This window comes from Cohnella sp. GCM10012308 (assembly GCF_042649185.1).
GTDB lineage: Bacteria > Bacillota > Bacilli > Paenibacillales > Paenibacillaceae > Cohnella.
This window is the reverse complement of sequence record NZ_JBHRYU010000014.1, coordinates 1-57671: the sequence shown is the minus strand read 5'-3', so window position 1 is coordinate 57671 and position 57671 is coordinate 1. Positions and strand designations below refer to the sequence as shown.

General features: G+C 57.0%; 44 protein-coding genes (1 of these 44 running past the window's edge). 5 read left to right on the top strand and 39 right to left on the bottom strand.

All coding sequences use genetic code 11. From position 1 onward, the window contains the following. Positions 1 to 87, bottom strand: the 5' portion of a protein-coding gene (locus ACFOTD_RS16545) for a hypothetical protein (RefSeq protein WP_378120632.1). Its footprint begins 675 nt before the window's first position; only the first 87 of its 762 coding nucleotides appear in the window; it begins with the start codon at positions 85 to 87; its stop codon lies beyond the left edge, outside the window. A 203-nt stretch (positions 88 to 290) separates the two neighbouring features. Here ACFOTD_RS16545 and ACFOTD_RS16540 point away from each other — a divergent pair, with 203 nt between their 5' ends. Continuing rightward, a complete protein-coding gene (locus ACFOTD_RS16540; protein ID WP_378120630.1) occupies positions 291 to 935 on the top strand; it encodes a hypothetical protein in 645 nt (214 codons plus the stop codon). 76 nt (positions 936 to 1011) lie between these two features. On the opposite strand, the gene ACFOTD_RS16535 is transcribed toward ACFOTD_RS16540, so the two are convergent. Continuing rightward, entirely contained in the window at positions 1012 to 1356 is a 345-nt protein-coding gene (locus ACFOTD_RS16535) for a FlxA-like family protein (RefSeq protein ID WP_378120628.1), read from the bottom strand. A 749-nt stretch (positions 1357 to 2105) separates the two neighbouring features. Between ACFOTD_RS16535 and ACFOTD_RS16530 the strand changes: the two genes are divergently transcribed. After that, complete coding sequence (locus tag ACFOTD_RS16530) at positions 2106 to 2393, top strand: hypothetical protein (protein WP_378120626.1); 288 nt, start codon at positions 2106 to 2108, stop codon at positions 2391 to 2393. Positions 2394 to 2428: 35 nt separating this feature from the next. On the opposite strand, the gene ACFOTD_RS16525 is transcribed toward ACFOTD_RS16530, so the two are convergent. The 11 genes from ACFOTD_RS16525 to ACFOTD_RS16475 all read right to left on the bottom strand — a co-directional run bounded on the left by ACFOTD_RS16525 (position 2429) and on the right by ACFOTD_RS16475 (position 19814). Continuing rightward, complete coding sequence (locus tag ACFOTD_RS16525; protein ID WP_378120624.1) at positions 2429 to 3223, bottom strand: TatD family hydrolase; 795 nt, start codon at positions 3221 to 3223, stop codon at positions 2429 to 2431. Positions 3224 to 3481: 258 nt separating this feature from the next. Next, the gene (locus ACFOTD_RS16520; RefSeq protein WP_378120622.1) at positions 3482 to 8242 is read right to left on the bottom strand and encodes an S-layer homology domain-containing protein; all 4761 of its coding nucleotides are present in this window, start codon (positions 8240 to 8242) and stop codon (positions 3482 to 3484) included. 32 nt (positions 8243 to 8274) lie between these two features. After that, positions 8275 to 10383 carry an apiosidase-like domain-containing protein gene (locus ACFOTD_RS16515; protein WP_378120620.1) on the bottom strand — a complete coding sequence of 703 codons (2109 nt, stop codon included), beginning with the start codon at positions 10381 to 10383 and terminating at the stop codon, positions 8275 to 8277. A gap of 19 nt (positions 10384 to 10402) precedes the next feature. Then, positions 10403 to 11488: a glycoside hydrolase family 99-like domain-containing protein gene (locus ACFOTD_RS16510; RefSeq protein WP_378120618.1), complete on the bottom strand. Its 1086-nt coding sequence runs from the start codon at positions 11486 to 11488 to the stop codon at positions 10403 to 10405. Between the two features lie 28 nt (positions 11489 to 11516). Next, complete coding sequence (locus ACFOTD_RS16505; RefSeq protein WP_378120616.1) at positions 11517 to 12341, bottom strand: carbohydrate ABC transporter permease; 825 nt, start codon at positions 12339 to 12341, stop codon at positions 11517 to 11519. Then, positions 12341 to 13219: a carbohydrate ABC transporter permease gene (locus ACFOTD_RS16500; RefSeq protein WP_378120614.1), complete on the bottom strand. Its 879-nt coding sequence runs from the start codon at positions 13217 to 13219 to the stop codon at positions 12341 to 12343. Before ACFOTD_RS16500 ends, ACFOTD_RS16505 begins: the two co-directional genes overlap by 1 nt. A gap of 98 nt (positions 13220 to 13317) precedes the next feature. Beyond that, positions 13318 to 14724: an ABC transporter substrate-binding protein gene (locus ACFOTD_RS16495; RefSeq protein ID WP_378120612.1), complete on the bottom strand. Its 1407-nt coding sequence runs from the start codon at positions 14722 to 14724 to the stop codon at positions 13318 to 13320. Between the two features lie 101 nt (positions 14725 to 14825). After that, complete coding sequence (locus tag ACFOTD_RS16490; RefSeq protein ID WP_378120610.1) at positions 14826 to 16379, bottom strand: response regulator transcription factor; 1554 nt, start codon at positions 16377 to 16379, stop codon at positions 14826 to 14828. Then, positions 16376 to 18109, bottom strand: a complete 1734-nt coding sequence (locus ACFOTD_RS16485) for a cache domain-containing sensor histidine kinase (protein ID WP_378120608.1) — start codon at positions 18107 to 18109, stop codon at positions 16376 to 16378. The genes ACFOTD_RS16490 and ACFOTD_RS16485 overlap by 4 nt, the downstream gene beginning before the upstream one ends. Positions 18110 to 18297: 188 nt before the next feature. Beyond that, positions 18298 to 19230, bottom strand: a complete 933-nt coding sequence (locus ACFOTD_RS16480) for a helix-turn-helix transcriptional regulator (RefSeq protein ID WP_378120606.1) — start codon at positions 19228 to 19230, stop codon at positions 18298 to 18300. Positions 19231 to 19307: 77 nt separating this feature from the next. Further along, positions 19308 to 19814, bottom strand: a complete 507-nt coding sequence (locus ACFOTD_RS16475; RefSeq protein ID WP_378120604.1) for a MarR family transcriptional regulator — start codon at positions 19812 to 19814, stop codon at positions 19308 to 19310. A gap of 155 nt (positions 19815 to 19969) precedes the next feature. Here ACFOTD_RS16475 and ACFOTD_RS16470 point away from each other — a divergent pair, with 155 nt between their 5' ends. Continuing rightward, a complete protein-coding gene (locus tag ACFOTD_RS16470) occupies positions 19970 to 21049 on the top strand; it encodes a nitroreductase family protein (RefSeq protein ID WP_378120602.1) in 1080 nt (359 codons plus the stop codon). A 73-nt stretch (positions 21050 to 21122) separates the two neighbouring features. Here the strand turns inward: ACFOTD_RS16470 and ACFOTD_RS16465 are convergent, their stop codons facing one another. Continuing rightward, complete coding sequence (locus ACFOTD_RS16465; RefSeq protein ID WP_378120600.1) at positions 21123 to 22151, bottom strand: DUF4185 domain-containing protein; 1029 nt, start codon at positions 22149 to 22151, stop codon at positions 21123 to 21125. A gap of 173 nt (positions 22152 to 22324) precedes the next feature. Between ACFOTD_RS16465 and ACFOTD_RS16460 the strand changes: the two genes are divergently transcribed. After that, positions 22325 to 23173 (top strand): AraC family transcriptional regulator, encoded by an 849-nt coding sequence (locus tag ACFOTD_RS16460; protein ID WP_378120599.1) that lies wholly within the window; start codon positions 22325 to 22327, stop codon positions 23171 to 23173. 4 nt (positions 23174 to 23177) lie between these two features. Here ACFOTD_RS16460 and ACFOTD_RS16455 read toward each other — a convergent pair whose 3' ends face one another. The 10 genes from ACFOTD_RS16455 to ACFOTD_RS16410 all read right to left on the bottom strand — a co-directional run bounded on the left by ACFOTD_RS16455 (position 23178) and on the right by ACFOTD_RS16410 (position 37721). Beyond that, on the bottom strand, positions 23178 to 23576 hold the full coding sequence (locus ACFOTD_RS16455; protein ID WP_378120597.1) for an RNA 2'-phosphotransferase: 399 nt from the start codon (positions 23574 to 23576) through the stop codon (positions 23178 to 23180). A 148-nt stretch (positions 23577 to 23724) separates the two neighbouring features. Beyond that, positions 23725 to 27807: an InlB B-repeat-containing protein gene (locus ACFOTD_RS16450; protein ID WP_378120595.1), complete on the bottom strand. Its 4083-nt coding sequence runs from the start codon at positions 27805 to 27807 to the stop codon at positions 23725 to 23727. A gap of 972 nt (positions 27808 to 28779) precedes the next feature. Further along, complete coding sequence (gene spoIIP / locus ACFOTD_RS16445) at positions 28780 to 30018, bottom strand: stage II sporulation protein P (RefSeq protein ID WP_378120594.1); 1239 nt, start codon at positions 30016 to 30018, stop codon at positions 28780 to 28782. Positions 30019 to 30201: 183 nt separating this feature from the next. Further along, the gene (locus tag ACFOTD_RS16440; RefSeq protein WP_378120592.1) at positions 30202 to 33804 is read right to left on the bottom strand and encodes an S-layer homology domain-containing protein; all 3603 of its coding nucleotides are present in this window, start codon (positions 33802 to 33804) and stop codon (positions 30202 to 30204) included. 100 nt (positions 33805 to 33904) lie between these two features. Next, complete coding sequence (locus ACFOTD_RS16435) at positions 33905 to 34201, bottom strand: histidine kinase (RefSeq protein ID WP_378120590.1); 297 nt, start codon at positions 34199 to 34201, stop codon at positions 33905 to 33907. Beyond that, a complete protein-coding gene (locus ACFOTD_RS16430; RefSeq protein WP_378120588.1) occupies positions 34186 to 34824 on the bottom strand; it encodes a LytS/YhcK type 5TM receptor domain-containing protein in 639 nt (212 codons plus the stop codon). The genes ACFOTD_RS16435 and ACFOTD_RS16430 overlap by 16 nt, the downstream gene beginning before the upstream one ends. 178 nt (positions 34825 to 35002) lie before the next feature. Next, the gene (locus ACFOTD_RS16425) at positions 35003 to 35614 is read right to left on the bottom strand and encodes a hypothetical protein (RefSeq protein ID WP_378120586.1); all 612 of its coding nucleotides are present in this window, start codon (positions 35612 to 35614) and stop codon (positions 35003 to 35005) included. Between the two features lie 15 nt (positions 35615 to 35629). Next, positions 35630 to 35944 (bottom strand): hypothetical protein, encoded by a 315-nt coding sequence (locus ACFOTD_RS16420; protein WP_378120584.1) that lies wholly within the window; start codon positions 35942 to 35944, stop codon positions 35630 to 35632. 713 nt (positions 35945 to 36657) lie between these two features. Further along, complete coding sequence (locus ACFOTD_RS16415) at positions 36658 to 37227, bottom strand: YdeI/OmpD-associated family protein (RefSeq protein ID WP_378120583.1); 570 nt, start codon at positions 37225 to 37227, stop codon at positions 36658 to 36660. A 26-nt stretch (positions 37228 to 37253) separates the two neighbouring features. Next, the gene (locus tag ACFOTD_RS16410) at positions 37254 to 37721 is read right to left on the bottom strand and encodes a VOC family protein (RefSeq protein ID WP_378120581.1); all 468 of its coding nucleotides are present in this window, start codon (positions 37719 to 37721) and stop codon (positions 37254 to 37256) included. An 89-nt stretch (positions 37722 to 37810) separates the two neighbouring features. Between ACFOTD_RS16410 and ACFOTD_RS16405 the strand changes: the two genes are divergently transcribed. Further along, a complete protein-coding gene (locus ACFOTD_RS16405) occupies positions 37811 to 38722 on the top strand; it encodes a helix-turn-helix transcriptional regulator (RefSeq protein ID WP_378120579.1) in 912 nt (303 codons plus the stop codon). 43 nt (positions 38723 to 38765) lie between these two features. Here the strand turns inward: ACFOTD_RS16405 and ACFOTD_RS16400 are convergent, their stop codons facing one another. The 15 genes from ACFOTD_RS16400 to ACFOTD_RS16330 form a co-directional block, all read right to left on the bottom strand. Beyond that, the gene (locus ACFOTD_RS16400; protein WP_378120577.1) at positions 38766 to 40049 is read right to left on the bottom strand and encodes a carbohydrate-binding domain-containing protein; all 1284 of its coding nucleotides are present in this window, start codon (positions 40047 to 40049) and stop codon (positions 38766 to 38768) included. 185 nt (positions 40050 to 40234) lie between these two features. Continuing rightward, positions 40235 to 41626: an FAD-dependent oxidoreductase gene (locus ACFOTD_RS16395; protein WP_378120575.1), complete on the bottom strand. Its 1392-nt coding sequence runs from the start codon at positions 41624 to 41626 to the stop codon at positions 40235 to 40237. Further along, positions 41623 to 43170 (bottom strand): extracellular solute-binding protein, encoded by a 1548-nt coding sequence (locus ACFOTD_RS16390; RefSeq protein ID WP_378120573.1) that lies wholly within the window; start codon positions 43168 to 43170, stop codon positions 41623 to 41625. The genes ACFOTD_RS16395 and ACFOTD_RS16390 overlap by 4 nt, the downstream gene beginning before the upstream one ends. Positions 43171 to 43202: 32 nt before the next feature. Continuing rightward, positions 43203 to 44063 carry a carbohydrate ABC transporter permease gene (locus ACFOTD_RS16385; protein ID WP_378120571.1) on the bottom strand — a complete coding sequence of 287 codons (861 nt, stop codon included), beginning with the start codon at positions 44061 to 44063 and terminating at the stop codon, positions 43203 to 43205. Next, positions 44057 to 45019: an ABC transporter permease gene (locus ACFOTD_RS16380; RefSeq protein ID WP_378120569.1), complete on the bottom strand. Its 963-nt coding sequence runs from the start codon at positions 45017 to 45019 to the stop codon at positions 44057 to 44059. Before ACFOTD_RS16380 ends, ACFOTD_RS16385 begins: the two co-directional genes overlap by 7 nt. Positions 45020 to 45183: 164 nt before the next feature. After that, positions 45184 to 48381 (bottom strand): polysaccharide lyase family 8 super-sandwich domain-containing protein, encoded by a 3198-nt coding sequence (locus ACFOTD_RS16375; protein ID WP_378120567.1) that lies wholly within the window; start codon positions 48379 to 48381, stop codon positions 45184 to 45186. Between the two features lie 519 nt (positions 48382 to 48900). Continuing rightward, positions 48901 to 50607, bottom strand: coding sequence for a cache domain-containing sensor histidine kinase (locus tag ACFOTD_RS16370; RefSeq protein WP_378120566.1), 1707 nt, complete (start codon positions 50605 to 50607; stop codon positions 48901 to 48903). After that, positions 50604 to 52154, bottom strand: a complete 1551-nt coding sequence (locus ACFOTD_RS16365) for a response regulator transcription factor (RefSeq protein ID WP_378120810.1) — start codon at positions 52152 to 52154, stop codon at positions 50604 to 50606. Before ACFOTD_RS16365 ends, ACFOTD_RS16370 begins: the two co-directional genes overlap by 4 nt. 137 nt (positions 52155 to 52291) lie before the next feature. Further along, positions 52292 to 53137 carry an SDR family NAD(P)-dependent oxidoreductase gene (locus tag ACFOTD_RS16360; protein WP_378120564.1) on the bottom strand — a complete coding sequence of 282 codons (846 nt, stop codon included), beginning with the start codon at positions 53135 to 53137 and terminating at the stop codon, positions 52292 to 52294. Between the two features lie 169 nt (positions 53138 to 53306). Beyond that, positions 53307 to 53888 carry a TetR/AcrR family transcriptional regulator gene (locus ACFOTD_RS16355; protein ID WP_378120562.1) on the bottom strand — a complete coding sequence of 194 codons (582 nt, stop codon included), beginning with the start codon at positions 53886 to 53888 and terminating at the stop codon, positions 53307 to 53309. A gap of 121 nt (positions 53889 to 54009) precedes the next feature. Continuing rightward, positions 54010 to 54612 carry an ankyrin repeat domain-containing protein gene (locus ACFOTD_RS16350; RefSeq protein WP_378120560.1) on the bottom strand — a complete coding sequence of 201 codons (603 nt, stop codon included), beginning with the start codon at positions 54610 to 54612 and terminating at the stop codon, positions 54010 to 54012. 31 nt (positions 54613 to 54643) lie between these two features. Further along, positions 54644 to 55036 carry a winged helix-turn-helix transcriptional regulator gene (locus ACFOTD_RS16345; RefSeq protein WP_378120559.1) on the bottom strand — a complete coding sequence of 131 codons (393 nt, stop codon included), beginning with the start codon at positions 55034 to 55036 and terminating at the stop codon, positions 54644 to 54646. Between the two features lie 133 nt (positions 55037 to 55169). Then, complete coding sequence (gene hxlB, locus ACFOTD_RS16340) at positions 55170 to 55727, bottom strand: 6-phospho-3-hexuloisomerase (protein WP_378120557.1); 558 nt, start codon at positions 55725 to 55727, stop codon at positions 55170 to 55172. Between the two features lie 3 nt (positions 55728 to 55730). Then, entirely contained in the window at positions 55731 to 56363 is a 633-nt protein-coding gene (hxlA, locus tag ACFOTD_RS16335; protein WP_378120555.1) for a 3-hexulose-6-phosphate synthase, read from the bottom strand. Positions 56364 to 57141: 778 nt separating this feature from the next. Next, on the bottom strand, positions 57142 to 57354 hold the full coding sequence (locus tag ACFOTD_RS16330; RefSeq protein WP_378120553.1) for a hypothetical protein: 213 nt from the start codon (positions 57352 to 57354) through the stop codon (positions 57142 to 57144). Between the last annotated feature and the right edge of the window lie 317 nt (positions 57355 to 57671).

Genomic DNA, 57671 nt, shown 5'->3' with positions numbered 1-57671 from the left:
TCCTACTGGGTACTTCGATTCCTTGCACCCCGATACGATCCCTAAAATTAAGAATAAAGCAGTTATAAATGCTAATCTCCGAATCATCGATCGGCTGCCCCTTGAAACTTTTGGATTATAAGCTCACGAATGAGTATACGATTTATATTCAAAAATAAAAACCAGCCCTATATCTCCATTCCCGTCATCAACCTAGAAAGGAAATAGTTTGAATTTTGTCGAATACTGTAATTTAGTCATTTGACATGGGGGTTATTTTTTTGAAAAAGATAGGTTATGGGGTTGCTTTCTTGGCATTATCCATCTCGCTGGCCGGATGCGGCGGGAACAATCAATCCGAAGAAGTCGTGCAATTGAAGGAACAAGTCGCGAAGCTTACTGCTGAAAATCAAACGCTAAAGACGCAAGTCGAGGAGGCCAAGAAAGCCGCAGCCGCAACGCCTTCTCCGGATCCTACCCCTTCGCCGACGCCGGAGCCCACAGTTAGCCCGGTACTGGACGTGCTCACGTTAAAAAGCCCGCTAACCGTTGCGGATTTTGCCGAGATAACTCTGACCAAAGCAGCCTTTACTTCTAAGGTCGTACCGTCTAATCCGGGCAGTTATTACTCGTATTATGAAGTGAAGGAAGCGGGGAACATTTATCTCGACACGGTTTTGAAGGTAAAGAGCTTGTTGACTTCCGAAAAAGAATCGGATGAGTTCGCTTCCGTAAAAATAAAATACGATGATAAATACGAGTACGACAGCTTTGCGGTTATCGAAGAAAGCGGCGGAAGCGACTTAACGTACAGCAGCATCACGGATATCGAGCCGCTTAAGACGGGGACGTTGCATTTTATCGCCGAGCTGCCCAAGGAAGCGTCCAAGGACACGAAGTCCATCAAAGTGATGGTAACGATGCAGGGGAAAGACTATACGTATACGATGCGCTAATGCAAAAACCAAAAAAGCCCCGCGCCCTTTAGAGGGTGCGCGCGGCTAGCCGGTGCCTATCTGTGCGGGGGGCCCGTCAGATTCGGATGTCGTAGCGCCCTTCCTCCTCGGCCTGGTTGACGCCCAGCGCGTTTTTGTCCGGAGCCTGAGCGACGCTCTGCTGTTGTGCGGACTGCTGCCCTTCCGATGACGATCCGGCTTTCGCCGCCGAGTTATTCTTTTGAGCGATCTGCTGCTCGATTTGCTGAAGCTGCGTTTGTAGGAGCTCGAGCTTCTTTTCCTTCGTTTTCTGATCGTCCTTGCTCTGCTGCTCATCCTTGATCGCCGCTTCGATCTTCGTTTTCTGCTTCTCCAGAGCGGAGGTGTCGCTGGCTGTAGATGCGGAGCTTGAATAGCTGCCGCCGGATGACGATATCTTCATGAGGTTGCCTCCCATTTGACGGAATCCATGCCCGTCCCGCTCCCATCATGCATTAACGCACTGAAGACAGCCTGATCGCTAGCTGAAAGATTTCTGAATGGTATAATACGGTATTAGCGATAATTGAAGAAGCTATTGTTAGTGTTGTCAGTCAGCCTCATCCGCAATAAGCATCCGCCAAGTTACCGCAATGCACAATAATTACACGGTAGCGTAGTCAGTCGCATCTTCCCGCGGCTCGCACTTCGCCATGCACATTTATTGTGCACGGCGACGATGTTCAGAACTCAAACCAACCGCTGCGCCCTCACCATGCACAATATTTATGCAAGGTAGCGTAGCCAGTCGCATCTTCCCGCGGCTCGTGCTCCGCCATGCACATTTATTGTGCACGGCGACGATGCTCAGAACTCAAACCAACCGCTGCGCCCTTACCATGCACAATAATTATGCACGGTAGCGTGGTCAGTCACGTCTTCCCGCGGCTCGCGCTCCGCCATGCACATTTATTGTGCACGGCGACGATGCTCAGAACTCAAACCAACCGCTGCGCCCTCACCATGCACAATATTTATGCACGGTGGCGTGGTCAGTCACATCTTCCTGCTGCTTGCGCTTCGTTACGCATAATTATTGGTGCACAACAGCGATACTCGATTCCCGTCCATCCGCTCCCTGTCCTTTTCAGGAGGTGAAACATGATCATACTCGACGGTCTCTAGCTTCCCCCTGAGGAGGTTAGAGAACAGATGAGCAGAAGCTTCAAGAAAACGCCGGTTTGCAGCGATCACGCCACTCCGTATACGCGCTTGGCCAAACGGATGGCGAGCAAGGCGGTCCGTCGCTACAAAGACGAGATCGCGAACGGCAAGTGGTATCAGAAAGTATATTGCTCCTGGAACATTTGCGATTATCGATTCTACCAGACGAAGCAGCAGGCGATTCTGGAGTGGGAGACTGCACGTTCGGCATGGAAGCGTCGTTGGAGCCGAGCAGGTTGGATCAACGATTGGGAGAGAACTTACCGCAGAAAATAAGAAGAAGCGCCGGTCAGGGAAGCCCGGCGCTTCTTCTATGTTATGCGAAAAAATTCCCGTGCCGTCTCCGTCGTGGCCTTCGCCACTTCTTCAGCCGGCTTGCCGATGCAACGAGCCACGGCTTGCAGGATGTGCGGAAGGAACGCGGGCTCGTTTCTGCCCTCCGCCGGTTTCTCCTTCAGGTCCCGAGGCGTCAGGAACGGCGCATCCGTCTCCACCATCAGGCGGTCCAGCGGAATGTTCCGCACGAGATCCCGCAGCGGCTTGCCCCTTCGCTCGTCGCAGATCCAGCCCGTAATCCCGATGTAGAAGCCCAGATCCAGATAAGCCTTGAGTTCCGCATAGGTTCCGGTAAAGCAATGAACGACCGCTTTTGGCGCTCCATGCTCCTTCAGGATGGATATGAAGTCCTGATGCGCCTCCCGGTCATGCAGAAAAAGCGGCATATCGAGCTCCAGCGCCAGCTTGATCTGCTCTCCGAACCACCGGCGCTGCACGTCCCGCGGCGAGAAATCCCGGTTGTAGTCCAGCCCGCACTCCCCGATCGCGACGACTTGCGGTCGGACGGCCAGCTCTCTTAGCTTCCGGATCGTGTCCGGGCTGCAGTTCTTGGCATCGTGGGGATGCACCCCCGCCGTCGCATAGAGCTTCCCGGGATATTGCCCGGCGTAGTGCGCTGCTTCTTGGCTGCTTCTCAAACTTGTTCCTGTAATGACTAGCGGCGTGACGCCGCCCGCAATCGCCTTCTCGACGACCGCCTCCCGGTCCTGGTTAAACGAGCGATGCATCAGGTTGACGCTAATATCGACGATGGGATTGGAATTACTCATCTCTTTCTATTCTCCTCTTCCGCGTATGTCTGATAGACTGATATGCCTATTCTAGAAAATAATGGTCCACAAGTACAGCGCGAAGAGCAGGATCTGTTGACGTAGATCCATACTTGGGAGATGCACGGCGCCTCAGAGCTGAATGTGTTGACGTAGATCCATATTTTGCCGACGCATTGCGCAGCATTAAGCAAGAAGGCTGCCTCCAAGTCGTTGATTCGACATGGAGACAGCCCTGTTACAAATTAGTTGGTGAAACTAAGATCGCTTCAGCACAGCCATGACGATCGTTACGGCTTGGGCGCGCGTTACGATGCCGGCAGGATCGAAGCGATTGCCTCCGACTCCTTTGAGCAGCCCGGTCTTCGCGGCGGCCGCTACGTAGGGTACTGCCCACTGCGGAATGCGGTCTGCATCGGCGAAAGAGAGCGCGAACAGGTCTGCTTCCTCATCTGTCTGCAAGCCTGCCGCTCGCGCGATCAGCACCGCCATCTCCACTCGGGTCATCGCGGCGCCCGGACGGAAGGTGCCGTCGGCATAGCCGGAGAACCAGCCCTGTTCAACCGCTTGGGTCACGTACGGCTGCGCCCATGGAGCAATGCTGGCCGCATCGGCAAATCCCTCCGCCTTTCCTGCATTTGCGCTCGCTCCTCCACTTTGCGGCTTCAACGCCCGCGCCAGCATGACGGCGAACTCCGCCCGGCTCACCTGCCGGTTCGGCTGGAACGTTCCGTCCTGGTACCCGCTGACGATGCCGAGCCTGAACGCTTCGCGGATGCTGTCCGCCGCCCAATGTCTTGCCGGAACGTCGGCCGGCAAGGCTCCGCTGCCCGGACCGCCAGGCTGCGTCCCCGGATCCGTACCCGGCTCTTCGCCCGGATCTGTGCCCGGATTCGTGCCGTTACCATTGCCGTTGCCGGTTCCCGTTCCGGTACCTGGCGACGGCCCGCCGCTATCAGGCGCAACAGAGAATCTCACCTCATAAGCCGACTTCGTCTCGCCGTCCTCCGCGGTCACCTCAATGACGGCTTTTCCCGTCGCGGACTCTGGCTGGACGATCGTTACCGTCGCCTTCTCATGCATCGGAGCAGCGGCGACAACCGGCGCAGCCGTCGTTCCCGACGGAAGCACGACGTCGTATCCGGTCTTCTCCGCTTCGAAGCCCGGCACCGAAGCAACGGCATCGCCATAGGCGAGCGTCTTCAAGCGCGCGTCATGCGACTGCGCATCCTGGTACACTTCGATCGCGCTGACCCGGACGATCCCGAGCCCGTCGCCCTTGTAGCCGACGATCCGTACTTTGTCCGTCGTAACGTCCGGGATGAGCGTTTTGACCGCATTGGACGTATTTCCCTTGACCGAGTATAGCGATACCCACTTCGATCCGTCCCAATATTGCACGTCGAAGTCCTTCATCTGATAGCCTTGAGTGGAATACACTTCCACATGATTGAAGGTCGTCGGCGCCTTGAACGCGACCTGCAGCCACTGCGGATTGTCATAGGATGCCTTTATGTTCGTGTCCGAGGTCCACCCTTTCCAATCCCCGTATTGGCTCGTGATCGCCTTGACCGGACGATAGTCGTTCAGATAGTCCGTCGTAGACGCGGTAACGATCGCGCCTTCGAACAGCGGATTGACGATCTTGTCGTCGAACTTGATCGTGTAATCATAGGTGCCGCTGACGCCCGATCCGTCCCTGGCGGTGGCAACTACCTTGATGGTCCCCTCTTTGATCAAATAGATGATTCCCGTATCGGCCGTAATCCGCGCCTTGTCGGTCGGCGTGACGCCGTCCGCCTCGTAGACGGCCCACGCCGCACGTTGATCCAGCGTATCATCCGGCTCAAAGTAAGCAAGCAGCTGGCGGTTGCCGCCATCCTTGATCGTAATCTTCCCGGCCTTGGCCGGCGGCTCGCTCTGGTCCTGCCGGGCGATAATGACCGTCTTGGCGCCCGACATGCCGCTGCCGTCCTTCATGGCAGCCACCACCCGAACGATGCCGTTGCCTGCCCCGGCCGCCGTCAGCAAACCGGCTTCATTGACGGAAGCCAATGAAGTAGGCGTGCCGTCCGTATTCACGACCGTCCAGTTCACGCTGCCGGTCTTGTCGCTGCCGGCGATCGCAGCCGACATTTGCAGCGTTCCCTGCCGTACGAATACGGTCGTGGCATTGTCCGTGCTGGAAACGTCCAGCTTAGGCGCGAGCGCGGATTCGGCGGAGGTGACGAGCAGCAGCCAATCCTCCCCGTCCGGCTTCTCGGGAACGGTCCATTCGCCGTTCGCCGGCACGACGCGATCCGAGATCAACGTATAAGTGCCCGTTCTCGTGTCGTACCACTGCGCTTTGTAGGTCGTGCCGGCCATTTTTTTCAGCGTTCCTGTCTTCTTGTCGCTGTCGGCGAAATAAACGACGAACGTCTTGCTGCCGTCCACGGCCATGAACGTATGGTCGCGCGACGCGAAGTCGGCATAGCTCGCATCGCTGAATACCGGCGTCAGCTTCCACCATTCGAGGCTCGCATAAAACCGTTTGAAGTACGTCATCTGACTGCCTGCAGTCGCGTTCAGCCCGTCGAACCAACGGTAATACGAACCGTAGTGGAACCATTCGTCCGGCGAATGATTGATCGCCCATACGCCCTGGGAACCGTAGCCGAAGCCGAAGGAACCGTTCTGGAACGCGATGTACGGCGTTTTGCGCGGCGTATCGGCCGTTGTCACGTTGTTTTCGTAGCCCGTCTCGTACGTAATGACCGGTTTGACTTGCGGGTAAGCCATGAACGATTGATAGAATTCCTTCGTCAAGGTCAGCACCTGGGCAGCGAACCAGGAATGGAACGGCAGCTCTCCCCAGGTCGTCTCGAACGACGGGACCGCCGCCATATGGGCGGTCAGCGGGTGCTTGTAGTCATCGCTCTCGGCGATGCCTTGCGCCACGAGCTTCCAATATTGCGGATCAAGATCGCCGAACTTCGGGTCGATCTCCTGCGCAACCGTCCACAGCACCGGGTACGCGCCGTATCTCGCTTGCCAGTAGCGGCCCAGCCGCTGCAGCACATCGGGGTCCGTCACGCCCAGCACGCTCGTGAACGTCAGCGCCGCGTTGGCGTGCACCAGTCCGGCATCCGCGATATATTGGAATTTGCGGTCGATATCCGCGAGCTTGGCCAGACTGTCCGATTGAATGCCGCGGGTCACGTTGAGCCCCATACCGTTCGAATAGAGCGGCTCCGATTGGTACACGGTATAGCCCTGGCTGACGCGATGATCGACCGCGTACTTGAACTGCGAATCGACGCCGTCGACGTTCGAGGAGTCGAACTTTTCGTCCGGCATCAGCCAGTGCGTGTCGCCCAGATAGAAGAATGGCGTGCCGTCACCGTAGGTGAAATATCGTTTTCCTTCATCGGCCTTCAAGAAGCCACGTTGATAAATATCGAGCGCTCCGGCGTACGGAAGGACCTCGAAAGAGACCGGTTCGCTCTTGTTCAGGCCCGTATCGTCGGGGACGTTCGAAGCCGTCGTTACCGTCCATTGCCCGGCCGACGTCGGCGCGAAGCGAACCTTCCACGTATTTCCTCCGTCCCAGAAAGCCGGCCGGTTCAGCTTCTCGCCGTGCGGACCCGTGAAGACAGCGGTCACATCGACGTCAAGGAACGGATCGTCGTACGTCTTGGCGCTTACCAGCGCAAGCTCCTGCTCCCGCCAACTTTCTCCCGCCGGCACGATCTTGATATCCGCGGATCCGGCGATGCCCGAGCCGTCCGCAGCCGTTGCCGTCACGGTGACGATGCCGGGCGATCTCGCGGTCAGCAGTCCTGTCGACGGATCGATCGATGCGTCGCCGCTGGAGCCTTCCTTGGCAGCGACCTGCCAGGTCACCTCTTGCCGAGTCGCGGTGGCGGGCTGATAGACGGCGTTCAGCTTCATCGTCAAGCCCTTCACGACCTCAAGCTTCGCCGGCCCCTGCACCGTAATGCGTTCGACCGGGATCGGCTGCGAGGAGTACACCTGGAATTCGTACAGGTTGGCCCAGTCGCGGGCGGTAAAGCGGACGTACCTGCCTTCCGTCCCCGCCGGCAGCAGCGCGCCCATCTCGTTCGGCTGCGTTTCTCCGTTCGTCGCCGTCTTATCCTTCAGATAGTCGAACGCGCTGCCGTCGCCGCTCAGCACGAGCGTCCAGTGCTCGGCATCGTCGGAGACGTAGACCTTGTTGGTGCCCTGCCACATCCTGTTAAAAAGAATCTTTACATAATCGAGGCTCAGCTTGCGTCCCAGATCGACATAGAAATCGACCAGGCCGTATCCCCCCGCCATCGTAACGGAATTTCCGTCCGTCAAACTGGCAGGCTCACCGTCATTGAACTTCATGCCGTTGTAGCCGATCGCGCTTGCCCCCTGCGAGACCAATCGCGATCCGTCAGGCGCAGCGGCCGCGTAATCTTTATTTTCTGCCAACGGCGCCTGGGAAGTGTACACTTCAACCTCGTACAGGTTCGCCCAGTCCTTGGTCGTCACGCGGACATAACGGCCCTCCGTCCCGTCGGGCAGCAGCGCCCCGAGCTCATTGGGCTGAGTCTGGTCGTCCGTCGCAGCCGTATCCTTCATATAATCGTATTGCCCTTCGCTACCCGAGACGACGGTCTGCCAGGTCGAGCCATCGTCCGAAACGAAGATCGTATTGTCGCCGTTCCACATCCGGTTAAATAAAATCCGGACGTAATTCAAAGGCTGCTTCCGTTCCAGATCGATCACGAAATCCACGGGTCCGTAACCGCCTGCCAACGTGTCCGGCAGGCCGTCCGTCAGATTAAGCGGGGCGCCGTCGTTAAAGGTCATTCCGTTATAGCCGGTGACCGCCGATCCCTTCGACACGAGATAGGAAGGCTCGGGCGCCGCCTCGTAAGCCTTGGCCCCGGCCGCAGCCGCGGGAAGCGTCGCGGGGATCGCCTCCAGCAGCAATCCGAGAATCAATAGGAGGGCCGTTAGGCCTGCCAACCGTTTTTTAACGAACAATCGCTATCACTCCTTCGCATCATTAAGCGCGTTCAAAGATTATAAAGCTCGAATTCATAGATAATCGGCGCGTGCTCGTTGCCAGACGTGAAGTAGATCCGCGCCTTGCTCCCTGTCACGGCGGGGAACGACAGCACGCGCGGGATGCCGGTCGCGCCGATCGTCGTTCCCGTATAAGCCGTCTGCCAGATCGAGCCGTTCCAATATTCGATCCGGAATCCTTGCGTCCGGCCGTTGTATTCGGTCAGCACGGCTTGGTTAAACGTCGTATTCGCCCCGAAGTCGACGGCCAGCCATTGCCCGCTCCAGCAGCCGTTGCACGCTTGCCAATCGGTAATATAGTTCTGATCGAACGCTTTTGGCGCCATCTGACTCGCATCCCAGGACGACGAGCTGGAATACGTCTTGCCCAGGGCCAGATTGGCCGGCGCCGCGGTGGCGGTCTTCTGCACGAGCAGCACCCAGTCGGAGGCGTCCGGCTTGCCCGGTATCGACCAGAGCCCGCCCGAGGCATGCACTTTATTCGAGATCGTCGAGTACGCGCCGGTGCGCGGATTAAACCATCGCGCCGTATACAGACGGCTGTTGTCCATCTGCTTGAGCGTTCCCGACGCCGTCGTGCCGTTAAAGAAAAACACCACATAAGTGCTGTTCCCGTCCGACGAGAGAAGAGAACGCGCGCCGTCGCCGAAAGAACCCCAAGCGCCGTCGTCGAACCGGGGCGTGAGCTTCCACCATTCCAGGCTCGTATAGAACGCTTTGAAATAAGAGAGCCGATCCCCTGTCGCCAGATTGGCGCCGTCGTACCACCAGTAATATTTGGCCGGCAGCTCGTAGGCAGTGCCGAAGTCATCAGGCTCTCCCGGCTTGGAGTAAACGTCGTTCCACACCCCGGCCGCCCCGTAGCCATAGCCGTATATGCCGTACTGGAACGCCTTGTAGGCCGCGCCTAGCGCACCGTTTCCGTCCGTCCAGAACTGATCGTAAGCGCTCTCATAAAGCACCGAGGGCTTGACCGCGGCATTGTTCCAGAAGTTCTTGGCGATGCTCATTCCGGTCATGTCGCCCTGCCACTGCACGGCCCAGCCGTCGTGATAGGCTTTGCTCGCCCACCACGAGGTCGAAGCGACCGTGGAGCTCGCGTCTTCCATGTGCGGCATGAGCGGATGGTTGTATGCGTCGTTGTCGGAGATGCCTTGACCCACGGCATACCACTTCTGGATCGTCGTCGCATCGTAATTGCCGTACATGTTCTTGTCGATCTCCTGCGCGATCGTCCAGATGACGGGATAGGCTCCATAGCGGGCGACCCAATAGCGCGCGATTTTGCCCATGTATGCGTTCGTATAGACGCCGTAGGCTGCGGGATCGTTCGCCCAGCTCACCTGCGCGTTGGCATGGACGAGGCCCTGATCCGCGATGTACTTGAACTTCCGGTCGAGGTTCGCGAAGCCCGCAAGATCGGCGTTCGTAAAGCCGTCGCTCAGGTTGGCGAGCGCTTCCTCGTCGGCGCCTGCGTGCGTCCCGCCGCCGTGCGGCTGCCAGATCGGCTCGGATTGGTAGACGGTGAAGCCTTGGGCGACTCTTTTATCCACCGTGTACTTGAACTGCGAAGCGACGCCTGTCGCATTCGACGTAGAGAACCGCTCATGCGGCAGGATCCAGTGTGTATCGCCGAGGTAGAAGAACGGCGTACCGTCGGCGTACGTAAGGTAACGGCCATTCGTGCTTACTTTTAGAAAGCCGTGCTTGTAAATATCCTTGCTGCCCGTATAACTTACGGCATCGACGGTCTTCGTCACGTTGTGCAAGCCCGCGTTCGCCGTGTCCGTGGCGGCCGTCGTCATCGTCCAGCTGCCGGTCTTGGTAGGCGCGAAGCGAACCTTCCACACGTTGCCCCCGTCCCAGAACGCCGGACGCGTAATGACCGTTCCGCCCGGCCCCGTAAAGGTCGCCGTCACGTCCACGCCGTTGAACGGATCCGCGTAAGTAACGGTGCTGCTCAGCGTAATTTCGACCGCCTGCCACTGCTGTACCGAATAGTCGGCGGCATACGCCGTCCGGGCGCCGGGGAATCCCCCGAGCGCCGCCAATCCCAACATAGAGCCGAATAATACACAGAAAAAAACGATTTTTCGCATCTGAATCTCTCCCTCGCGGTCAAGAATGAAATACGTTTCGGATCGCTTCCAGATATCCCATGCCGTGCTTGGTGTCCGGTTCCAGATACCCCCCTTCTGTCCATTCGTTCCATGCATAGACGGTCAACATCGGGGGCGAGAGCCGCGTGCGGTCCAGATACGCTTTGGCTTCTCGCAGCGCCGCTTCAAAAGCGGCCGGCGTATTGTCCGTGGCGACCGGCGTATACGGATAATCCCCTCTGACGTACGGCAGCTCCGGATCGCAGCGCGGGCTCGGGTCCCAACCCATCGTCACGTTCGGATAATAGGGCACGGAGGCGAATCGCGCCTGCAAGTCGTCCCACATCCCCGTCGCCTGCCTCGACCACGCCGCATAGTCGACGCCGGGGAACGATTCCGGCTCTGCATGATGCAGCCATACGTAGGACGTGACGCTGTCAGCGCCAAGCCTGGCGAGCAGCGCGTTCGCGTCGGGACCGATGATGTCGGCATGCTGCGGATTTAATCCCCACTCGACGAGATTCAGATGCAGATCCGCATAGCCGGCTTCCCTGACTTTGCGGCGAAAATCGGCCAGCGCTTCCGCGGTCTCCTCGATGCCACCGAGCCCGCGGATCAGCGTCATGCATTCGTAAATCGAGAAATAAAGCTTCCCGTCGATCGTCAAGTAGTTGTCATAACCGAGATAATGATCCACGATATAATCGGTCATCGCGTCGAACCGCGCCCGGGACACCTCGTTATGATTCGCCCACATGAGGGCGAACTTCAGCCGATCGCGGTTGCCGGCCTGCAGGAATCCTTCTTCCAGCGCGCGGTGCAGGAACGGCCCCTCTCCCCCGCCCATGTCCCAATACCAATCGTAAAGAAAACAGGTAATGCCGTGGTCGGCCGCCTCCCGAATCTGCATCTCCGATACGCGCGGATCCGCTTCGTCGATCTCGCCCCACATCGGCCGCTTCGGCTGCTCGTGCCCGGGAAACCGGGGCTTGGCGCTTCGCAGCGACGGCCATTCCGTCCATCCTTTTCCTTTGATCGCTTCGTTTTTCGGATCCGCATGCCACTGCGGAAAGTAGTAAACCGCTACCTCGTAGCCGCTGCCCATTCGAGCTCCCTCCTGTCTTTTGCACAGCCTAGCCCTTCACGGAGCCCATGACGAGCCCGCGGAGCATGCGCTTCTGCGTCAGCACGAACAACAGCAGGAGCGGCAGCATCGCCAGCACGCTGATCGCGAATACCGGGCCGTAGTTGGTCGATTGCTTGTTGAACATGAACTGGACGATCGTCGGCATCAGCGTCATTTTGTCCGGCGAGTTAAGGAAAATGAGCGGGGTCAGGAAGTCGTTCCAGATGCCGTAAACGTTCGTGAGAATAAACGTGCCGGTAGCCGGCAGCAGCAGCGGAAAAATGATGACCCAGAACATCCGCAGCGGCCCGCAGCCGTCGATGCTTCCCGCCTCCTCCAGCTCCCGGGGGATCGACTTCGTGAACGCCGAATAAAGAAAGGAAGCGAAAGGAATGAAGCCCGCCGTATAGAGTAAAATCAGCAGCGTACGCGTGTTGATCAGATGGAGAAAGCTCGCCAGCTTAAATAGCGGGATCAGGGAGCCCACCGTCGGAATGACCATCCCGGACATGAACAGGTAGAAAAAGAATAGAAACAGCTTTTCTTTCCGGCGAGACAGCACGAACCCGGCCATCGACGCGACCAGAATCGTGAGCGCCAGCCCGCCGACCGTGACGAGGAGCGAGTTGAACATGCTCCGAAAAAAAGACTTTCCCAGCGCAAGCTTGTAGTAGTCCACATAAAACCGGTCCGGCAATGCGAGCGGCTTGTAGAAGAGGCGCGGCTCCTTGAACGTCATTACGACCAGATACAGCACCGGGAGGAGAAACAGAAGCGCGGCCAGGATGAGCACGATTTCCAGCGCAAGGGAAGCCCGTTTGGATCCGTTCATCAGAGCTCGACCTCCTTGCGTCTGGTGGCCGACAGCTGCGCGATCGAGACGATCACGATGAAGATGGCCAGCACGATGCCACCCGCAGTAGCATACCCATAGTTATTGTCCTTGAAGGCGGCGTTGTAGACGGCCAGAAACAGCGTATACGACGAGGTGCCGGGGCCGCCGTTCGTCAGAATGTACGGCAGATCGAACATCTTGAGCGCGCCTACGACCGTCAGAAACAGCACGATCGTCACGGCGGGCATGAGCATCGGGAGCGTGATGCGGCGAAAGAGAGAAAAGCCTCTCGCCCCTTCGATCTCGGCCGCTTCGTACATGTCCTGGGGAATCGCCTGCAGGCCTGCCAGATATATGATCGCGCAATAGCCGATCGCCTGCCATTGCGTCAGCAGTATGATGGCCGGAAACGACGTTCGCACGTTGCCGAGCCAATCCTCGGCGACCGATTCCAGACCGAAACGGCCTAGCACGGCGTTGATAAATCCGTCGTACTGCAGCATCTGCCCCCAGACGACGGAAGCGACGACCAGACTGACGACGACCGGAAGATAGAACGAAGTCCGAATGAACGACCCTGTGCGGAACTGCCGGTTAAGCAGCACCGCCGCCAGCAGAGCCAGCGGATTTTGCACGACAAGTCCGAACGCCGCCATCTTGAGCGAATTCAGCAGTCCGTCCGTCATGTGCGGATCTTTCCATAGATAAGCGTAATTGGTCCATCCCGTAAACTTCGGTCGCCCCACCCCGGTCCAATCGGTGAACGAATAATAGATGCTCTGGAGAAACGGAACATAGAAAAAGAGAATAAAAATAGCGGCCGCAGGAATGAGAAAGAGGACCGCCGCCGCATATTGCTTTCGTTTCAGGTTCATTGCCGCTGCTTCCTCTCGATGGAATGATGCGTTCAACCGCATGCGCAGCGGCTGCGGTTGAACGCGGTACGGCTTGCCGCCGCTGCCGGGCCCCCTGATCAGGATGCGGGCAGCACGACGGTCGCCTTGTCTTTATTCATTGCATCCTGTGCCGCCTGCAGATCCGCGGGATTGAACTTGACGCCGGAGACGACGTTCGTCAGTACGTCGATCATCGCGTTGGCGCTGCTCGCCGGCATAAAGGAGCTCAGCCCGTACGGAAGCGTAAGTCCGCTGTCCAAATACTGCTTCACCGTGTCCATGACCGGATCGGTGAATTGGACGTTCACGTCCGTGAACATCGGCAGACCGCCTTCGCCCTCCAGCCACGGCCCCATAATCTCCGGGCTCACCATCAGCGAGACGAGATCCTTGGACTCCTGGACCAGCTTCGTCTTGGCGTTAATGCCAAGGCCTGTGCCGGAGTTGAAAACCATGCTGCTCTTGCCGGCGTCGTCCATGAACGGGAAGAAGCCGATCTGGAATTTATCGAAGCCGCCTTTCTCGATGTTTTCGACGTTCGACGCAGGCATCCAGGGCCCTTGCACGATCATCGCGGCTTCGCCGGACGCGAACAGCTGCGCCGATTGCGGCCAGTCGATGCTCAGCGCGTTTTTATTGAAGTAGCCCTTGCCCTTCATCGTCTCCACTTGCTGGTATACCTTCTGGATGACGGCGTCGTCGAACTTGACCGTGCCGTCGTACAGCTTCTTGCCGTAATCCGCATCGCTTGGGAACGTGTAGGACTGCAGCCAGTTCATGAGGAACATGTTGGCGGTCCACAGGTCCTTGAAGCCGAGCGCGATCGGCGTCTTGCCGGCGGCCTTGATCTTCTCGCTGGCGGCGAGGAATTCTTCTGACGTCTTGGGCGGTTCGATGCCCATCTTGTCGAACAGATCCTTGTTGTACCAGATGCCGCCGCCGATGCTGCCGGAGCCCGGCGCGCCGTACAGCTTGCCTTCATAGACCAGGGACGGGTCTTTCTTCGCGGCGTCGCTCATGCGCGACACCCAAGGCTCGCCGGACAGATCCAGGAGATTGCCTGCTTTGGCATAGTCCAGCGTCTGATAGAATGTTACGTCCGGGGCCGTGTCGGAAGCGAACTGCGCCTTCAGCTTGTCGAAGTAGGTCGCGCCCAGCGTCACGTCCCATTGGATCGTGGCTTTCGGGTACAGCTTCTTGTAGCCTTCCTCTACCGCCTTGCGGAACGCCACCTGATGCGCGCGCTCGTCCAGGAACCAGGCGCCGGCGCGAATCGTGAACGCCTTGTCGTTGGAAGCGGCTCCCCCGCCTTCCGTTCCGGCATTGGTGTCGCCTCCGCTCGTCGCGCTTGCGGTCGCGGAACCGCTCGGGCTGGCGGTCTGCCCAGCTTCTGCGTTATTGTTTCCTCCCGAGCCGCTGCAGCCCGCCAGCACCGACGTCACGAGCAGCGTCGACGCCAGCAACGATGTAACCCTCTTTTTCATGTGCGAGCCTTCTCTCTGTAGCAGGATAACTTTCTTGCTTCATTGTAATCGCTTCACGTTCTCGCACGGATACTTGCATTCTGGTTTATCATTGCTGTGTTTTACTTCCCTCCGTCGCGCTGCGCAGATGCATGAAGCTTGTAGGCGCTCGGAGACATACCGACGACCTTCTTGAACAGCAGGCTGAAGTGCGCGTAGTTTTTGAACCCGACCGCATAAGCCACCTCGTATGCCTTCAAGTCTTCGCTCAGCAGCCTGGCCTTCGCCGCCTCTATGCGGGTTAACCACAGCAGATCGGAAAAGTTTTTGCCGGTCTCCTTCTTGATCACGCGGCTCAAATAGGAATAATTGACGCTCAGCCGTTCGGCGACCATCCGCAGCGTCAGCTCGTCCTCGTACGCTTGTCCGATGATCGCCTTCGTCTCGGCGACGAGCCGCTTGGGCGCCTGCTCGACCAGCGTGCCGATCCGGGCGGCGCAGCCCTGCATCAGCTGCTCGATATCCCGCATCATATCGGTCAGGATGACGCTGGACAGCAGCTTCTCTCGAATGCGCAGCTTGTCCTTCGGATCGATCGAGAGGCCGAACTCCTCCATCACGTACTCCGCCTTCTCGACCAGATTGATGCAGAAATGCTGAATGTCCGGCTTGCCGGCGCCCACGGTCAGCATTGTCCGGTAGGCCTCGCGCAGCGCGTCCGCGATGCCGTCGCGATCGCCGATGCGCAGCAGGTCCTCCAGCCGGTTGGTGGACAACAGCAGCTGCCGGTCCTTCTCGCTTCTTATCGAACGGATCGCATCGTAAGCGATGACGGACCGCTTGCCGATCAGCATCCGGTACTCCATGCATTCCGCGATCTGCCGGAGCGCGTCCGGCAAGCAGAGCAGCGAAGGCTCGGCCCGGCCGATCCCGACCGACAGGGAGAGCTCGTTCGCGGCGCCTCCCAGCTCCACCATCCGCTTGGCAAGCTCCAACGCCTCCTCTTGCAGGCTTGCGGGATCGATCCCGCTCCCGCGCAACAACACGTAGAGGCCGGCATTCGTCCCCTGCGTCCAATAAGGAACGGCGCTTCGCTCCAGCGCCGGCATCACCGCCGCCAGCACGGCGCGCTCGCGGAACGGACTCCGCTCCCCGGCCGCTCCAGCGACCGTATCCAGCTCGCCGTAGAGCAGGATGAACGGCTCGTCCGGCTGATTGCGGTCGCGCAGCCAAGCCAGCTTCTCCTCGTCGCGATCGGCCGGTCCGCCGAACAAGACGAAGAACGCCTCCTGGTGCTTCCATTCCGTCATGAGCTGCTGCTGCACCTGCTTCACGGCCCATACCAGATCCGCCGCGACGAACGGCTTCGTGATGAAATCTACGGCGCCGAGGCGGATTGCTTGCCTGGCGTACTCGAATTCGTTGTAAGCGGACAAAAAAACGATGGGCAGCTCCGGCTGCTCCTTGCGAATGGCCTCCGCGAGCGCGATGCCGTCCATCACCGGCATGCGGATGTCCGTCAGCAGAATATCCGGCCGTATCTGACGAGCGAGGGTCAACGCTTCCGCGCCGTTCGCGGCGACAGCCGCGACGCTGCAGCGGATGTCCGCCCATTCCGGCATAGCGGCGATATAGTCTCGAATTTCCCGTTCATCGTCCACGATAAGCATTCTCATCCCGTCGATTCCTCCTGCCATATTTGAATCGGTATCGTCGCCTGCACGGTTACGAAGCTCCCGTCGCGAGTCAGCTTGACGCCGTAATCGCTGCCGAAATGATGCCGGATACGGTCGTTTATATTGTCCATTCCGGAGCCGAGCCCGCGTTTTGCGCGATGCTCGCTCGCTCGCGGAGAATGGCCCTCCGGCACGGCTTCCTCCTCTGGCGAAGGATTGCGGATTACGATCTCCAGATGGTAGTCCGCCTCCTTCACCTCGATCTCGATCTTGCCGCCCTCCGGCAGGCGGTCGATGCCGTGCAGGATGCAGTTCTCCACCAGGGGCTGCAGCATGAACCGGGGAACGGCAGCCAGGCGGAACATGACCGGCAGGACGATAGCATATTGCAGACGCTCCCCGTAGCGGTACTGATGAATCTGCAGAAAGCTCTCTACGTATTGCAGCTCCGTCGCAAGGGGCACGAAGGTGCCGCCCGGCGTAATCGAATAGCGGAAAATGCCCGACAGCTTCCGCACGACGTCCGGCACGTATTTTGCTTTGTCCGGCGCTTGCGAAATGACGCTGATATATTCCAGGATGTTGTACAGAAAATGCGGGTTGATATACATGCGGATCGCCTTCAACTCCGCTTCGCGCACTCTCAGCTCGCTCTTGTAGTTCGTCTCGATCAGCTGCTCCGTCCGGGTGACCAATTGATTGTAGCCTCGGCAGAGCATGGCGATCTCGTCCTGTCCGCGGATATTCGGGAAGATGTGATACTCCGCTAGCTCCGCCTTGCGCATCAGCCGGTACAGCCGCCGGATCGGATGGGTGATTCGCTTCAAAATCTGATAGGTCGTGATAAACACGGCCGCCCATGCCGCCAGCGTCACGGCGAGTGCGAACAGCGTTTGCTTCTTGACCAGCGCGTTCGCCCCCGCCGTCGCGATGCGGACATATTGGAAATCGGACGTTTGCGATTTCTGCCGCACGACGAGCCGGTCCTCTTGGCCGCCGGAGCCAAGCAAATTGCCGATGTCGGACAGATTGGAGGAAGACACGATTAAGTTGTCCGCGTTCGCGATATAGAACGTCCCCCGCTCGTATGTGTCGTACAGCTGGGAGGCTTTGGCCGGATCGATGGTCAGAACGAGCATCCCGATCTCCGTTTCCGAAGTCATCGCAGCACCGCCGGCATACAGCTTCAGGTCGCAGGCCATCCGTTGGTAGTCGGTGAAAAACGCCCACTGCGGCACGTTCGGGAATTCGAAAGGCAACAGCCGGAAGGCCGATACATATTGCAAGCGCTTACTGGAATCCGTAGCATAGATGTCTCCGGCTTTGTTGATCAAATAAAGGTTGTCGACGAAATCTCCGACATTGTTGCGGGCCTGCTCCAGCTCCGATTGCATCAGCTCGGCCGCGGCCGCTTCCTGCCGCCGATGGTCCTCGCCAGCCGGATTCGTTCCCTCGCGGGCGTCCATCAGCAGCAAGGAACGGATCGCCTCCTGCCGCCCGAGCTCCGACAGCAGCTTGCGCACCTCATGCAGCCGGGCGTCGATCTTGCTCGCAGTGACGTTCAGGTCCTGCTGTACCGTCTCCGTCTCTTTCTTCTCCAGCAGTTGATCGGAGCGGACATAGAAGGCGGCGCTGACGACGACAAGCGGGACGAGCGTCAGAATGGAGTAGCTGATGAGCATTTTGTACAGCAGACGGGAGCGGATCGTACGAACAAGGCCGGCTAGCATGCCGGCCCCTCCTTGGCTTCATATTTAACTTTAGCCGCAGCGATCATGGCCTCGTTTTCGAATTGCGCTCTTTTCAAACAACGCCCTCCTCTTTTAACCGATGTCTTGCCCGCTTCCGAATACGCGCGTTTCATTGATTTGCCTTCATTATAGGCGCGGGGAGCGGGATTGTATGTAGAGGGGATACCTCAAAAGGTGGACGATTTTACGCGATGCAGCATTGCGTCCGCATACTGCTTCGGCGATCTTTTTTCGTGACGCTTGAACAGCCGGCTAAAATAATGCGCGTCGTCGTACCCGACCATCTCGCTGATGCGCTTGATCGGATGCTTCCCTTCCAGAATGAGCGCCTTGGCTCTCTCCATGCGGCATTGGATGACGTATTCCATCGGCGATTTTCCCGTCGCTTTCTTGAACATCGTGCGCAAGTAGTTCGGAGACAGCGCCAGATCGGCCGCCAGCCGCGCAAAGTCGATGCTCTCGCGGTAGTGGTCGCGCAAATAGAGAACGACCGCGTCGATTTCTTCCCGCCCCTGCCGCTTGTTGGCGTTCTCTTCCGCATAAGCGGTATCCAGGTACATGAGACGCAATATTTTCAGCAAAATCGCGCGCATCTCCAGCTGGAAGCCGGGCGTCCGCTCGGTGAACGCATGCAGCAGTTCGGTGAACAGCCGTTCGTAGTGAAGCGGGTCGCCTGTCCGGATCAAGGACGGAAACGCCACTTCGCCCGGTTCGACGAGCGGACGCTCGTCCAAGCCTTCTTCAACGGGGAGGACATCCTGCGTATAGTCGCAGTCCGAGTACACCTCCGGCGGAAAATCTAGCGTATCGCCCATGTAAAGGTAGTCGAAGTGAACCGCAAAATAACGCGCGTGCCCGGGAGGAATCACGCAGGAATTGCGCTGATGCGGCCGAATGACGTGCAAGTCGCCTGCGCTGACCGTATAGGAAATACCGTCAAGAATGTAATCGCCGCCTCCATGCGTGAAGAAAACCAGCTCGTGATCGTAGATAAAACGAGGCGGCACCTTGATATCTCCCGGCCCGTCGTATTCGTGCATATAACGGACATAGGGCGCCAATTGCAAAAAATTGACTTCCCTGCGTGCGGAAAAGGTCATGGCCGAGTCACCCCTTTGCGTTCCTGCCTCTATCTTCCCCGGATGCGCATGACCAGTCAAGCCGTTAATCGACAGACTTACAGCGTTACCTCGCCTTTCACCATCTTACCGGTCTCATCGATCAGCGTCTGGATAAACTTCAGCGATGCCGCGAGCTCGGGTTCCGAAAAGGCGTCCAGCGCGCGGATAAAGGAAGCCTCTATTTTCTCGTGCATCATCGCGTGCACCTCGAAGATCTGCCTGCCTTTGGGCGACAGGCTGAAGTACACTTCCTTTTTGTTGTCGTTCAACTGACTTCGCTTGATGAAGCCCTCTTTCAGCAGCTTGGTGCTTATTTTCGTAATGCTCGCCTTGGACAGATTCATTTTCTCCGCGATGGACGTGTTGTTGACGGGCTCGTTGCGCCCGATGCAGTCGATGACATGAATGCTGGTCATATGACTTGGAATCGAAGCAATGCCCTGCACCCGCGCAAGGTCGGCAAACGCGTCAATCTCGGAAGAAACCGTCTGCTCGAATACATGCAGATAGTGATTGAAACGGCTGTGCAGCAATCGCTTGAGCCCGTCGGATGTGCTTGTCATGTTAAAGCGCTCCCTATCATGTCGGTGAATGATCGTTTATTTATCAACAAATATATCACAGGACGGTTGCGATAAAAAATGAATTTGACAGATGGTTAGGCCGCAATTATAGTTTACCTGTAAACAATATTTGAATAGGACGTGGAGGGTTGACCATGAATATGTCCAGGACCATACGGGAACGCAGATCCATCCGTCGATATAGCGCAAGGCCGGTGACACAGGAAATGATCGAATCCTTGCTGAACCAGGCTGCGCGTCTATACCAGGCCGAAGGCGAAGGCGCCTCTCATTGGCGCAGCATTTGCTATTCCACGCCGGAAGCGCGTCACAGGCTGGCCGACAGCATGATCGCCAAGATGAAGGGAAGCACGCTCGGCAAGCTTCTGCCGGGCAAAATGCTGGATCTCATGAAAAAGCAAGTGACGGAAACGCCCGCTCAACTGGTCTTCATCGCGGAATCCGGCAGCACGCAGCGGCAGAGCGACGAAAATTATGCGGCGGCATGCAGCATTATGCAAAACGTTCAGCTGCTGGGCTGGGAGCTGGGACTCGGCATGCTGTGGTACACGGATCCGATGCTGAACAGCGCTGCATTCGAACGGGAGATCGGTCTGGGGGAAGGCGAGCGATTTGCGGGGATCTTAAGTATCGGATTTTATGAAAAGGTGCCGAGAGCGCGAAAAAGAACGCCCGCGGAGCACAAGTGGACGGCCATTGAAGACGAAGCGAATCGGTATGCGGACCACCTTCGGGTATCTTCGCTTAAAGGATCAGCACACCAGGCCTCTTCGCGAACGGTATCTTCGCAAAGCGTTCTGGCCCTGCTGAACGATGCCGTCTGGGCGCCCAACGACGGACTGCGCGAGCCGTGGCGATTTGTTTATGCGGGGGACGGCGAGGCGGCGGATCGGCTTCGCGCCTTGGATGAGACTGCGCCTGCAGCGTTTCTGCTCGTCGTAGCCAAGGAAGAGCCGGATCCGCATAAGCGCGAGGAAGATTACGCGGCGGTATGCTGCCTGATCCAGAACTTTCAATTGTTGGCCGCATCCGAGCCGTGGCCCGTACGGCGGACGCTGCCGGAATGGATCTACGATCCGGCGCAGTGCAAGCCTTTCGGCGTCCGGCCGCAGGAGCGGATCGTGGCGGTGCTAGCGCTTGGCGGCGAGGGGCGGCATTCCTCTTCGGCGCTAGCGACTCTGGCGTCCGTACCGATTAACATTACGCATTGCTAAGCGTACGAGAAGCTTGCGGGATATCCAGACCACGACAGATTTGCGATTTTCTCCTGAGTCGCACGCTTCTCGCTCAGCGCAGCTTCAATCGGACTTTCTGAAAAGTGAAATTGTGATCCTCTTCGCTGCCGGAAGACACCATCCACATTTCCTTGCCGTCTTCGCTGATCCATTTCGTCGGAAATATGGGCTGATAGTCACCTGAGCTTCCCCAGTTGTTATCCTGATGGAACAGGGACCAAGGCCCCCATGGATTCGGAGCCTCGAACAAGGTCAACTGGCTCGGAAACCGGCTGTCGTCAATGGGATCTCCCGGCTGCTGGTGATAAGGACGTGGGTTGCCTTGTTTGTCCGTGAATGAAAAGTTGCCCATGATGTACCGATTTAAGCCTTTATTGAACGAAACATGATTTTCTCCCGTCATCAGCGGATATTCAAACACCGGAGCTGCGCGGTACGCATCCGAATGCCAGACCGGTTGGCTATGCTCATCGCCCGAATAGAACGTCCACGCATCGCGCTCGAGGATGCGATCTCGGCGGACTTTTCCCAGGAGCAGGTAATCGCCGTTGCACCAATAGCTATTCCCGTCCGTCGCGGCAGGGAAATACGCATAGACGAACTCGTCCCTGGCCCCCTCGTAATCCTGCCCGAATTGGATGAAATGCGGAGATGCCAATCGGCCGTCAAAGAAATCCTGCCGAGTCGCCTCCCGGTTCCATGTGTTGCCGTTATCATCGCTCGTAATGATCCAACTGGAAATATTATGTTGGCGATTAAAAGACGGATTATCTCCGAAATTCATCAGCTGCACCGCGAAATACAATACGCCGTTCAAGCTCAGCAAGCTCGCCGGCTTGACTCCCCAATGCGGATGCACATGGGGACGCTGGCAATATTCCTTGGGGTCGATCGGCAGGTTGTCGATGAGAAACAGATGAGGATACGGCCCCCAGAATGGTTCGCCCGGATGGCCTTCAATCCGCCATACGTTCATTGGGCTTCCAAGATTGTCCCCTGCCGCGCCGTAACAATGGCCGTCCGCCGCCCAAGTAATCGGCCACATGTCTCCGTCGGCTTTGTGATATCTTCGGCTGTCCATGATCGCGCATTCAATCATTTCGCTGATTGGAAAATCGCCGCTCATTCTTGCACCCCATCTATGTGTTATATTTTTTATGTATCCAGCTATATTATATCCTTGATTTAAAAGGACTTTTCTAGCTAAAATGCTTAAAAATATAACTATTGCGCTAATCAGTAGAGGGGATAACTATGGATTCAACAGATTATGGAATGCTTGTCTACACACCAAGTCAGTTGGCTAGGTCTACGTTTTTGTATGTGCAACATATCGGAAGATGGAAGTATGACGACGATTACGTCATTACGCGGGAAGGGTTTGAAAGTTATTTATTTCAATACACCTTTAGCGGTCGCGGCTATCTTAAGCACGAAGACAGGGAATATGAGTTACTGGCTGATTCCGTCCTTCTTATCGATTGCCGGAAATATCATGAGTACGGGACGCTTTCGAATGAGCAATGGGACGTAGGCTGGGTACATTTCGATGGAAACGGAAGTGCCTCTTATATGCAAGCTATACACGATAAATACGGACCCGTCATTCGGCTTCCGGTTCCACACAGGTTCATTCAGCACCAGCAAAGTCTTATCGAGATCATTAGAGGCAACGGCGTTAACCTTGAAGCAGAAGCCGCACTTCATATCTTTCAGTTACTAATGGAGGTTTTCACAGCAGGTACAACCTCCCCTTCCGGCGATGGTATTCTGGTGCGTCAAAGAGATGGCCTCGAGAAAGCACTTCAATACCTGCAAATTCGTTATGCCGAACCTATTTCCGTAGACGACTTGGCCCGAGAAGCAAACATGAGCAAATCCCACTTTACGAGAGCCTTCAAACTTTGGACCGGGTGCTCTCCCATTGAATATTTAATCAGACAGCGTATTACAATGAGCAAGTCGCTCTTGCTCCGAGAACGAACAAAATCAATAGAGAGAATTGCCGAGCTCGTTGGCTTTGAAAGCGTTAGCCATTATATTGTGACTTTTAAGAAATACGAAAATCGCACGCCGTTGCAGTATCGAAAAATGTGGTTATGATTTTTCATTTCTCGCCTTCCGACAGGTGAGCGTACTGACGGCCCATTGGGAGCAGCCCTTCCTGCAAAATCGACGGGAGCGCCTTCGTATTCGTGCCGTGGTACAGCACCTCCGGCGGCTCGCCCGGCGCATATTGTACCTTATCGTGGCTATGTCCGTATCTGGCCCGGATGCGTTCGTCCTCGATGACGAACCGCTGTTTATCGGAATTTCGCACGACCTGCTCGAGGTCCTCCCTCTTCACCCAAGACCAGCCGGACTGGGCTTGAATCGCTTCTATGAGAGAAGGAAGCGGACATGAGCCGTCCTCCGGATCGAGCGTCACGCCGAACGCTTCGGGGATGTGCCGCAATATCTTCGTCATTAGTTTGCTTAGGCTTTTCTCTGATTTCTGATTAAGCACGATAATCACTTCCTGAATGTCAGACTGATAGGCCTATTCTAGGAAATATAGGTCGATAAGTACAGCGCATGCGTTATCCATCTTCATAAAAAAGCAGGCTACCCTAAGGCTGTTTGTTTAACAGACTCCGGATAACCTGCCATTTCGCCTACTTGCCCAGCTTCTCCAGCATTCTCATCAGAACCGTTACCGCTTCTGCGCGCGTCGCTTCGGCTTTGGGATTAAACCGGTTCGCGTTGGAGCCTTCCATAATGCCGAGCTTCTGCACAGCTGAGGCAGCGCCCTTTACCCAGCTCGGAATCAGATGGTCGTCGGCAAAATCGGTTGACGCATTCGCATCCGGCGATAACTGCAGCGCTCTGGCAATCATCGATGCCATCTCCGCCCGCGTGATCGTCGCATTCGGCCGGAATGTGCCATCTTCATAACCCGTAATGATATCGGCCTTTACCGCTTGCGCGATCGCCTCCCGTGCCCACGACGGAATCTTCGCCGCATCCGAGAAGGTCAATCGGGCGCCTTCGACCTCCAGCTTCAATGAGTTGGCGAGCATGACGGCAAACTCCGCGCGGGTTACCGTCCGATTCGGTTTAAACGTGCCGTCCGGATAACCGCTCACGAATCCTCTGCTCACCGCCAGTTGGATATTGGAGGCTGCCCAGTGTCCGGAAATATCGCTGAAGTCAATCGTTGTCGGGGACTCCGCCGATCCGCAAGGCACCGACTTCCCGTTCACCGTTTCCACGCACAGGACTACAAATTCCCCCAAGTGATTGGCTTTGATCGATATCCAGTTGCCGTCGACCCTGCCGCCGGAAACCTCCGCCCATGCTTTCTTTATATCGTCATAGTAGAACATGGCCGGTTGCTGCCCCTCCGTCAGAAGCGATGGATCAAATGCATAGGAGATCGTTACCAAACTTTTAAAGCTATCCGGGATGTCTTTTGAGATCTCGTAGACGCCGCTTACGGGATCTTTTTCTGTCGATAGTAAATTTTCGGCTTCCCTGTCTCGTGCAATCGTTATTTTTACATCCTTGTCCGTAGCCCCTGAGGGGATGAATACTTTGACCCGATCTTCAAAGCTCACCTCTCCTGTTCCGCCTGCAGGCAGCGATAGCCTTCCGTCTGTGGAGACGATTTTGACCGGTGGGCTGGAGGTTACAATGGCTTGCCACTGCGCGTAGAGCGTCACGCTTGCCGTCCCCATGGTGAAAGTTGCGGCGGGGGCATAGCTCGTTCCGCTGCCGTTAACTGCGGTGTTCCACCCTGTGAAAATGTAGCCGGCTTTCTCCAGATTACCTGTGTTTCCGAGCACCGTCACTGTCGCGCTCTGTTCGTAGGCACCACTGTCCGTTGGTAGATTACCTGCCGTGCTGCCGTTGGCGTTGTACGTGACCGTGTATGTCGGATTCAGCGTCCATTGCGCATACAGCGTCACGTTTGCTGAACCCATGTTGAACGTTGAACCGGCGGCCCGTGCTGTACCGCTGCCGTTCGCAGCCGTGTTCCAGCCTGTGAATGCGTAGCCGGTTCTCACCAAACTCCCCGTGTTTCCGCGTACGGTCACCGATTGCCCGTTCTCATACGCGCCGCTGTCCGTCGGCACCGCGCCACCTGTACTTCCGTTGCCGCTATACGTCACCGTATACGTCGGATTCAGCGTCCATTGCGCATACAGCGTCACATTCGCCGAACCCATGCTGAACGTTGAACCAGCTGCCCGCGCTGTGCCGCTACCATTTGCCGCCGTATTCCAGCCTGCAAAGGTATAGCCGGCTCTCACCAGACTTCCCGTATTCCCGCGTACGGTCACCGACTGACCATTCTCGTACGCGCCGCTGTCCGTCGGCACTGAGCCCCCGGTGCTGCCGTTCCCACTGTACGTCACCGTGTACGTTGGATTCAGCGTCCATTGCGCATACAGCGTCACATTTGCCGAACCCATGCTGAACGTTGAACCTGCTGCTCGTGCTGTACCACTTCCATTTGCCGCCGTATTCCAGCCTGCAAACGTGTAGCCGGTTCTCACCAAACTCCCCGTGTTCCCGCGTAAGGTCACCGATTGACCGTTCTCGTACGCGCCGCTGTCCGTCGGCACTGAGCCCCCTGTGCTGCCGTTCCCACTGTACGTCACCGTGTACGTTGGATTCAGCGTCCATTGCGCATACAGCGTCACATTTGCCGAACCCATGCTGAACGTTGAACCTGCTGCTCGTGCTGTGCCACTTCCATTTGCCGCCGTATTCCAACCTGCAAACGTGTAGCCGGTTCTCACCAAACTCCCCGTGTTCCCGAGCACCGTTACCGATTGACCGTTCTCGTAATTCCCGCTGTCCGTCGGCACGGTTCCTCCCGTGCTGCTGTTAGCGTTATACGTCACTGTGTACGTCGGTGTCCACTGCGCATACAGCGTCACATTCGCCGTGGCCATACTAAACGTGGAACCTGCTGCCCGTGCTGTGCCGCTGCCATTCGCAGCAGTGTTCCAACCTGTGAACGCATAGCCGCTTCTCACGAGACTCCCTGTGTTCCCGCGTACGGTCACCGATTGCCCGTTCTCATACGCGCCGCTGTCCGTCGGCACCGCGCCTCCCGTGCTACCATTGCCAACGTACGTCACCGTGTACGTGGGGTTCAGCGTCCACTGTGCATACAGCGTCACATTCGCCGTGCCCATGCTAAACGTGGAACCTGCTGCCCGTGCTGTGCCGCTACCATTCGCCGCCGTATTCCAGCCTGCAAAGGTGTAGCCGCTTCTCACCAGGCTCCCTGTATTCCCAAGCACCGTTACCGATTGACCGTTTTCGTAAGATCCGCTATCCGTAGGTATCGTGCCGCCCGTACTGCCGTTCCCACTGTACGTCACCGTGTACGTCGGATTCAACGTCCATTGCGCATACAGCGTCACGTTTGCCGAACCCATGCTAAACGTTGAACCGGCGGCCCGTGCTGTGCCGCTGCCGTTCGCCGCCGTGTTCCAGCCTGCGAACGTGTAGCCGGGTTTCACCAGACTCCCTGTATTCCCGAGCACCGTTACCGATGCTCCATTTACATATGTCCCGCTATCTGTCGGCACGGCGCCTCCCGTACTGCCGTTGGCGTTATAGGTCACCGTATACGTCGGTGTCCACTGTGCATACAGCGTCACATTCGCCGTGCCCATGCTAAACGTTGAACCGGCCGCCCGCGCTGTGCCGCTGCCATTCGCAGCCGTGTTCCAGCCCGCGAAGGTGTAACCAGTTCTCACCAGACTTCCCGTGTTCCCGAGTACGGTCACCGATTGACCGTTCTCGTAGGCTCCACCGTCTGTCGGCACCGCGCCACCTGTACTTCCGTTGCCGCTATACGTCAACGTATACGTCGGGTTCAGCGTCCATTGCGCATACAGCGTCACATTCGCCGAACCCATGCTAAACGTTGAACCTGCTGCCCGCGCTGTGCCGCTACCGTTCGCAGCCGTGTTCCAGCCTGTGAATGCGTAGCCGCTTCTCACCAGACTCCCCGTGTTCCCGCGTACGGTCACCGATTGCCCGTTTTCATACGCGCCGCTGTCCGTCGGCACCGCGCCACCCGTGCTACCATTGCCAACGTACGTCACCGTGTACGTGGGGTTCAGCGTCCACTGCGCATACAGCGTCACATTCGCCGAACCCATGCTGAACGTTGAACCAGCTGCCCGCGCTGTGCCGCTACCATTTGCCGCCGTATTCCAGCCTGCAAAGGTATAACCGGCTCTCACCAGACTTCCCGTATTCCCGCGTACGGTCACCGACTGACCATTCTCGTACGCGCCGCCATCTGTAGGCACCGCGCCTCCTGTGCTGCCATTTCCACTGTATGTCACCGTATATGTCGGGACCGCCGCCCACTGCGCATACAGCGTCACGTTATCCATATCCATCGATAGGGTTGCACCTGCCGCATAACTCGAACCGCTGCCGTCCGCCGCTGTGTTCCAACCTGTGAACGCGTAGCCCGCCTTAACCATTGTTCCCTTGGCCAGTACCGTCGCCGAAGAGCCGGTCGCATAGGCGTTGCTATCCGATGGTACGGTTCCTCCTGTGTAGCCATTGCCATTGTAAACGACCGCAGAGTTTTGGAAGTTTAGATTCGCATTGTTGCCGACCGCGGAGAACGTATTGTTGCCGTAAGCAATGCCGTAGATATTGCTGGAGACTCCCGATGAATTCGCCTTCCAAGTAACACCGTCTACCGACGACGCAATCACGCCGCCAAATCCCACAGCCACGTATCGGCCATTGCCGTAAGTAATACCATAAAGCGGAGTCGTAATAGCCGTGTTATGCGGAGTCCAGTTCACGCCGTCCGGAGAAGTCCCAACAACGCCATTCGTAACGCCTACTGCCACATACTGCCCATTCGCATAAGTAACCGCCATCAAACTGTTCGATATATTCGATACTTGCTGCGTCCAGTTTACGCCATTTGTCGAAGTCAATATCGTGCCGTACTGCCCCACAGCTACAAACTTATCGCCATATGTAACATCATAGATATAGGCACCTCCCGTACCCGAAACCAACTGACTTGACCAGGTATAGCCATCCGAAGATGTTGCAATCGTCGAAAATTGCCCTGTCGCGACATACTTGCCGCCTCCATAGGCGACGGCCCCCAAAGCATAAGGTGTATTCGATGTCGAAGTCCCAAGCACATTAGCGGAACTAAGCGTCATGATCCTACCGGCGGCCCCCACAATTACATACTTACTGCCGTCGTATACGATGTCGTTTAGGTTATCTGTTGTATTCGTCGTAACGCTGCCGGAGAATTGACCTCCGCTGCCGTCCATTGAATACAGAATGGTTCCATTGCTTCCGACGGCCACGAACCGGTCCGGTCCGCGTGCAACATTTTGAAGCGTAGCGCCCGATGGGGAACCTGGGTTGTTCCATGCGGCAAAAGCCGATGAAGCGTGAATGGCATCGAGTAGAAGAAGCAATATTGCAAAAAAAGAAACATATGGACGGAATCTGTTCAAGATCCTACCTCCTCCATTCATAAAAATGGATGTTTTTGGATTGCACTACGAAGTTTATCAAGCAATCGACCTAGAAATCTGAATGAATTCTTAATGATTTGCCCTAATCGTTATCATTTTGGGAAAATAAAAAAAATGACCTACCCGAGCGGGTAGGTCAAACATCTAAATATGGCAGTCGTATTCGATGCAAATTCATTAACTCAGCTTCGTCGCTCCGACATAAGCGGCAAATATATCGGCGAACGCATCCGCCGTATTCAAAGCTTCCTGCATCGTATTGTTGGCGCCGCCGAATTCGAGCAGCATGCTGTTGGGCGACAGCGATTGGTTGTATTCGCCGTCTCCGTGCGCCTTATCCTTCATCAGCACGCCTCGCGACAAGCCTGGATATTTCTTCTCCAGCCGTTCGCTCAGCGCGTCCGCAAATTGCTTGTTGGCTTTGTAATCCGCATTGCCCATTCCGATAACGAACAGCACCCGGGCATACGTCTTGCCGCCAATTGTCACCGTCGTCTGCTTGCGGGGCACGTCGCCGTCCCGGTGAATATCGAAGAAATAACCAAGCGACGCATTCGACTTCATCGCCGTCTGCACGATCTTGCGGGATTCGGTATACGATTGCGAAAAGCTCAGGTTCTTTTCCGCAAGCCGCTCCGTAATATCGTCTTCCGCCGTGAACGCCGAGACGCCTCGCTTCTGAAGCGCGGTTCCCAGCCGATCGCCTACCAGCGTGATATTGACCTTCGGGTCGTCGATTGATGAGCCTTTGGTCTGTGTCGCCACGTTTTTCCAAGACTCCCGGTTATGCGTATGATAAATATAAACCTGGCGCCCGCTCGCCGACGATGCCGCCTTGACCGCGCCCGTACTATTCGTCGAAACGACCCATGCGGCTACATAGGCCGTTCCCTTGGCACCTCGGGATATGCGGTACCAGTCCCCTTCCTTGGCCAGGATAGGATACGTCTCTCCCGGCTGCGCCTTGCCGACGATCTCGTCCTCGGTGCTCGGACCCTTCCGCAAATTCGTAACGTCCGTGATCTTCACGACCGCAGACTCGCTGCCAGTCTTGACGACCGCCGGGATGACGTTGCCGGTCGTTGACCCGGTCGTCTGTTTGATATATTCAGCGAATACCCAGCCCGTCTGCTTCTCCGACAACTGAATTTTCAGCCACTCGCCCTGCTTGTCCAACACCTCGTAGCTGCCGCTTTTGCCGATCATCTGGATGACCGACGCAGTCAGCTTCGGCGACGTCCGTACGTTCAGACGGTCGACCGTGCTCTGTGCATACGTTTTGCTCGCCTTCACGTCAGCCGTTTTCACCGCGGCGCCGCTCTTCGACTGTGAGGAAGCCGCCTGTGCAATAGACGGTCCGGCCGTACCCAGCAACAGACATGCGCTGATTACCGCGCTTCCGATCGCATAACGCAATAAGTCCGCCCCTTTCATTTCAAAAAAATAGGAAGATGACTCATCCGGCTTCTCGACCAACAAGATTTCGACATGAAGCTTTGATTTCCTGCTTGGATCGGCAATTTATGCTTTTAAAAAAGCACTTTCTTCGCAGAGCCTCTGCGAGGAAAGTGCCTTTCGTATCGTTCGTGCCGGTATTGCCTAGATCAAACCCGATTGCGCCAGCAGCTTCCGAACGAGCGCTGCGACTTCCGCGCGCGTCATCGAGGCTTGCGGCGCAAGCTGCGATGCGCTGCGTCCGGAGACGATCCCTGCCTGCAGGCTCTTCGCGACCCCATCCCTCGCCCATGCCGAGACTTGGCTCGCATCGCCGAACGGGTGCAAGGCGTCTGATGCGCTGCCTTCAGCGGTCAAGCCGGTCAGGCTCATCGCCTTGGCGATGAGCGCCATCGCTTGCTCCCGCGTGATCTTGTCGCTCGGACGGAACGTGCCGTCCTCGAAGCCGTTAATCAGGCCAAGCTGCGCAGCCGTCCCGACGGCGGCGCGGTACCATGCGTTCTGGGCGACATCCGGGAACGAGATGCCCGCGCTCTCAGACTTCAAGCCAAGCCCGCGAACGACGATGGCTGCGAACTCCGCACGCGTGATGTCGCGGTTCGGATGGAAGGCGCCCTGTCCGTCCCCGCTCACGATCAGGCGAGAGCCCATCTCGTTCACCGCGGTATTCGCCCAATGTCCTTCGACATCCGCGAAGCTTACCTTTTTCCCGATCAATGCATACGCGCTGTTCGTCCTGCTTTGAATAACCGCTTGATTTTTGCCTTCAACGACGACGAACTTCGTCGGCACCTGACGTACCGTGCCGTCCGCTTCTACGACGATGGCGGTCGTGATGGCGCTCGGATCGACGCCGTTCGGGATCGCGATGGTGCGTTTGACGTACGTATTGAATTGGCCGACGTTCGCCGCCTTGTCGCCCAGGAGCGCCCGCACCGTAAATTCCACCGGCGGTGCGACAAGCGTAAACCCGCCTTGGGCTGCCGCTTGTTCGGCGGTGCCAGCTACGCCGGACGATGCCGTCGCGATCTCGATCTCCAGCTTCACGTCATCCGCCGACTCGGCGCCCAGCTGTTTGCGCAGCCCGTCGAGATCGATCTGCTGCGCCGGGAGCGAATACGACGCGCCTGGCGTCTCGAGCTTCAGTGTGAGCTGCTTTTCCTCAAGCCCCTTCAACAAGGAACTGCTCAACTGCAGGATGACGACGTCAGCCGGCTCGGCCACCGGCACCGCTACAACGCCCCCTTGCTCGGCTGCGTCCAGCAGCGCCTTGGCGCCGCTCGCGTCGATGGTTAACGTGGTGACCTTCCGTCCGCCGACCATCTTGGTCTTAGCGGTCAAACCGCGAATGACCTTTCCGTTAACGCTCAGCTCGATCTGCGAAGTCCCTTCAGTGACGCTAGGGGGATTGCTCGGACTCTGGGGAGTGTCGTCTCCGCCGATTGCAGCGGCCGCCGGCTTAGCGCTACGCTCGTTCGACAGCTCACTGTCTCCGCCTTCGCTCGTCGCCTTCACGGCATAGTAGTACGTCGTTCCGTTCGCGAGACCCGTATCCGTATAGCCGTACACCGTGCCGCTGACGGATTGGACCGGCTCTCCATATTGGCCCGATACCGTGCTTCGGTATACTTCATATCCCGTTGCATGCTGCACACCCGACCATTCGAGCGCGACGCTCGCATCGCCGGCCGTCGCCGCACGCAGCTCCGGCTTCTGCTCGAGCTTCCATACGGCGTACAGCGTGAGGCCGGATGCGCCGACCTTCACTTGCGCGCCTGGCGCAACATCCGTCCCGATGCCGTTCGCCTCCGTATTCCAGCCTTTGAACAGGTAACCTTCCTTCGTCAGTTCGCCGCTATTGTCGGCTGCAGTAGCCAGGCTTCCCGACGTGTAGCTGTTCGAGTCGACGGGCACGGTACCGGCGGTGCTGCCGTTGCCGTCGTAGGTCACGAGCGATGTCGCCTGGCGCAGCGTCGGATATCCGTCGTTAACATCGGGATCGATCGCCCAGATCTCATCCAGATCCCAGCCAGCCTCCGCATACGTAGCCGCCGACTTCATCTGCTCGGTCGTCAATCCAGATTCGGCGTCTGATATGCCCGCGATGTCCGCGTCGAAAAAGCTTTTTTCGATCGTTCCGCCGGCCATCCCCCCGATTCCCCCGGTGCCCCCGATTGATCCCGTGGTCAGACTGGAAGCCGCGTAACTGTAGCCGATCTCGCTGGTGTTGGTTCCGGCAATGCCGCCGGACCGCCAACCGCTTACTTTGCCGATCGCGTAGCTGTTCATAATGCTTCCCGAATTATTGACGCCTGCCAAGCCGCCCGCCTCGCCGTTTATGCTTATGCTTTCTATGTTTGCCTCTGCATGGCTTCGCCGGAGCTGACCGTCATTATAGCCGATCAACCCGCCGGCACGGTACTCGCTCCGGACATCGCCGGAGAAAGAGCTGCCTTCGATCACAGCATCTTGTTGGTTATTTCCGACCAAACCGCCGACGCTTTCAAAGCCGCGAACGCTGCCGGTCACCGTGCTGTCCGTAATGGTCCCTTCGCTCTCGCCGGCGATGCCGCCGACATAGGTCGAAGACGCCATGCTGACGTCGCTCAGCTTCAGATCGTGAATTCGCGCTTCTCGACCGAGATAGCCGAACAATCCGCCAGTATACTCATTAATGTCAAAGGTCAGATTCGATATCGTGTATCCTGCGCCATCCAGATGTCCCCGGAACGGCAGCGCAGCCGTGCCGATTGGATCCCAGTCGGCTTGACGGGTGAATTCGCCCATATCGACGTCCGCCGCCAGTTTAAAATACACGTTCGGATCATCCAAGTGATCCCTTATCTGATCGAGCTGATCGACCTCCTTGATCAGATAGGGCTGCTGCTCCGTGCCCAGCCCCTGCGTCTTGCCGTGCCGCAGCACCGATATCGCATACGTCTTGGACGTTTGGTCCGCAAGCGCAACGGTGACGGCAATCTCGTTCCAGCCGACATTCAGCGGGATCGCGCGGCTTGGCATGCCGCTGCTTGCAGGCTCACCCATCACCGTCAACGCCGTACCGGGCGTATACGCGGCTGCCGCAACGGACAGGTTGGCCGTGTCATTAGGCGCCTTAGCCACGTAGGAGACCACATCGGGCTGGAATGCCTTGGCCAAAGTCGCGCCGAACAGTTCAAGGCTCGACAGGTCGGCCGGATCGTCAGAATACAGCAGCTTCGGTCCCGACCAGATGCGGTAGATCAGGTCATCGATCGATACGCCCTCTTGAGGCTTGATCAAGAATTCAACCTGACCGTTCGTCGTATAGTTGGAGAACCCGCCGTCGGCATCCGTGCTGCTCGAATCCACTGTGTCCTTAAAGGAGGTTCCCGACGCTTCCATGAACACCTCGGTCTTGCCGGTTACCGGCTGCTCCACGCCGCTGTCGTTCACGCCGTATACGGCAAGCTGGACCGAATAGTAGCCGTCTTCGTCCGCCGCAGCCGGAAGCGGATCCATCCGAACGGAAGTCGCCGCGAAAGCAGGCTTCCGCCCGGCGATTGAGGAGACGTTTACGTCGAAGCCGCTGTAAGAATAATCGCCAACCCAGCTCACGGTACCGTCGGTGACATAAGCGCCGACGATTTGTTTATGGTTCGGGTTTGCGATCGTGATCGTCGACTGCCCCTTTTGCCCCGCCGACGTCGCCGTCGTGCCATCCGCGAAGCGCAGGTATATTTGCTCCTGATCCATCGCACTCGACATGTTAAATTTCACGGAGCTAGATTGCGTTACGCACCCGCTCAAGAGCAAGCCAACCAAAATCACATTCACAAAAATAAAGCCGATTCTTTTCCTTTTACCGTTAAAACGCATGCTGCCACCTCGTTGAATTTTTTCCTTTTTGTCGAATATAAGCGGAAATTGCGAAAATAGACATCCAAATATCGTAATCAACCTGCAGCTTGGGCCCGAATCTTGCCTGCTCGATATTCAAGTAAGCCTGCACAAGCTCCAGCTCATGCTCAATCGTCGTCCGCCCGACGTCCAGCTTGAAGTCGAAGCTTCGCCTCAAATATTGCGACAGATCGATGGTCAGCGCCTCGGCCTTGCGCGGCTCGTCGACGCATAGCTCCGCGATCGCGTTTAACGCATTATGCAAAAAATGCGGGCGGATCTGCGCCCGGAAAAAGCGATCTCCGCATCCTTCGCACGCGCCTGCAATCGTCGATTCCGCTCGATCATTCCGAGGACCGTCTCGCTAAGCGCGACGGAAAATGCGGCGTTGACGATGATCGTGACGAGATAGACGATGTGCGCCCGTAGCACCTCGGCCGTTACGCCTCTGAGAGCTAACGAAGTCACGCTGCCAGTAACGCCGTAAAACAACGAGAGCCGGATGGCGATGCGAACCTTTCGCCACTTCTCCGCAGCCGCGAATAATCTCTGAAAATACAATCCCCCCGGCATGCTGACCAGCAGCGTGATCGCCGTCGTATAAATGCCTGAGTCAAAACCGAGCAACAGCCTGTACAGAACGATTAAAGCCGCGAGCGCGATCCCCATCCGCCGTCCCCCGTACAGCGTACCAAGCAGCAGCGGCACGATTCTAAGATCTACATGCGCACTTTGCGTAATATGAATGGGGAACATCATCGTCAGCACGATCGCCGTACCGAACCAGACACCGAGCACGATCTTCGCCCGTCTTACCGCTGCCAGCCGTTGCGCGAAAAAGATCTCGTACGTAAAAACGACAATGACGATCAGCGCGAGCTGCAGCAAAAAATCCTGGATGATCCCAAATATGACGCTCCGCTCCTTCTCCGCGCCGCTAACCGTTCGCCAGTACCCGCTCGCTTTGTTTCTACATTATATAACAAAAAAGAGGGGGGCTCGTCCCCTCCTAAAAGATAATGATATTTTTATATACCAGTCGCAAACCGGGAGAAACGGCAGCCTTTCAGTCATCGTTTTGATTATATTCCGTTACTTTACCTACTGTTATGTCTTTCGAAAGAACGTCTATGTATGCAAAGTACCTTCCTGCGTTGCTGGAAACAACGATACTCCATGAATCACGCTTTGAAATTGAAGCATTATTCGTATCGACATGAATAGAATCAATTCTGGAAATATGATATTTTTTCGTTATCTCTTCCTTGGCTAATAGTATAGCTTCTTGGCTATCTACCTTCCAATTTTCGATATGGATCATGCCAGGATCAATCTTGCTTCCTTTACCTAACTCGGACAGTTGAACCACTTTCATGCCGATTGTATCTATCGCGATTTCGACGACGCTGGGAGCCCCATTCATGCTGTCTGCAAATTCCGCGTACACCATGCCTTTTAGATCATCATCAAGCTCCATTCGAATTTTTCCGAGATGAAACTTGCGGTTATTCCAGTACTTTTCAACATAAGACGCGGAAAATTCAGATAAAGCTATGCCCGAGTATGGATTCATATCGTCAGGCAAGGACTCGTCATAGACGGCTCCTCTCTTTTGACAAGAGACCAACAAAATAACGATAGCTAGAAAATACATCGCAAATATTTTCTTTTTAATCATACGCCCTCCCTCATTCTACTTCTCTATATACAAATGCTCCATAATTTCGCCTCTCCCAACCTTACGACTTCCGACCTGAAAAACAATAGGATTTCCGTCTTTTACAAGATGACCTATGGCGTGAAATGCCTCTTCATTAATCGTGAACATTTCAATAATGACTTCATACCACTCGTTTAATAATAGAAAATCGCCAACGTCTCCAGTCGGCTTAATGTCTCCGGAGAAGCTTAAGCCATTGCCAAAATTAACGCCGGGTCTCAATATTATTTTTGTACTGAGATTATTGCTGAGGCCCTCGAACATAACCTTTGCTTTAAGCAGGAGCATAAGACCGGCCCCCTCTCTGTAAGTAAAAAAACACTCCTTTTACTGCATAGTTATTCCATGCTCGTCACCGAAACTCCTGTGAGCAGGAAGACCGGGCAGCCGCCTAAATTGCAACTGGGAGCCGGGCATAGACCATCTACTGCACTACGACAGTCGTTTGCGCATTTGCGGGCCGGGCAGCGACCATCTACTGCACTACGACAGTCGTTTGCGCATTTGCGGGTCGGGCAGCGACCATCTACTGCACTACGACAGTCGTTTGCGCGATTGCGGGTCGGGCAGCGACCATCTACTGCACTACGACAGTCGTTTGCGCATTTGCGGGCCGGGCAGCGACCATCTACTGCACTACGACAGTCGTTTGCGCGATTGCGGGTCGGGCAGCGACCATCTACTGCACTACGACAGTCGTTTGCGCATTTGCGGGCCAGGCAGCGACCATCTACTGCACTACGACAGTCGTTTGCGCGATTGCGGGTCGGGCAGCGACCATCTACTGCACTACGACAGTCGTTCATATAACCGGTAGTCGGCATCGTCCATGGTGCGGCTCTCGGACATCGAAAAGAGGCAATCTCTCAGGTTGCATGACGACCTTTGGTATTGCCCCTAACGCCGCTATCCGAAAATGCAAGAGGCTGTCTCTCAGGCCGCTATAGCGACCTTGAGGACAGCTTGGGTAAGAGAATGCTTTCAGTTATACTCGCTTGCTTCTAGTCCGCCAACAACCGTCCGTCATCATGCCACTGGCCATACATCTTATTTTGCCTGGTGAATTGTATAAACTTGTCCAATCGCTTGTCGAACAATTCGATATCGTGCTTATAGCTTTGGATCGTGTCGATCCGTACGGTACGGTACAAAGCCGGGAATTTGGCGAAATTCTCATACGCCGCCGCATCCGCTTGCAGCCTTTGCTCGATGACCGGATCGACCCTGAACGCGTCCGGACGCATATCCGGGAGGACGCGCCTGCCTTCCTCCGTCATCATCCCCAGCCTCTCGAGGCGGCGGACCCGCGCTTTATTCAGTTCGGTCCATGCGCTTTTTTTGCTCCTGGGAGACAGTCTTTGCGCAACCTCCGTCTCCGAGATTTTCTTTTTCGTACTATCGATCCACCCAAAGCATAAGGCTTGTTCGACGGCGTCCAAATAGAGCAGCGTATCCGAAGCAGGCTTCATGCCGACGACTACCCAGCATTCTTTTTCGGTCCCGCCATGGTCGCGGAGCCAAGACCTTAACGCTTCTACGGTGTTTACAGCCAGCAGATTTTTAATCTCCATAAAGTAGGCTGCCCAGCTCCTTTTTTTTACGGTTGCTTCATCGCGAGCACGCGATCCAGGAACTTGTCCGCGTCGCTATTGAACTTCCAGACGATGCCGAACGGATCGACCAGCATCCCGAAGCAGGAAGACCATGGCGTATCGGAAAGCGGCATGATCACATGGCCGCCCGCCGATAGACGCTCGAAGTAACGTTCTAACGTCTGTTTGCTTTCGTTTGTGATGCTGATGAGCACATTGTTGCCTTTGACCGGCTGGCCCGATCCCTGCTTCATCGCGGACAGGAGATCCGATATCATGATCTTCCCGCCGGCAAACGCGATCGACGACTCCATGATCATGTTTAATTCGTTTTCCGGCAAAGGGAAGCTGGGGTCCTGCGGAAGATCGCCGAACTTCACTTGCTTGACCTCTTCCGCCTCGAACGCTTTCGCATAAAAATCGATCGCCTCCGCCGCATTTCCGTCGAAATTCAAGTACGCCATTACCGCCATGATTAAACCTCCTCTTTGTTATAGGTGCAGCATACGCTATGATAGGTGACAGCATATTGTCATCATTTCATCTGAACGGGAGAAAATAGATGGAGAAAATCGAGCGGTTAATCGCGATCGTGATGATTTTGCTGCAAAAGGAAGTCGTCTCTACGACGGAATTTTCACGGCTGTTCAACGTCTCTAAACGAACCATTCTCCGCGATATGGAGACGCTCGGCTTGTCGAACATACCGGTCTATTCGATTCATGGGGCGAATGGCGGTTACGGCATCATGGACGAATATAAAATCGATAAGCGCCTGTTGAACAGCGGCGACCTGGAAAACATTTTGGCTGCTCTCGGCGGACTGGAACAGATCTATCTGAGCCGGGAAGTCGCAGTCACGATTAAAAAGATCGAAGCCATGCTGCACGCCGCCCCTCCAAAAAGCGCGATACAGCTCTCCTTCTACAATTGGAGCGGCCGCGGCGAGATGGCCGAGATCTTGAAGTTATGTCAAGAGGCGATCTCGCTTAACAGACTGCTGACCTTCGACTACATCGATAAAAACGGCATGCCGACCAGACGAACGGTCGAGCCGTACCAGCTTCATTTTAACGAGATGAGCTGGTATCTGATCGGTTACTGCTTGACGCGTATGGAATACCGAACGTTCAAGCTGTCCAGAACCGACAACCTGACGCTGGGCAAGCAGACCTTTGTTCCAAGAGATCGCGAAGCGGACCGGACGTTCGGAGCAGGATATTCGCCTGCGCTCGTTCAGATTAAGGCGCTGATCTCGCCTGCGATCAAGGATCAGTTCGTCGAAAGGTACGGCCGCAGCAGCATGGTCCCCCACAGCGACGATTGGCTGTCGGCAACGATTCATATCCCGCAAAATCCAATCGCCTTCCGGCATTTGGCGAGCTTCGGAACGGAGCTTAAGATTGTGGAGCCTCCATCTTATGTGGAGGAATTCGGTCGGTATATAGCGGGCATTCTCAAAAATTACAGCTAAAAAAGAGAGGCTGCTCGCCTCTCTTGATTCGGTGATTTACAGCTTACCGGCGCATGCCGCCTCTGCCGCCTCCGCCACCGCCGCCACCCATGCGCGACTCGGTAATTTCCGTGATTTTCTCGCCGTTAACCGTGACATCTCCGCCGTTCAATTGCGCCGTGCCGTCCGCGTCGAACGAGGAAGTCGGCGCCGTCACCTTGATGGTGCCGCCATTTACGTACAGATCGCCGTTAGAGTCGAAGGCGTCCGTGTCGCCGCTGCCTACCGTCACGTCCAGCGTGCCGCCGTTGACGACGATCGCCACGTCGCCCTCGGCCTTCTGCGCGGCATTGATGCCGTCGTCGTTCGCATACAACGTAATCTGTCCGTCGTTGATCAAAATATAGTTCGCTTCGATGCCTTCTTCGCTTTTCGTAATATTGATCGTGCCGCCGTCGATTTGCACCAGGCTGGTGCCTTGGATGCCGTCGTCGGCTGCGGCGATGTTCAGCGTGCCGCCTTTCATATAGATATATCCGAGCGTCGCATCCTCGTCATTTTCGCTGTGCAGGCCATCCTTGCCCGAATCGATCGTGATCGACCCGTCGCTAATCAAGATAGAGTCGTTGGCTTCCAGCGAATCCGCAGCCGATTGAATGCTGTAGACGCCGCCCGTGATCTTGAGATCGTCCTTCGACGAGATGCCGTTTCCTTCCTTCGATACGATGTCCAGGGTTCCGGTGCCGTTCAGCGTCAGGTCGGATCGGGAGAAAATGACCGCATCCAGGTTGGTTTCTCCATCCGCCGCATAAGTGCCGGTAACTTCCATATGATTCGTGCCGTCGGCGGAGGTCACGAATACTTTATCCGCTGCCTTCACATAGATGGCAGGCGCGTCTTCATTGGTGATGCTGACGCCGTCCAGCACGAGCTGTACCTTGGCATCGTCTGGCGCTTCGACGATCACCGTCGCATCCGTCGCCTCGCCGCTCAGGACGTAGACGCCCTCGGCATCGATCGTTACGTCTTTCCCGCTTTCCAATGTAACTTGCGTGGCACCCGTCAGATCCGCTGTCTGCTCCAGATCCCGGTCGCTGAACAGGGTCGACGTGTCCAGCTTGGTCGTTGCGGCTGCCGACGTTCCGCCGGATGATGCTGCGGTGCCAGTCGTGGACGTTGTTGCGGACGGATCGCTCGCCGATTGCGTACTTGCGGTCGAAGCGGCCGCGGTCTGGGCGGCTGCTGCATTCCCGCTGCCGCTTTGCGCCTGGGAGCATCCTGCGATCGTCGCGCTCAGCAATACGGCCATCGTCACGGCGCTTAGGGTCTTCACTTTTTTGGATTTCATTTATCAACACTCCTCGAACGCCCGATAGCGGGCATTTTGTGATTAGACAGCGTTTAGTGCTTCATGTCTTATTCACATCATGCGGGCTGCGGCTTAAATCAACCTTAAACGTCGGAGCAGAACTTCCACATTGCAAAATCCCCTCGGACGACTCGTCCGAGGGGGCGGCAAAGCATCTGTAATTGTTAGATCATAATCGAGCCGCCAGCCTTCATCTCCTTGCGAAGATCGTCCGCGTCGACCTGGCCGAGCGCTGTCGATCGATGCAGCGCCAGGTACGACGCGACGCCTGCCGCCTCGCCGGTCTGATTCATGTTCACCATCACGCGGATGCCCCCGAATGCCTCTTCATCCGCGTCGATCATCCGTCCGGCCGCGATGACGTTTCCGAAGGGGCCTTGCGGGACCAATGAGCGGTAAGGGATCTGGTAGAAGGTCGGATCGGCAGCCAGCGCATCGCGCCATCTCCCAACCTCGTTCGGGTATCCCGGACGGACGTAGACTTGTTCGCCGTTCAAATATTTGAACGTCAGGCCCGGTTTGTCCTGGTGATGGATGTCCACCCGGTAGCTTCCGTAGGCAATCGCGTCGTCGAACGGCTTGCCGTATAAAATATCGTCGCCCCTTAGTCGGTAAAGGCAATCGACGTGCCGCGTCTCCCTGGTGCCGATGTAAGAAGGGAGCGATACCAATGCAAGGCGGTTGTCCGGACCGTACTTGCGAATCAGGTCCATGACGGCGCGCACTTGCCTGCGCCCTTCGATCTCGCTATGCGTCAGGTCGTCGCCGTCCGCGCTGTTCGCGTGATAAATCCGCGTGCCCGCATACATGTAGACATCCCGGGTTCCCGGCACATACCTTCCCCAACCGAAGCCTTCGGGAAGCTCGAATTCCTCGCGATGGGAGACCCGCGCCTGCTGCAGATCGAGACCGATCAGGCGGTCGCTGCCCGTCACGTCGTCGTGCGCGTCGCCGCTCGAGCCCCATCCCGCGATCTTGGCGCAAGTCGTCGACGGCTGGAAATGGGAGGCCATGCGATACGCCAGCGACAGCCGCGCGCACAGATCGCCGTCGCCGGTCGCGTCGATAAACACTTTGGCCCGGATGGCGCCCCTGCCCGACTTATTTTCCACGACGATGGCGTTCAGCTCGCCTTGTTCCATATGGGGGGCGACGAACATCGTATGCAAATAGGCTTTGACTCCGCTCTCGACGACCATGCGGTCCAGCTCGATCTTCAGCTCTTCGGTGTTGAGCACGTATCCGACCGAATGGCTCTTCTGCTCCTCCGAGACAGCATTTACGCGCTTCAGCCTCTCAATCGTCTCCCAGGTCAGCCCTGCAATGATTTGCTTGGAAAACTCGGTGTCGTACAGCGTATGCCAGATGTTGACCAGGCCCGAAGTCGCGACGCCGCCGAACGCGTTCTGCTTCTCGACGATGACGACTCTGGCGCCTAATCTTGAAGCGCGCACCGCGGCGAAGACGCCGGTGCAGCTGCCTCCCAGCACGCAAATATCCGCTTCGTAAAATACGGGAATCTCCCTGGCCGGCTCTACGATCATGCGATTCGTCATTTCAAGTACCCGAGCGACTTCAGCGTGCCGGCCGCCGCTTGCAGATAGGTATCGAGCCCGTATTGGGTTTGCAGGGACTTCGTATAATCTTCGAATTGCTCCATCGGCCTATTGCCGAACACGAACTTCGTCAACTCTTCGATCTCGAACCTTGTCTTGTCCGCCAGCGGGAAGTCCGCGGGGAGCGGGATCATTTCATTGTACGTCTCGATGCGCGGTTCATTGGCCGCAAAATCGATCAATGCCCGCTGCTTCGGAAATTTGGTCGTCAGGTAGTTCCGTTCGTCCCGTCCTGTCAGCTGGTGATTAAAGGCATAACCCGTCTCGGAGATGCGGTCGGTCGGGACGACCTTGTCGCCGTCGAAGTTGAAATGCACGCCTTCCAGGCCGTACATGACCAGGAAAGATCCCGGGCCTGCCGTGATATAGTCGATATAAGCCAGCGCCTTGTCCAGCTTCGCCGGATCGTCGGCCAGCTGCTTGGGAAACGCATACCGCCCGCCGGTGCTGCCGACATCGAAGCTGCCCTGGTAGGTGCCTCCCGGACCGGTCAGCGCAGGGAGCTGCACCCATTCCGCGTTCGGGTTGATTGCCTTGTATTGCTTCACGAATTCGTCCTTGGACATCTCGGCCCAGTTCAGGTACACGATGCCCGCTTGGCCCTGGAACACCTTCTCCTGGCTCCTCGTCATCGCGTTGCTCATGAACTCGGGATCCACGTAGCCCTTCTCGACCAACCCGCGAATGTATGCGACCGCATCCTTCATCTCCGGCTGCAGCGTCGAATAAACGACTTGATTGTCTTTGATCATGAATTGGCCCGGCGTGGCGACGCCGAAGGCGGAGAAGATCGGATCGAACGTGGACGGCGCGTTCACCGCATCAGGACTGCCGATGCCGCTGCCCGTCAGGCCGTAGGTGTCTCTCTTGCCGTTCCCGTCCGGATCCTGCTCCGTGAACGCTTTGACGACATTCGCGAAATCGTCGACCGTCCGCGGCACCTCAAGCTTCAGCTTATCCAGCCAATCCTTTCGGATCCAGTACGTGGCCATCGGCAGATAAGCACGCTTCGGGATGCCGTAGAGCTTGCCGTCGACCTTGGTCTTGTTCAAGTCGTTCTCTCCGAGCATTTTCTTCACGTTCGGCATCCGCTCTAGGTAAGGGTCCAGATCCAGCAGGATACCCTGCTTCACGAAGTTTTGCATCTGCGCCTTCGATACGGAGAAGATGTCCGGCGCGCTGCCGCCCGCGATTTTCACGTTCAACTGCTGATCGTACTCGTTAGGCGCCGCGACGTTAAACGATAGATCCATGTTCAAATTCTCGTTCAGCTTCTGAAGAATGAAGTCCTCCTGCGGCGCCGGCAGGTTCGTGCCGCTGACGAACAAATTCAGCTTGACGGGCGTCCCGCTTTTTTGGCCGCCGTCCCGGCCGGCGCCGCCGCTTGCTTTTCCTTCGTTATCGGCCGACGAACATCCGGTCAGCGCCGCGCCCAGCAGAAGGAAGATGCTCAGACCCAGGCCCCATTTCGTGTGCAGTCCCATACGATTTCCCCTTTTCGTAGTGATGATCTATGTCAACCCTTGACCGAGCCCAGAAGCATCCCTTGCGTAAAATACTTCTGGAGGAACGGGTAAACAACGAGGATCGGAAGCGCCGAGAGCACGACCGCCGACATCTGGAGCGACTGCGACGGGAGAACGTCCTCCGCATCCATCGGCGGCGCAAGCGCGCTGGCCAGGATAGATCGCAGTATCACTTGCAGCGGCTTCAGGTCGTTGTCGTTGATATACATGACCGCCTGGAAAAATTCGTTCCAATGCCCCACCGCATAGAACAAGCCGACGGTGGCAAGGACCGGCATCGACAGCGGCAGCACGATGCCGGTGAGGATCCGCACCTCGCCGGCGCCGTCGATCCGGGCCGCTTCACTGAGCTCCGCCGGGAGATTTTCAAAGAACGTCTTTACGATCAGCAGATTAAAGGTCCAGATGACGCTGGGAATGATAAGCGCCCACAGCGAGTTGATCATGCCCGTCGCCTTGACGACCAGGTAGGTGGGCACGACGCCGCCATTGAATAAGAGCGTCAGCGTCACGAAGAACAGCAGCGGCTTGCGGCCGGGCAAATATTTTTTGCTGAGCGGGTAAGCCATTAAAGACGTGAATACGAGATTGAGAAATGTTCCGACTACGGTAATGTAGACCGTAACCCCGTAAGCCCGCGGGATAAGCGAATCGTTCAGGAAGGCGGTGTAAGCGTCGAAGGTCAGCTTCTTCGGCACGATGATGAACCCGCCGTTCCGGAGCACCTCGCTGTAGGGCGTGAGCGAGACGGACACCACGTACAGCAGCGGGAAGACGATCGCCAGGGCGAACAGACTTAACACGACGATCACTGTCCAATCGAAAACGCGATCCTTGATGCCCGTTACCATATCTGTTCCCCCCATCTCTTGGCGACCTGGTTCGCCGATACGACCAGCACGAACCCGACCAGCGATTTGAACAGCCCGACGGCAGCCGCGATGCTGAAGTTCAATTGCTCGAGTCCCGTGCGGAACACCCAAGTATCGATGATGTCCGCGACCGGATACACTTGGATGCTGTACATGATGTAGATCTGGTCGAAGCCGGCGTCCAGCATCTGCCCGAGCTTCAGGATGAACAACAGGACGATTACGCTTCGTATCCCCGGCAGCGTGACGTGCCAGATGCCCCTCAGCCTTCCCGCTCCGTCCACCCGTGCGGCCTCGTACTGCGACGGATCGATGCCCGCGATCGCGGCCAGATAGATGATGGCGCTCCAACCGGTGTCCTTCCAGATCTCGGAGCCGACGAGGATGCTGCGGAACCACTGCGTGGAGGACAAGAAGTTGATGGCTTGCCCGCCCTGCTCTTTGATCATGTGATTCACCAGTCCGTTGGTCTCCGACAAGAAGGCGACGCAGATGCCGTAGATAATGACCCAGGACAAGAAGTGGGGCAGGTAAGTCACCGTCTGAACGAAGCGCTGGAACGCCTTGTTCTTGATCTCGTTCAGAAGCACCGCGAGCGCGATGCCGGGAATCATGCCGAAGAGGAGCTTGTACAAGCTGATCAGCAGCGTGTTGGTCAGCAATTGCCAGAAGTACGGCGACTCGTAAAAGGCTTGGAAATGCTTGTACCAGGGATCGGCCCACGGGCTCTTGGCGATGCCGTCCATGATGTTGAAATCTTTGAAAGCGATGATCGCGCCGAGCATCGGCGTATACCTGTACGTCAGGTAGTAGAGCAACCCCGGCAGCAAGAACAAGTATAAGATTTTGTGCTTCCACACCGCTTTGCCGAATCGGGCCATCGGAAGGCCCGGCGCGCGGGCGGCGCGGGGAACGGCTTTGACGACAGTGTTCATGGTGTCACTCCTTCGTTCAATCTCTGACTCCATGTTACCTGCCGGCGCATTTCGTTTGAACAGGGGGTTCTAAGTGTTTCCCCTTGTTCTTTTAGTGAAAAGGACGTTCGCGGCAGCCGCGAACGTCCTGCGCCGATCGATCGTGGGCTAAGCGCCCAACGCGATCATTCCGGCACCAGATCCAGGCGATCGAAGACCAGGACGTAACCTGTCCCCGACGTGCCCGTCACCTGGAACTTGAAGGTTCGGCTGCCGGCCGAAGAGAAGTTGATCGTGCCGAGATTGTACGTCTGGAACGTTTGGCCGGATGCGTATTCGTTCACCGGCGTACCTTGCGCAGCCCCGTCTACGTAGAGTTGGAAAATGCCGCGGTCCGTATAGTTTTTCGTTTTGACGTAGATCCGGTACGTGCCCGGCGCGGCTACGTTCACGGCGTACGAGACGTAATCGTTCGCCGCGTTCGCGTTCAGCTTCGACATCTTGCCTCCGCTCGCCCCGCCGTCGTTGACGGCGACGACGGTATCGCCGGCGGAGCTGGACGAGGTTAGCAGCTCCGCCTCCTGCCGCGACACGGCAGGCACGGGCCCCGTGCGCTCCAGAATGATGGCATCGAGCGGCAGCACATAGTCCGTGCTGGCGCCGTTCTTGCCCGTGACGGTGAAGCGGAACGTCTTCGGTCCGCCGGAGGCGAACGACATCGTGCCGACAGGGATCGTCTGGAACGACGCCGTGCCGGACTTGTAGAAGTCTACGGGAGCGCCCACCGCGATCCCTTGCACCGTAAGCTGAGCCGTCGCCCGATCGGTCGACAGCTTGCCGCGTACGGATACGTTATAGGTGCCGGCCTGGGGCACGTTCAACGCATGCTCCGCATAGTCTCCGACCGCGTTCGAAGCATACTTTCTCCACTTTCCTCCGCTGGCCGCCGCATCGCCGTTGACGATCTGCGACACGTCGCCGGACGAATCGAAGGACAGGCTCTCCGACTCGTACGTCGTCAGCTGCGTCCCGCCGCAAGTGCCGCTCTTCTTGAACGAGACGACGAACGATTGGCCCTCGCTGCCATTCACGTTAACCGTAAACTGGATGCCGGGCGAGGTCTGCTGGACGACGATGCCCGGATCGCTCTCGATCGTGCAGGCCGCAGGCGCGCTCAGTCCAATCTGAATCGTCCCCGTATTCAGCTGCGACGGGTCCGCCACCGCTATCGCGATCTCGCTCGCCGTCTCCTTCACGACAACCGAGGCGACCTTGTCGCTGGTGATTCCGCTTACGGTCTTCGATTGGTCCTTCCAGAACTGCACGGCTTTGACGCCGAGCCCCGCCTCCTGTACGCCCTGCGCGTCTTGCGAATTTTCCAGCACGGCGATATCCGGACTTGTCGCGTAGGCGCTTACCTGCGATGCCGTGCGGTTCGGCAGGAGTACGTAGGCATAGTCGCCGGCAGTCGGATTCGTGCCGTGATCGAACCACAGGTTCAGATAGTTCCGCGTAATGGGAGTAGCGTCGTTAAATCCGACGTACGTATTCAACGCGTTCCAGGCGCCCGTATTCGCCTTTCTGCTTGCCTTCAGCGTCGCCGGAGTCGGGAAGTAATAACCGATGCCCGAGCCGGACACATTCCCGTCGAGATGCGCCCAGTTGACGCCGGTCATCGTCTCGCTCCAGCCGAGCGCATTCGACTTCGCCGTGCCGTTCACCGTGAACGCGTTGTCGCCGGCCGCGTCCAGCTTCCGGTTCTCGACGGTCGTCTCCACGACTTTGCCGTCCGACGCGGAGATGCCCGCCCCGAGCGCGACGACCTCGTCGTCGAACATGAACCACGACTTCTTCGCGTCGAGCGTCTGCGCATAAGGCGTCAGGCGCATCGCCGCCACGCCGTATCCGCCGAGCGAAGCGCCGCCGGCCACGTCGCCGCCCTGGCCGCTCGCCGTCTGGGTCTGCGTCCCGGCTTGCGCCGTCGTGCCCGGCAGCCGGTAAGGATCCACGGTCGGCCAGAAGTCCTCGCTGAACTGCCCCAGGTCTCCGTTGTAGAGATAGGTCATGCCTTCGCCGGTGTGCCAGGCTTTCCGATTTTCCCCGTTAAGCAGCTCGTAGGGCAGAATGCGCTTGGAGCTCATGCTGACGGCGAAGCCGAAGCCGGGCTGTTGGTGGACGATGCGGTCCATCCCCGCGAACACATGGTTCAGCGACAGCTCGCCGCGAGCGGAGACAGCGGCGTCGTTCATGATCTGACGCGCGAGCAGGATCATATTAATGCTGGCATCGTCGTAAAAGCTGCGGTACGTGTCCGCTCCGATCTCGTACTTGACGAGCGAGCGAATCGCGAGCCGGTCGGCGAGCGGCGCGAACTGCGAGATGCGGATCAGCGTCTGGATGACGTCATGGCCGACGACATGATCCGGGAACTTGTTGCGCGAGATCTCGCGTCCGCGCGACATGTCCATCATCGCTCCCTTGTAGAGGAGCGGTTCGACGCCGTCGTAGACCCACTTGAACAGATTGTCCTTGCGCGAGTCGGTCACCGCCCAGGACGAGCCGCTGAGCACGTACATCAGGTTGGCGATATCCTTCAGCATGTCCTTGCCGTATCCGCCGGTATAGGCGAACTTCGTATGCTGGACGAAGGAGCCGTCGCGGTAAAACCCGTCGCCGGAGGTGACATATTCGAAGACATCCCCCAATCCGTCCCTGCCGGCCGCGATTCTGCCGCCGTCCTCCAGAATCATGCCCCGCATCGCCATCAGATAAGAGAGCCATACCCGATTGGCGCCCGAATAAGCGTATAGGGAAGCGCTTGCAAAATGCTCGATCGCGTTCATGTAGTTCGTACGCTGCGCGGACGTAAAATCGTCGTACATCAAGATGACGATATTGGTCAGCTCGATCGGGGCTCCGATATCCCAGTCCCACCAATTGCCCGCTTCGGCGATCGTCTCGTTGTACCGCTGCGCATACATCCATTCCATCGCGGAGACGATGGCGTCCCGGTAGCCCGGATCTCCCTCCATGGACGTGCCTTTGGTGGCATAGCCGAGCGCCATTTCCTTCAGCTTCCGGTAAGACAGCTTGGCGATCTCGCCGCTCGTGGCTCCGTTGAAGGCCCATAGTCTCGTGCGGGTCGGGGATACGTCCATCGCGGTCATATCCGCGGCGGCCTCCGATTGGATCGAAGCGATCTTAGGCGCGATCTCGGAGTCGGACGGATTATAGCTTGTCCCCCCGGTCAGCATCTCCTTCCATTTGGCCCTTAACGTGTCGTATTCGCCCGCTGCATGAGCTTGTTGCCCCGGGACCTGCCATAGACTCGCGATAACCGATATCGCGAGCAGCAAGCCCAGCCACGTTCTTCTTTTCTTCATCATCCTTAACCTCCATTCGATTGGCAATCTATGAATCAGGATTGCAATCTCATCGTAGCCGTTGACATTCCGGAGATGAACAGGGCAATATTCAGGTTTGGCATTGGAATCTTATCGACTTCGGAGGCGGAAAATAAAAACGTCAGGGACGGATCGAGCGCGCCCTGACGTTCCTATCAGTTTTGGCGAAAAACCGAAACGCCTGCAAATGTGCAGCTATTTCCGCCGATATCCGTCCTTTTGAGCAGAAAGGATGCAAAAACGCAGGTATTTTCCTCCGTCTGCCCGATTTCCGGCTTGTCCTTGGCATTTGCCTGCACATTTGCAGGTATTTCTTAACGGGCCGTCGGCAGGTTAGAAATACATGTATTATTGCAGGTTTGGGAGGCCGCAAGCCACCGAGTATCGCCGGCATGCCCTGTGCGCTTCTCTGCCACGAATCGCTGATCCTCTAAAGAACCTCCGGTTTGCATTCTCTTACTCGCTTGCTCGCTTGCTTGTGCGCCTGGCCGCGACGCGCTACGAAGACTCCAGAACGGGCACGCGGATCGCGATCCGGAAGCCCTCCGTCCTGCCCTCTTCGATCTCGATTCCGTACGGCTCGCCGAAGTGAAGCCGTATCCGTCTGTGGACATTGGACAATCCGATGCCGTGGCCGATGCCGTCCGAGTCGCGCGCCTTTCCCATGCCGCCGGCGTCCCCGTCGATATCCAGGCGCCGGCTGAGGCCCGGTCCGTTGTCCTCGACGGCGAAGATCAAGCCTGCGCCGACGCGCCTGGCGGTGAGCCGGATCTTGCCCTTGCCTTCGGGCAAGCGGTTAATCCCGTGCTTCACCGCATTTTCCACAAGCGGCTGCAGGATCAGCTTGATGAGCTTCAGTCCCAGCACGTCCGGGTCCGCCTGCACGAAAAACTGGAACGCCCGCTTGCTCCTCAGCAGCTCGATTTCCATATAGCTCCTCGCATGCTCGATCTCCCGCCCGACGGTCGTCCACTCTTCGCCGTTGTTCAGGCTGAAGCGGAGCAGATTCGCGAGCTTCGTCACCATCGCGGCGATATCGGGCACGTTCGCCCGCTCCGCGCTCCATTTAATCGAATCCAGCGTGTTGTAGAAAAAGTGAGGATTGATCTGATGGATCAGCGACTGCATCTCGAGCTGCCGCTTGTCCGACTCCATCCGCTTGGTCGTATCCAGCAGGTCCGACATATCCTGCGTCATCCGGTTGTACCCGTTCACCAGCTGGCCGATCTCGTCGTCGCGCGGACGGATGGCCCGGAACGGCTCCAGCAGCCCTTTGCGTACCTGCTTCATATGTTTGACCAGCTGCATGATCGGCAGCGTAAAGTTGCGAATGACGATTGTCACGAACAAGACGATCACGAGAAAGCTGGCGACGACGGTTGCGATGGTGAAGCTCTTGATGCGGCCGATGTTGCCGGTTAAATCCCGTTCGGGCAGCATCGCGATCAGCTTCCCCCCGTCCTGCAGGGCGATTTCCGCGCTCGACCAGCCCTCGATCGGCCGATAAGGCGCTAGGTACGTCTCTTCGTAAGGCTGCGAAATCATACGGCCGGTCTCGTCGACCATGACGAAGCGGTAGTTTTTGAAGGAGGACGGCGGGATCAGCTCGGTTCGCACGAGATATTCGGGAACGCGGATCGCCATAATGCCGATCGGCTCGAAGTCGTCGAGCGACCGGATGGCCCGGACGTAGAGATGAACGGGCTGCCGCAGCCGCTCGTCCCAAAGATGAACCCATTTTCCCCGGCCGTTTCGCTTCAACGCTTCTTCAAAGTAGGGAGATTCGGGGTCGATGCGGGAGAGTCCGAGCAGATTCCGGTAATTCGGGTAAGCTTTAAGGCTGTTCGGCCTGATATACAGCTCATAAGGACCCTTCAGCCGGGCGATCAGCGCGTTCATCCGGTTAATGAAGGTCAATTCTTCCGTATAGACCGATGGCTCCGGCTGCCGCAGAAAAGACTGCAGCTCGACGGAGCCGATAATGCTTTCCGATTGCCGCTCCACGTCCAGGAGAAAATCGTTGACCGCCTTGGCGTTGACCCGCAGGTTGTCCTCGAGGAATTGCGTCGTCACCACCCCGATCTGCCTTTTGGATTGCTCGTACGACAAGTAGCCGAGCGCGCCCAGCGGAATAAGCACGGAGAGGCACATAAGCAGGATCATTTTTCGGAATAGGTCGCCTGCGGCGATTCGCGTCCACTTCATTTCCCGTATCGGAACTCCTTCGGCGTCAGGCCTACGCGCTTTTTGAAGACGTTGCCGAAATGCTGCAAATCGCGATAGCCGACGGCTTCGGCGATCTCGTATATTTTCATCGAGCTCTCGGTCAGCAAGCGTCTGGCATGCCCCAGCCGCGTCTCCGTCAGAAAATCCATATACGTCTGCCCTGTCTCGCGCTTGAAGGACTGGCTCAGCCACACCGGATGCATGGACAAACGGTCGGCGATCGTCTGCAGCGTCAGATCTTCCGCGTAATGATCCTCGATGATTCGGATCGCCCTCGCAATCACCGCATTTTGCGTCGTCTTGCGGCAGAGGCTCAATACGTATTGCACGAGAACGCTCGAATATTGGTCCAGCGTCCGGCACTCGTCGAGCTCCTCCCACACCCGCATGGGCACTTCTTCAAGCTGCCGGCCTTCGGCGTTCTTGAGCGCCAGATGAATCCGGGAGAGAAAACCGAGCAAAATCCGGACGACTTCTTCATGGTTGTAAGAATGCGCGCCCTGCAAGACCGCTTGCCGGAAATACGTCGATACCGCGTCCTTCAACGTCTCTTTATCACCTCTGACGATCAAGGCGGCGATCGCTTCGGGAATGGAATCGGCCGTTATGGCGGCAGAGGCCGCCGGAGACTCGTAATGCATCGGAGCATCGTCCGACAGCGAGTAGATTTGAAACGCGCGCTGCGCCTGCGCGTAAGCTTCATGCAGCTGCTCGAAACGCTGCATCTTGGCGCTTATGCCGACGGCAAGCGTAATCCGCTGATATCTGCCGACGGATGCCACCGCGTTCTTGGCCGTTTGTTCGGGTTGATCGGAGGTCGTGATGAGCATCCACCTGTTTTTGGGATCTTTCAGCAGCACGGAGGACGAGCCGGCCTCGGCCAGCTCGCTCACGATATTCCCGATTGCGAACGTTTGCAGCGCATAATCCCGATGAAGCGGCTTGCCGTCCGGATAGCCTTTGACATCCATCAGCATGACCGTGTACGGCGCTTCCGCGAGCCACGCGATCTGCCAGAATCGGAGACGCTGATAGAGGTGCTCCTCCAAGCTCGTCGGACGGGTGCAGAAATCGATGAGATACTCGTCTCGCATCGCGTCGTTGCCTCTTTCCGCGAGCGACTGCTGCTTCGAGTTTTCAATCGCCAGCTTCTTTTCCAGCAGCACCAGGTCGATGGCTTTCTCGATCCGCTCCCTCAAGTCCTCGGTACGAAAGGGCTTCAGCAAATAATCGAACGCGCCCAGGCGAATGCTCTGCCGCGCATACTCGAAGTCGTTGAATCCGCTGACCACGATGACCTTAGGCTTATAGCCGCCTTCATCCACGACGGTCTCGATCAATTCCAAGCCCGTCATCCTCGGCAGCATGATGTCCGTGACGATGAGCTCCGGCCGGAACGCTTGGATAAGCGAGAGGGCGCTCTCCGCATTGTCCGCCGTATGCAAAGTGAGGTCTGGCCGGTTCAAGCCGGCCGCGATCCGGGTCATGCCCGCGAGTGCGTCGGGCTCATCCTCGATGAGCATCATATGCACGGAACCCACGTCCTCTTCGCCAGATTCGATGCCGCATTTTCCCCTATGCTGCTTTCATCTTAATCGAGGCGCAGGGAAATAGAAACAGGGAAAACGCAAGGTTTTCCCCTGTTCCTTTAGTCGGGAAGCGGCTATCGACGCGTACGAAGCAAACCAAGCAGCTCCCGCTGCACGGCGGGATCCTTCACCGGCGGCGGCGTACGGGCGATTCTCCCTTTCTCGATATAAATCCCGCCCCGCGCGCCGAACCCGGGATTCGTCGCCGCGTCGACGATCCGCCTTGCGCCCCCGTCGGGCGACTGGAACAGAAAGCTGAGCATCCGGAACAACCGCGGCACGCCCGGGTTCTTCGACATCGCCGTCCGGTTCATGCCGGGATCGGCGACGCGCAGCGCAATGCCGTCTTTTGCGTAATCGTCAGCCATCGCGAAGAAGGCGGCGGCAACGGCGAGCTTGGACTGCGCGTATGGCTTGAATTTCTTGAACTTGCGAGGCGACGGCAGCTCCGCGAGCTCCAGCTTCCTCGCCATCTTCATGGCGCTGGAGCCGACCGCGACGACGACGGACCGGCCGGCAGCCCGAAGCCGCGGACGAAGCAGCTCGGTAAGCAGATACGGCGCGAACGTATTCACTTCGTAATGAAGATCCTGATTCTGGGGGGAGAGCCGCACGCCGTCGAGCAAAATCCCCGCATTGTGGACGAGCAGGTCGATCTTGGCGCCGGCTTCCGACGTTTGACGCGCGGCTTCGCGGATCTGTCCGTGATCGGATAAATCCGCCGTCACCGTACGGATGGAGATCGCCGGCGCCAATATCCCGAGCGCCCGGCTCTGCGTCTCCATGCGCGCGCGGTCCCTGCCGATAAGGATCAGGTCGAAGCCCTCCTGCGCCAGTTGTTTGCAGACTTCCGAGCCGATGCCCGAATAGGACGCCGTGATGACGGCCACTTTTTTAACATGCGCTTCTTGCGTTCTCATGGAACGATGCTCCCCTCTCCGAATAAGATCAGCTTGGACTTCTTGCCGATTTAAAAGCTTGAAATCCGTCTCGCGGACGGCCCGGTCACCTCCTTTTTTAATTTGGAACGATCGTTCAATAATGGGCGAGAGAAAAACCTATCCTTGCCTGGACAGGTTCCTCCGCTATCTATTGGAAGGGCTGGAGCGCCGTCTCGACGACATCCTTCAAAAAGTCCCGCGGCACTTGCGTCTTCGCCAGCGTGGCCAGTCCGGTAAACGAGACAGTCAGCGTGCGGCCATAAGCGCGCGCATCGAGGTCGGCCGCAAGCTCCCCGGATGCCATTCCCCGCTCAAGAAAAGCCGTGAACGCCTGCTCCAAACGCAAAAAATGCGCCTTTACCAGTTCAGCCGCCCTGTCGTCGTGCAGGCTAAGCTCGCTGGCCGTGTTCGCCATCAGGCACCCCCAGTTGCTGCGATCCTCATGGACGAGATCGACGACATTATCGAACAAGCGCCGCAGCGTCGGATAGACCGGCAGTGGCTGCGACAGCGTGTTGACGATCCGGGAGGCGTAAACCTCGGAATAACGGTTCAGGCATCCCTCGTACAAGGCTTGCTTGTCGCCGAACGTGTCGTACAGGCTGCCCCGGTTAATTCCCATCGCAGCGATCAGATCGCCCACGGAAGTGCGCTCGTATCCATTGCGCCAAAACAGCTTCATCGCCTTGTCCAGCGCCTGAGACGGCTCAAAAGCTTTCGAGCGAGCCATGCTTGCTCCCCCCTCTGAAGGGAGTATAACCTAATTGGAACGATTGTTCAAATATAATGCGGTAGACGTCTAAGGACCGTGCCACAAAACTTTTCCATCGTTTACCCGGATCAGCTCAGCCTTATCGCTCCGGCAACGCCCCCGCCTCGGTTAAAATGTCGGCGATTTCCCGAAATCCTCTTTGCCGCGCATGCATCAACGGCGTGAGTCCGTCTCTATCCGCGATATTTAAGTCGGCGCCATGGCTAATCAGCAGCCGCACGATTTGTTGGTGCTTCTCTCCGCCATTGCCTAGAATGACCGCTTCCAATAAGGCCGTCCAATGCAGGTTATTGACGTGATTCACATCGGTGTCCGAACGGCTAAGCAGCTCTTCGACAACCTCGACATGTCCGCGTTCCGAAGCGGGAATCACCGCGATTCCCCCGAACCGGTTCGTAAGTCTGGTATCGGCACCCGCGTCGATCGCGAGCTTGACGATATCGAGGTACCCTTCCGCTCCGGCATACAAGAGAACGTTATTTAAGCGGTGATCGCGAATGTTGATGTCCGCACCGTTTTCAATAAGCGCCTTTACGACTTCCGTCCGATTGTTATAGGTGGCTGCCACGACGGCCGTTCTTCCGCCGCGATCCGTTGCGTTAATGTCCGCTCCGTCTTCGAGCAGCATCAGCACGCGTTCCACGTCGCCTTTTTCTGCCGAGATGATTAATTGCTCGTTCACCATACTCACCTTCTTTTCTGCAAACCGATGATCATGCGTCGGCTGCCGCGGTCTCCGGAGCCGTCTTGCCGTCTTTCCAGATGACTTGTTCGCCGTAATTTTTGCCCCAATTGTACATCATCTTCAAGACGGGGATGAGACTCTCGCCATATTCCGTCAACGTGTATTCCACCCGGGGCGGGACGACTGGATATACTTTACGGAAGACCAGCTGGTCTTCCTCCAACTCGCGCAGCTGATTGGTCAGCATTTTTTGCGTAATGTGGGGAATCAGCTTTTTCAGCTCGCTGAACCGCTTCGTTCCTTCCAAACCGAGATGCCACAAGATAATGAGTTTCCATTTGCCGCCGATCACCGCGAGCGTCAATTCCTTCTCGCAATTGATCGTCGCCAAGTCGATCCGATCCTTGATTTCCGTCGCCATCGTCATCCCTCCTCTAGGCAGTATACAACGGGAGATTACAGGATGTAAAAGCGTATACCTTCCATTTGGAAACTAAAGAACAGTCCCCGCCGCGAAGGCAAGGACTGTCCGTTATTTGAGCGGCTGGCGTCCGCTATTCCAGGTTGGCATGCCTGCCATACATTCGGCCGGTATCCTGTCCCTGCTTCTCCATCATCCTGAGAATGACGGCGTCGTAAAAAATCAGCAGGGTCTGCTCGAACAGCGAAGCCATCGGCTGAATGGTCTTATAGCTGCCGCTCGCTTGATCCTTGGGCGAGCCCGGCAGCTTGACCACCGCGTCCGCCAGACTTCCGATCGTCGACTCGGGCGCGATCGTGACGGCTACGACGGATGCACCGAGACTTTTCGCTTTTTGGGCCATCGGAATCAAGCTTTTCGTTTCCCCCGAGCCGGTCCCGACGATCAGGACATCGCCTTCGCCGATGCCGGGCGTGATCGTCTCGCCGACCACATACGCATTGGTTCCGGTGTGCATCAGACGCATGGCGAATGCCCGTCCCATCAGACCCGATCTTCCTGCGCCGGCGACGAACACATTTTTCGATTGCAAAATGAGATCCGCCAGCGTCTCGGCTTCTGCATCGGCGATCTGTTCGGCGGACCGCTGGAGCTCCTTGACGATCTCGGCGACGTATTGGATCGCTTTCATGGTTTAGGCCAGGCTGACCAGTTTTTTCATTTCGGCCGCAGTCGCCTTCTTGTCCGACTGGCTGGTGATGCCGCCGCCGACAATGACCAGGTCCGGCTGGGCTTTGATGACTTCCGGCAGGGTGTCGAGCTTGATGCCGCCGGCGATGGCCGTTTTGGCCTGCTTGACGACGCGTTTGATCGCCGCAAGCTCCTCGAAGGAGTTTTTGCCTTCAGCCTGATGGTCGTAACCGGAGTGCACGCAAATATAGTCAACGCCAAGCGCGTCGATCTCTTGCGCTCTGCCTTCGATGTCCTTCACGTTGATCATGTCGACCATGATTTTTTTGTTTTGCTTGCGGGCTTCCTCGACGGCGCCGCGAATCGTCGAATTGTCCGATACGCCCAGCACGGTGATAATATCCGCGCCCGCTTCGGAGGCCTTCATGACCTCGTAGCCGCCGGCATCCATGATTTTCAGGTCGGCCAGCACGCGCAGCGACGGGAATGCCTCCTTGATTTCCTTTACCGCCCGCAGCCCCTCGTTAATGACGACAGGCGTGCCGATCTCCACGATATCTATATGATCCGCCACTTCCGCAACGACTTGCTTCGCTCCGTCAATATCTACAAGATCCAGTGCCAATTGAAGTTCCATGGGATGATCTCTCCTTCGGGATGATTGTGCTTGCTTAGCTCTAGCCCATTGTAGAGTCACCGTTTCATTTTCGTAAGTAGGCACTTTCGCGTGAGGTAGTTACCTGGAGGAAACTATGGCGCGTAAAAAATACGTAGATGTAGCTCTATCTGGAGTCTCTTCATCCATTCTGCCTGCCCACCGCGTCAATGTAGCTCTATCTTCGTAATGTCCGCTTGGTACCGCGATCGCCTGACCGCTGCCATCAACGTACCAGACGACTATGCACTAGGCTTGCGCAAGCTCGGCCGCCGACGGCGTATAAGACGGGGTCAGTTCCAAGAAATATAAGGTGAATGTATATGGGGTGAAGGGCGGTGGGGTGTTGAGGGCCGGCGGAATAACAAATCTAGCCACGGTTGGCGACTACGGAGGCGCGTCTCGGGCGGTTGGGGCGGTTATGGGGGTTGGGGCGGTTGGGGCGGTTATGGGGGTTGGGGCGGTTGGGGCGGTTGGGGCGGTTGGGGCGGTTGGGGCGGTTATGCGGTTACGGCGGTTAGGGCGGTTATGTTGATGGGCTGGCGGACACAGGAGACCTTATTTTGTGAAAAGCGCTCCATACGCGACGGTTGCGGACAGGAGGTACGTTATTTAGCCCAATAAAAGCCAAAACGGCCTGCATTGGGCTAAATAACGGATCCTGGGTCCACGAGCGCATGGAATGCGAGAACAACGTAAAATTAGCGGATCGTATGTCCGAATGAATGGGCACGGAACGAGGTTTTTAGTATCGGCTAATTTACAAGAATGCCCCAAAGTAATATTCTGCCGCTTCCTCAGAATAGCCGTCTTCCCCCTGCCATTCCGACACCGCGTCCCAATCGCTCATTCCTCTATGCTTGCGAGGGGTATCGCGCGAAACCAGCAAGCCGGCATATCCCCAGATCTCCAACAACACGTCGCGCTCATTTTTATTGGAAGGGATCGTTTCCTTCCATCGTTTCTCCAGCATCCGGGCACCCTCATGATCCGCTGCAAAGGCATCCGGCGGTTACTTCCAGCCGCTTGAAGTCCAGAATGTATCGGCAAAACTGCAAAAATACATCTATTTCGCCTGAAATGAACCCTTCAAAGCGGATACCTGCAAATATACATCTATTTCGTTATTTCATGCGATTTCCGCCCCTTTCTTTGAAATTTAGCTGCATATTTCAGGCTGTTGAGAAAGCAGTTTTACGCAGCCAACTGTAGCCTGATCCGACGAATATGTAAATAAATGGTCGACAGTGCGCACCAAAAGCCCGAACCTTTGCAGGAAGAAGTCTTCGC

Bases quoted from the DNA above. Each gene is read 5' to 3' on its own strand.
- ACFOTD_RS16535 (WP_378120628.1), bottom strand. From the start codon at position 1,356: ATGAAGATATCGTCATCCGGCGGCAGCTATTCAAGCTCCGCATCTACA.
- ACFOTD_RS16530 (WP_378120626.1), top strand. From the start codon at position 2,106: ATGAGCAGAAGCTTCAAGAAAACGCCGGTTTGCAGCGATCACGCCACT.
- ACFOTD_RS16525 (WP_378120624.1), bottom strand. From the start codon at position 3,223: ATGAGTAATTCCAATCCCATCGTCGATATTAGCGTCAACCTGATGCAT.
- ACFOTD_RS16515 (WP_378120620.1), bottom strand. From the start codon at position 10,383: ATGCGAAAAATCGTTTTTTTCTGTGTATTATTCGGCTCTATGTTGGGA.
- ACFOTD_RS16510 (WP_378120618.1), bottom strand. From the start codon at position 11,488: ATGGGCAGCGGCTACGAGGTAGCGGTTTACTACTTTCCGCAGTGGCAT.
- ACFOTD_RS16505 (WP_378120616.1), bottom strand. From the start codon at position 12,341: ATGAACGGATCCAAACGGGCTTCCCTTGCGCTGGAAATCGTGCTCATC.
- ACFOTD_RS16500 (WP_378120614.1), bottom strand. From the start codon at position 13,219: ATGAACCTGAAACGAAAGCAATATGCGGCGGCGGTCCTCTTTCTCATT.
- ACFOTD_RS16495 (WP_378120612.1), bottom strand. From the start codon at position 14,724: ATGAAAAAGAGGGTTACATCGTTGCTGGCGTCGACGCTGCTCGTGACG.
- ACFOTD_RS16490 (WP_378120610.1), bottom strand. From the start codon at position 16,379: ATGAGAATGCTTATCGTGGACGATGAACGGGAAATTCGAGACTATATC.
- ACFOTD_RS16485 (WP_378120608.1), bottom strand. From the start codon at position 18,109: ATGCTAGCCGGCCTTGTTCGTACGATCCGCTCCCGTCTGCTGTACAAA.
- ACFOTD_RS16480 (WP_378120606.1), bottom strand. From the start codon at position 19,230: ATGACCTTTTCCGCACGCAGGGAAGTCAATTTTTTGCAATTGGCGCCC.
- ACFOTD_RS16475 (WP_378120604.1), bottom strand. From the start codon at position 19,814: ATGACAAGCACATCCGACGGGCTCAAGCGATTGCTGCACAGCCGTTTC.
- ACFOTD_RS16470 (WP_378120602.1), top strand. From the start codon at position 19,970: ATGAATATGTCCAGGACCATACGGGAACGCAGATCCATCCGTCGATAT.
- ACFOTD_RS16465 (WP_378120600.1), bottom strand. From the start codon at position 22,151: ATGGACAGCCGAAGATATCACAAAGCCGACGGAGACATGTGGCCGATT.
- ACFOTD_RS16460 (WP_378120599.1), top strand. From the start codon at position 22,325: ATGGATTCAACAGATTATGGAATGCTTGTCTACACACCAAGTCAGTTG.
- ACFOTD_RS16440 (WP_378120592.1), bottom strand. From the start codon at position 33,804: ATGTCGAGTGCGATGGATCAGGAGCAAATATACCTGCGCTTCGCGGAT.
- ACFOTD_RS16425 (WP_378120586.1), bottom strand. From the start codon at position 35,614: ATGATTAAAAAGAAAATATTTGCGATGTATTTTCTAGCTATCGTTATT.
- ACFOTD_RS16420 (WP_378120584.1), bottom strand. From the start codon at position 35,944: ATGCTCCTGCTTAAAGCAAAGGTTATGTTCGAGGGCCTCAGCAATAAT.
- ACFOTD_RS16415 (WP_378120583.1), bottom strand. From the start codon at position 37,227: ATGGAGATTAAAAATCTGCTGGCTGTAAACACCGTAGAAGCGTTAAGG.
- ACFOTD_RS16410 (WP_378120581.1), bottom strand. From the start codon at position 37,721: ATGGCGGTAATGGCGTACTTGAATTTCGACGGAAATGCGGCGGAGGCG.
- ACFOTD_RS16405 (WP_378120579.1), top strand. From the start codon at position 37,811: ATGGAGAAAATCGAGCGGTTAATCGCGATCGTGATGATTTTGCTGCAA.
- ACFOTD_RS16400 (WP_378120577.1), bottom strand. From the start codon at position 40,049: ATGAAATCCAAAAAAGTGAAGACCCTAAGCGCCGTGACGATGGCCGTA.
- ACFOTD_RS16395 (WP_378120575.1), bottom strand. From the start codon at position 41,626: ATGACGAATCGCATGATCGTAGAGCCGGCCAGGGAGATTCCCGTATTT.
- ACFOTD_RS16390 (WP_378120573.1), bottom strand. From the start codon at position 43,170: ATGGGACTGCACACGAAATGGGGCCTGGGTCTGAGCATCTTCCTTCTG.
- ACFOTD_RS16385 (WP_378120571.1), bottom strand. From the start codon at position 44,063: ATGGTAACGGGCATCAAGGATCGCGTTTTCGATTGGACAGTGATCGTC.
- ACFOTD_RS16380 (WP_378120569.1), bottom strand. From the start codon at position 45,019: ATGAACACTGTCGTCAAAGCCGTTCCCCGCGCCGCCCGCGCGCCGGGC.
- ACFOTD_RS16375 (WP_378120567.1), bottom strand. From the start codon at position 48,381: ATGAAGAAAAGAAGAACGTGGCTGGGCTTGCTGCTCGCGATATCGGTT.
- ACFOTD_RS16370 (WP_378120566.1), bottom strand. From the start codon at position 50,607: ATGAAGTGGACGCGAATCGCCGCAGGCGACCTATTCCGAAAAATGATC.
- ACFOTD_RS16365 (WP_378120810.1), bottom strand. From the start codon at position 52,154: ATGATGCTCATCGAGGATGAGCCCGACGCACTCGCGGGCATGACCCGG.
- ACFOTD_RS16360 (WP_378120564.1), bottom strand. From the start codon at position 53,137: ATGAGAACGCAAGAAGCGCATGTTAAAAAAGTGGCCGTCATCACGGCG.
- ACFOTD_RS16355 (WP_378120562.1), bottom strand. From the start codon at position 53,888: ATGGCTCGCTCGAAAGCTTTTGAGCCGTCTCAGGCGCTGGACAAGGCG.
- ACFOTD_RS16345 (WP_378120559.1), bottom strand. From the start codon at position 55,036: ATGGCGACGGAAATCAAGGATCGGATCGACTTGGCGACGATCAATTGC.
- hxlB (WP_378120557.1), bottom strand. From the start codon at position 55,727: ATGAAAGCGATCCAATACGTCGCCGAGATCGTCAAGGAGCTCCAGCGG.
- hxlA (WP_378120555.1), bottom strand. From the start codon at position 56,363: ATGGAACTTCAATTGGCACTGGATCTTGTAGATATTGACGGAGCGAAG.
- ACFOTD_RS16330 (WP_378120553.1), bottom strand. From the start codon at position 57,354: ATGCTGGAGAAACGATGGAAGGAAACGATCCCTTCCAATAAAAATGAG.